The organism is Herbaspirillum sp. AP02 (assembly GCF_015767275.1).
In the GTDB taxonomy this organism is placed as follows: domain Bacteria; phylum Pseudomonadota; class Gammaproteobacteria; order Burkholderiales; family Burkholderiaceae_D; genus Herbaspirillum.
Genome location: NZ_JADWMY010000005.1, coordinates 286852 through 343371 on the forward strand (window position 1 = coordinate 286852; position 56520 = coordinate 343371).

49 protein-coding genes (1 of these 49 only partly in view) are annotated in these 56520 nt (G+C 63.4%); 10 read left to right on the top strand and 39 right to left on the bottom strand.

All coding sequences use genetic code 11. The features are described from left to right. From I5R65_RS13165 to I5R65_RS13205, 9 genes are all read right to left on the bottom strand, one after another. A protein-coding gene (locus I5R65_RS13165; RefSeq protein WP_180668092.1) for an enoyl-CoA hydratase crosses the window boundary here: on the bottom strand, positions 1-387 show its 5' portion. Its footprint begins 378 nt before the window's first position; the window shows 387 of its 765 coding nt (coding positions 1-387); the start codon lies at positions 385-387; its stop codon lies beyond the left edge, outside the window. Between the two features lie 119 nt (positions 388-506). Beyond that, complete coding sequence (locus I5R65_RS13170; protein ID WP_180668093.1) at positions 507-1703, bottom strand: acetyl-CoA C-acyltransferase; 1197 nt, start codon at positions 1701-1703, stop codon at positions 507-509. 29 nt (positions 1704-1732) lie between these two features. Next, positions 1733-2098, bottom strand: coding sequence for an endonuclease domain-containing protein (locus tag I5R65_RS13175; protein WP_180668094.1), 366 nt, complete (start codon positions 2096-2098; stop codon positions 1733-1735). Positions 2099-2148: 50 nt separating this feature from the next. Beyond that, complete coding sequence (locus I5R65_RS13180) at positions 2149-4536, bottom strand: 3-hydroxyacyl-CoA dehydrogenase/enoyl-CoA hydratase family protein (protein WP_180668095.1); 2388 nt, start codon at positions 4534-4536, stop codon at positions 2149-2151. Between the two features lie 213 nt (positions 4537-4749). Continuing rightward, the gene (locus tag I5R65_RS13185; RefSeq protein WP_180668096.1) at positions 4750-6540 is read right to left on the bottom strand and encodes an acyl-CoA dehydrogenase C-terminal domain-containing protein; all 1791 of its coding nucleotides are present in this window, start codon (positions 6538-6540) and stop codon (positions 4750-4752) included. Between the two features lie 18 nt (positions 6541-6558). Continuing rightward, positions 6559-7272, bottom strand: coding sequence for a TetR/AcrR family transcriptional regulator (locus tag I5R65_RS13190; protein ID WP_180668097.1), 714 nt, complete (start codon positions 7270-7272; stop codon positions 6559-6561). Positions 7273-7487: 215 nt separating this feature from the next. Continuing rightward, the gene (locus I5R65_RS13195) at positions 7488-7949 is read right to left on the bottom strand and encodes a hypothetical protein (protein WP_180668098.1); all 462 of its coding nucleotides are present in this window, start codon (positions 7947-7949) and stop codon (positions 7488-7490) included. A gap of 97 nt (positions 7950-8046) precedes the next feature. Further along, positions 8047-8421 carry an RNA-binding S4 domain-containing protein gene (locus I5R65_RS13200; RefSeq protein WP_180668099.1) on the bottom strand — a complete coding sequence of 125 codons (375 nt, stop codon included), beginning with the start codon at positions 8419-8421 and terminating at the stop codon, positions 8047-8049. A 47-nt stretch (positions 8422-8468) separates the two neighbouring features. Beyond that, the gene (locus I5R65_RS13205) at positions 8469-9182 is read right to left on the bottom strand and encodes a FadR/GntR family transcriptional regulator (protein ID WP_102663222.1); all 714 of its coding nucleotides are present in this window, start codon (positions 9180-9182) and stop codon (positions 8469-8471) included. 489 nt (positions 9183-9671) lie between these two features. Between I5R65_RS13205 and I5R65_RS13210 the strand changes: the two genes are divergently transcribed. From I5R65_RS13210 to I5R65_RS13230, 5 genes are read left to right on the top strand one after another with little or no spacing between them, the layout of a single operon-like run. Then, positions 9672-10847, top strand: a complete 1176-nt coding sequence (locus I5R65_RS13210; protein ID WP_180668100.1) for an alpha-hydroxy acid oxidase — start codon at positions 9672-9674, stop codon at positions 10845-10847. Between the two features lie 28 nt (positions 10848-10875). After that, positions 10876-11559, top strand: a complete 684-nt coding sequence (locus tag I5R65_RS13215; protein ID WP_180668101.1) for an amino acid ABC transporter permease — start codon at positions 10876-10878, stop codon at positions 11557-11559. Between the two features lie 12 nt (positions 11560-11571). Then, the gene (locus I5R65_RS13220; protein ID WP_180668102.1) at positions 11572-12219 is read left to right on the top strand and encodes an amino acid ABC transporter permease; all 648 of its coding nucleotides are present in this window, start codon (positions 11572-11574) and stop codon (positions 12217-12219) included. Next, positions 12203-12931 carry an amino acid ABC transporter ATP-binding protein gene (locus tag I5R65_RS13225; protein WP_180668103.1) on the top strand — a complete coding sequence of 243 codons (729 nt, stop codon included), beginning with the start codon at positions 12203-12205 and terminating at the stop codon, positions 12929-12931. Before I5R65_RS13220 ends, I5R65_RS13225 begins: the two co-directional genes overlap by 17 nt. Before the next feature lie 57 nt (positions 12932-12988). Further along, the gene (locus I5R65_RS13230; RefSeq protein ID WP_180668104.1) at positions 12989-13798 is read left to right on the top strand and encodes a transporter substrate-binding domain-containing protein; all 810 of its coding nucleotides are present in this window, start codon (positions 12989-12991) and stop codon (positions 13796-13798) included. Positions 13799-13907: 109 nt separating this feature from the next. Here I5R65_RS13230 and I5R65_RS13235 read toward each other — a convergent pair whose 3' ends face one another. The 13 genes from I5R65_RS13235 to otsB form a co-directional block, all read right to left on the bottom strand. Continuing rightward, a complete protein-coding gene (locus I5R65_RS13235; RefSeq protein ID WP_180668105.1) occupies positions 13908-15083 on the bottom strand; it encodes an acetyl-CoA C-acetyltransferase in 1176 nt (391 codons plus the stop codon). Positions 15084-15231: 148 nt separating this feature from the next. Next, positions 15232-16395, bottom strand: coding sequence for a phosphatidylserine/phosphatidylglycerophosphate/cardiolipin synthase family protein (locus I5R65_RS13240; protein WP_180668106.1), 1164 nt, complete (start codon positions 16393-16395; stop codon positions 15232-15234). Between the two features lie 2 nt (positions 16396-16397). Further along, on the bottom strand, positions 16398-17195 hold the full coding sequence (locus I5R65_RS13245; RefSeq protein ID WP_180668107.1) for an endonuclease/exonuclease/phosphatase family protein: 798 nt from the start codon (positions 17193-17195) through the stop codon (positions 16398-16400). A gap of 56 nt (positions 17196-17251) precedes the next feature. Further along, positions 17252-17755 carry a dihydroneopterin triphosphate diphosphatase gene (gene nudB / locus I5R65_RS13250; RefSeq protein WP_180668108.1) on the bottom strand — a complete coding sequence of 168 codons (504 nt, stop codon included), beginning with the start codon at positions 17753-17755 and terminating at the stop codon, positions 17252-17254. Positions 17756-17806: 51 nt separating this feature from the next. Further along, positions 17807-18712, bottom strand: coding sequence for a LysR substrate-binding domain-containing protein (locus I5R65_RS13255; RefSeq protein WP_180668109.1), 906 nt, complete (start codon positions 18710-18712; stop codon positions 17807-17809). Positions 18713-18864: 152 nt separating this feature from the next. After that, on the bottom strand, positions 18865-20094 hold the full coding sequence (locus tag I5R65_RS13260; RefSeq protein ID WP_180668110.1) for an amidohydrolase family protein: 1230 nt from the start codon (positions 20092-20094) through the stop codon (positions 18865-18867). 8 nt (positions 20095-20102) lie between these two features. After that, positions 20103-21404 (bottom strand): MFS transporter, encoded by a 1302-nt coding sequence (locus I5R65_RS13265; protein ID WP_180668111.1) that lies wholly within the window; start codon positions 21402-21404, stop codon positions 20103-20105. Positions 21405-21642: 238 nt separating this feature from the next. Further along, complete coding sequence (gene aspS / locus I5R65_RS13270) at positions 21643-23448, bottom strand: aspartate--tRNA ligase (protein ID WP_180668112.1); 1806 nt, start codon at positions 23446-23448, stop codon at positions 21643-21645. 98 nt (positions 23449-23546) lie between these two features. Continuing rightward, positions 23547-24182, bottom strand: a complete 636-nt coding sequence (locus I5R65_RS13275) for a DUF502 domain-containing protein (protein ID WP_180668113.1) — start codon at positions 24180-24182, stop codon at positions 23547-23549. A gap of 18 nt (positions 24183-24200) precedes the next feature. Further along, positions 24201-24575 (bottom strand): FmdB family zinc ribbon protein, encoded by a 375-nt coding sequence (locus tag I5R65_RS13280; RefSeq protein ID WP_180668114.1) that lies wholly within the window; start codon positions 24573-24575, stop codon positions 24201-24203. A gap of 179 nt (positions 24576-24754) precedes the next feature. Next, on the bottom strand, positions 24755-26149 hold the full coding sequence (otsA, locus tag I5R65_RS13285; RefSeq protein WP_180668115.1) for an alpha,alpha-trehalose-phosphate synthase (UDP-forming): 1395 nt from the start codon (positions 26147-26149) through the stop codon (positions 24755-24757). Beyond that, entirely contained in the window at positions 26149-28038 is a 1890-nt protein-coding gene (locus I5R65_RS13290) for a glycoside hydrolase family 15 protein (RefSeq protein WP_180668116.1), read from the bottom strand. Before I5R65_RS13290 ends, otsA begins: the two co-directional genes overlap by 1 nt. A gap of 75 nt (positions 28039-28113) precedes the next feature. Continuing rightward, on the bottom strand, positions 28114-28860 hold the full coding sequence (gene otsB, locus I5R65_RS13295; RefSeq protein ID WP_180668117.1) for a trehalose-phosphatase: 747 nt from the start codon (positions 28858-28860) through the stop codon (positions 28114-28116). Positions 28861-29199: 339 nt separating this feature from the next. Here otsB and I5R65_RS13300 point away from each other — a divergent pair, with 339 nt between their 5' ends. Beyond that, entirely contained in the window at positions 29200-30399 is a 1200-nt protein-coding gene (locus I5R65_RS13300) for an ATP-binding protein (RefSeq protein ID WP_180668118.1), read from the top strand. 58 nt (positions 30400-30457) lie between these two features. Here I5R65_RS13300 and I5R65_RS13305 read toward each other — a convergent pair whose 3' ends face one another. The 4 genes from I5R65_RS13305 to I5R65_RS13320 all read right to left on the bottom strand — a co-directional run bounded on the left by I5R65_RS13305 (position 30458) and on the right by I5R65_RS13320 (position 35025). Next, a complete protein-coding gene (locus I5R65_RS13305) occupies positions 30458-31915 on the bottom strand; it encodes a sodium:solute symporter family protein (protein ID WP_180668119.1) in 1458 nt (485 codons plus the stop codon). Between the two features lie 266 nt (positions 31916-32181). Beyond that, positions 32182-33054, bottom strand: coding sequence for a phage tail protein (locus I5R65_RS13310; protein ID WP_180668120.1), 873 nt, complete (start codon positions 33052-33054; stop codon positions 32182-32184). A gap of 321 nt (positions 33055-33375) precedes the next feature. Then, complete coding sequence (gene lysA, locus I5R65_RS13315; protein ID WP_180668121.1) at positions 33376-34668, bottom strand: diaminopimelate decarboxylase; 1293 nt, start codon at positions 34666-34668, stop codon at positions 33376-33378. A 126-nt stretch (positions 34669-34794) separates the two neighbouring features. Continuing rightward, a complete protein-coding gene (locus I5R65_RS13320) occupies positions 34795-35025 on the bottom strand; it encodes a lipoprotein (RefSeq protein ID WP_370460940.1) in 231 nt (76 codons plus the stop codon). A gap of 49 nt (positions 35026-35074) precedes the next feature. Here I5R65_RS13320 and cyaY point away from each other — a divergent pair, with 49 nt between their 5' ends. The 3 genes from cyaY to I5R65_RS13335 all read left to right on the top strand — a co-directional run bounded on the left by cyaY (position 35075) and on the right by I5R65_RS13335 (position 38351). Continuing rightward, positions 35075-35407 carry an iron donor protein CyaY gene (gene cyaY, locus I5R65_RS13325; protein WP_180668122.1) on the top strand — a complete coding sequence of 111 codons (333 nt, stop codon included), beginning with the start codon at positions 35075-35077 and terminating at the stop codon, positions 35405-35407. Positions 35408-35522: 115 nt separating this feature from the next. Next, positions 35523-35990: a type II secretion system major pseudopilin GspG gene (gspG, locus tag I5R65_RS13330; RefSeq protein WP_180668123.1), complete on the top strand. Its 468-nt coding sequence runs from the start codon at positions 35523-35525 to the stop codon at positions 35988-35990. 219 nt (positions 35991-36209) lie between these two features. After that, positions 36210-38351, top strand: a complete 2142-nt coding sequence (locus tag I5R65_RS13335) for a TonB-dependent siderophore receptor (protein WP_180668124.1) — start codon at positions 36210-36212, stop codon at positions 38349-38351. A gap of 21 nt (positions 38352-38372) precedes the next feature. Here I5R65_RS13335 and I5R65_RS13340 read toward each other — a convergent pair whose 3' ends face one another. The 13 genes from I5R65_RS13340 to I5R65_RS13400 form a co-directional block, all read right to left on the bottom strand. Further along, positions 38373-39908, bottom strand: coding sequence for an SEL1-like repeat protein (locus I5R65_RS13340; RefSeq protein WP_180668125.1), 1536 nt, complete (start codon positions 39906-39908; stop codon positions 38373-38375). A gap of 601 nt (positions 39909-40509) precedes the next feature. Beyond that, positions 40510-41694, bottom strand: a complete 1185-nt coding sequence (locus tag I5R65_RS13345; protein ID WP_180668126.1) for a porin — start codon at positions 41692-41694, stop codon at positions 40510-40512. A gap of 295 nt (positions 41695-41989) precedes the next feature. Beyond that, a complete protein-coding gene (locus tag I5R65_RS13350) occupies positions 41990-42190 on the bottom strand; it encodes a hypothetical protein (RefSeq protein WP_180668127.1) in 201 nt (66 codons plus the stop codon). A gap of 27 nt (positions 42191-42217) precedes the next feature. Next, positions 42218-43561, bottom strand: a complete 1344-nt coding sequence (gene hslU / locus I5R65_RS13355; protein ID WP_180668150.1) for an ATP-dependent protease ATPase subunit HslU — start codon at positions 43559-43561, stop codon at positions 42218-42220. Positions 43562-43636: 75 nt separating this feature from the next. Continuing rightward, positions 43637-44173, bottom strand: coding sequence for an ATP-dependent protease subunit HslV (gene hslV, locus I5R65_RS13360; protein ID WP_077235891.1), 537 nt, complete (start codon positions 44171-44173; stop codon positions 43637-43639). A gap of 221 nt (positions 44174-44394) precedes the next feature. Next, positions 44395-48093, bottom strand: coding sequence for a trifunctional transcriptional regulator/proline dehydrogenase/L-glutamate gamma-semialdehyde dehydrogenase (gene putA / locus I5R65_RS13365; RefSeq protein WP_180668128.1), 3699 nt, complete (start codon positions 48091-48093; stop codon positions 44395-44397). Between the two features lie 276 nt (positions 48094-48369). After that, positions 48370-49095 carry an ABC transporter ATP-binding protein gene (locus tag I5R65_RS13370; protein ID WP_180668129.1) on the bottom strand — a complete coding sequence of 242 codons (726 nt, stop codon included), beginning with the start codon at positions 49093-49095 and terminating at the stop codon, positions 48370-48372. 15 nt (positions 49096-49110) lie between these two features. Continuing rightward, the gene (locus I5R65_RS13375) at positions 49111-49878 is read right to left on the bottom strand and encodes an ABC transporter ATP-binding protein (RefSeq protein ID WP_006464705.1); all 768 of its coding nucleotides are present in this window, start codon (positions 49876-49878) and stop codon (positions 49111-49113) included. A gap of 15 nt (positions 49879-49893) precedes the next feature. Next, complete coding sequence (locus I5R65_RS13380; protein ID WP_180668130.1) at positions 49894-51108, bottom strand: ABC transporter ATP-binding protein; 1215 nt, start codon at positions 51106-51108, stop codon at positions 49894-49896. An 89-nt stretch (positions 51109-51197) separates the two neighbouring features. After that, a complete protein-coding gene (locus I5R65_RS13385; RefSeq protein ID WP_180668131.1) occupies positions 51198-52127 on the bottom strand; it encodes a branched-chain amino acid ABC transporter permease in 930 nt (309 codons plus the stop codon). 156 nt (positions 52128-52283) lie between these two features. Next, entirely contained in the window at positions 52284-53222 is a 939-nt protein-coding gene (locus I5R65_RS13390) for a delta(1)-pyrroline-2-carboxylate reductase family protein (RefSeq protein WP_180668132.1), read from the bottom strand. Positions 53223-53249: 27 nt separating this feature from the next. Then, a complete protein-coding gene (lhpH, locus tag I5R65_RS13395) occupies positions 53250-54260 on the bottom strand; it encodes a trans-3-hydroxy-L-proline dehydratase (protein WP_180668133.1) in 1011 nt (336 codons plus the stop codon). A gap of 238 nt (positions 54261-54498) precedes the next feature. After that, positions 54499-55635, bottom strand: coding sequence for a branched-chain amino acid ABC transporter substrate-binding protein (locus I5R65_RS13400; RefSeq protein WP_006464874.1), 1137 nt, complete (start codon positions 55633-55635; stop codon positions 54499-54501). Between the two features lie 372 nt (positions 55636-56007). On the opposite strand from I5R65_RS13400, the gene I5R65_RS13405 reads away from it, so the two are divergent. Further along, a complete protein-coding gene (locus I5R65_RS13405; RefSeq protein ID WP_180668134.1) occupies positions 56008-56472 on the top strand; it encodes an Lrp/AsnC ligand binding domain-containing protein in 465 nt (154 codons plus the stop codon). Positions 56473-56520: the final 48 nt, after the last annotated feature.

Genomic DNA, 56520 nt, shown 5'->3' on the forward strand with positions numbered 1-56520 from the left:
CTGGGTGAAGGGCATCGAGAATTTCGCATTGTCCGCCGCATACACCAGGTCGCAATGCATGAGCAGTGTTGTGCCGATACCGACCGCCACACCCGAGACCGCCGCCACGATGGGCTTGCTGGCATGGCTGATCTGCCAGAGGAACTGGAACACCGGCGCGTCCTGGGTCTTGGGCGGGTTCTTCAGGAAGTCTTCCAGATCATTGCCGGCCGAGAAAGCCTGTGACTTGCCGGTGAAGAGGATGGCGCGCACGGCGCTGTCGGTCTCGGCTTCCTTCAGGGCATCGGCCAGTTGCTGGTACATGGCGGCGGTGATGGCGTTCTTCTTGTCTTCACGGTCGAAATGGATGCTCAGGATGCCATCGGCCTTGCTCAGTTGGATATCCATCTGCGCGGTCTCCTTGAATTTTATAAATGATTTAGCTTGTTTGAAGCTCAAGCAGGAACCAATGAAAAAGCCGCACGGCGTGAGCAGTGCGGCTTTTCATCAGCGCTTGCGCATGTGGATCAGACGCGTTCGAAGATGCCCGCCGCACCCATGCCGGTACCCACGCACATGGTCACCATGCCGTACTTCAGGTTCTTGCGGCGCAGTGCATGGATGGTGGTCGCCGCACGGATGGCGCCGGTGGCGCCCAGCGGGTGGCCCAGGGCGATGGCGCCGCCCATGGGGTTGACCTTGCTCGGGTCCAGGCCGAGATCGCCGATGACAGCCAGCGCCTGGGCGGCGAAGGCTTCGTTCAGTTCGATCCAGTCGATCTGGTCCTGGGTCAGGCCGCCGGCCTTCAGCGCTGCCGGAATCGCTTCCTTGGGACCGATGCCCATGATCTCCGGTGGCACGCCACGCACGGCGAAGGAGACGAAGCGCGCCAGCGGGGTCAGGTTGAACTGCTTGAGGATCTTTTCGGAGACGATGATCAGCGCGCCGGCACCGTCGGAAGTCTGCGAGCTGTTGCCGGCGGTGACGCTGCCCTTGGCGGCGAAGACCGGCTTGAGCTTGGCCAGCGCGGCCAGGTTGGAATCGGCACGCGGACCTTCGTCCAGACTGACGGTGCGGGTCTTGATGTCGATCTCGCCACTGCCCAGATTGGGGAAGCGTTCGACGATCTCGAACGCGGTCATCTCGTCGTTGAATTCGCCAGCCTGCTGGGCCGCGATGGCCTTCTGGTGCGAGGCCAGCGCGAACTCATCCTGCGCTTCGCGCGAGACCTTCCATTGCTGTGCCACCTTCTCGGCGGTCAGGCCCATGCCATAGGCCATGCCGACGTTCTCATCCTTGAAGGCATTGATGTTGATGGAGGGATGGAAACCCATCATCGGTACCATCGACATCGACTCCGCACCGGCGGCGATCATGACATCGGCTTCGCCCACGCGGATGCGGTCGGCAGCCATGGCGATGGCGGTGATACCGGAGGCGCAGTAGCGGTTGATGGTGACGCCGCCGATGGTGTTGGGCAGGCCGGCCAGCAGCACGGCGTTACGCGCCATGTTCAGGCCTTGCGCTCCTTCGGGGAAGGAGCAGCCGACGATGGCGTCCTCGATCAGCTTGGGGTCCAGGCCCGGCACTTGCGCCACGGCCGACTGGATGGCGCGCACCAACAGGTCATCCGGACGAGTGTTCTTGAACATGCCACGCGGTGCCTTGCCGATGGGGGTGCGGGTGGCGGCGACGATGTAGGCGTCTTGCAGTTGTTTGCTCATTCAAAATCTCCTTGGACTCTCCCTCCCCTTCAAGGGGAGGGCTGGGGTGGGGATGGGTTCAATGCATTCCAGATTGCCTGAACGACCACATCCGTCTCATTCAATACTTCGTTATTCCAAAAGCGTAGAACCGTGAAGCCTGCCTGATTCAATTTCGCGGTCCGGTTTGCGTCATCCTGATTGCCGACATGCTGCGAGCCGTCTACTTCAATCACCAGGCGCCGTTCCAGACAGACAAAATCGAGTACGTAATTTTCAAAGGGGTGCTGATGGCGAAATTTCACGTCCAGTTGCTGACCGCGCAGACGGTGCCATAGCCTTTGCTCGGCTTCTGTCATGGTCTTGCGTAACTGCTTGGCCGCAAGTTTGGCGAAAGTGTTGGTTTGGCCTTTCATTTCAACCCATCCCCACCCCAACCCTCCCCTTGAAGGGGAGGGAGCGTTCTTTAATTGCGTACAGGCTTGCCGGTTTGCATCATGCCCATGATGCGTTCCTGGGTCTTGGGGTGATTGAGCAACTCCATGAAGAACTTGCGCTCGATGTCGAGCAACCATTGTTCATTGACGATGCTGCCCTCTTCCACTTCGCCACCGGCCACGGTCTCGGCGATCATCTTGCCCAGCTTGAAGTCGTGGGCCGAGATGAAGCCGCCGTCGCGCATGTTGACCAGCTGCGCCATGATGGTGGCCAGGCCGTTGCGGCCGATCACCGGCACCTGCGGCGGCAGTTGCGGACGATAACCGGCGTCGAACAGCGCGCGCGCTTCCACCTTGGCCACGTGCAGCAATTCATACGGGTTGAAGACGATCACGTCGTCCTCGCGCAGGTAGCCCAGCTTGCGGGCTTCCAGCGCCGACTTGGAGACATTGGCGGTGGCCGCTGCCAGCATGTATTCCTTCAGGAACTGCAGGATGTCGTTGCCCTTGGCTTCCTTGGCGGCGCGCACGGCCGCTTCCTTCAGGCCGCCACCGGCCGGGATCAGGCCCACGCCCACTTCCACCAGGCCGATGTAGGACTCGATGGAGACCACGCGCTTGGCGGTATGCAGCAACAGTTCGCAACCACCGCCCAGGGCCAGGCCGGCCACGGCGGCGATCACCGGCACGCTGGCGTACTTCAGGCGCTGGTGCGCCTGCTGCAGTTGGTGTACCACCGGCTCGATGGCCTTGACGCCACCGGACATGAACAGCGGCAGCATCGATTGCAGGTCGGCACCGGCCGAGAAAGCACCGCCTTCGGCGGCGTCCGGATGCCAGATCACCAGGCCCTTGAAGTTCTGCTCGGCTTCGGTGACGGCCTTGTTCATGCCGTCGATGACACCCTGGCCGATCACGTGCATCTTGGTCTTGAAGGACAGGATCAGGACATCGTCGTTCTGATGCCAGATGCGGACCGATTCGTCTTCGAAGAAGGTGGTGCCGGCGCTCTTGCCGTCGGCGGCGCCTTCGCCCACCAGCGGGGCGCGGAAGGCCTGGCGCTGGTAGACCGGCAGTTCGGAACGGGCCACATCGGCCTTCTTCGAGGGCGACCAGGAACCCTTCTCCGAGTGCACGCCGTCACGGCCATCGAAGACCCAGTCCGGCAGCGGTGCATTGGACAGCGCTTTGCCGGCGTCGATATCTTCCTTCACCCATTGCGCAATCTGCTTCCAGCCGGCGGCCTGCCAGGTCTCGAAGGGACCGACGCTCCAGCCGAAGCCCCAGCGCATGGCGAAGTCCAGGTCACGGGCGTTGTCGGCCACCGATTCCAGGTGCACGGCGATGTAGTGGAAGGCATCGCGGAAGATGGCCCACAGGAACTGGCCCTGCGGATTGGTCGAATCATGCAGCGCCTTCATGCGCTTGACCGGATCCTTTTCCTTGAGGATGCGGGCGATGATGTCATCGGCCTTGGCGCCACCGGCAACGTAATCGCCCTTGGCCGGGTCGATGCGCAGGATGTCCTTGCCCACCTTCTTGTAGAAACCGGCACCGCTCTTCTGGCCCAGCGCACCCTGCTCGACCAGCTTGGCCAGCAGCGGCGGGGTGGCATAGGAAGAGAAGAAGGGATCGTCCTTCAGGTTGTCCTGCATGGTGCGGATGACGTGACCCATGGTATCCAGGCCCACCACGTCGGCGGTGCGGAAGGTGCCGGACTTGGCGCGGCCCAGCTTGGCGCCGGTCAGGTCATCGACCACGTCCACCGAGAGACCGTATTTGTCGGCTTCGATGATGGTGGCCAGGATGCCGAACACGCCCACGCGGTTGGCCACGAAATTGGGCGTGTCGAAAGCGCGCACCACGCCCTTGCCCAGGGTGGTGGTGAGGAAGGCTTCCAGCTGGTCCAGGATGTGCGGCTCGGTGGACTGGGTCGGGATCAGCTCGACCAGGTGCATGTAGCGCGGCGGGTTGAAGAAGTGTACGCCGCAGAAGCGCGCCTTCAGAGCGGCATCGAAGCCGTCGGATAGCCCATTGATCGACAGGCCCGAGGTGTTGGAGGCGAAGATGGCCTTGGGGCCGATGTGCGGAGCGACCTTCTTGTAGAGGTCGTGCTTCCAGTCCATGCGCTCGGCGATGGCTTCGATGATGAGGTCGCAGCCTTCCAGCACGGCCAGGTCATCCTCGTAGTTGGCGACCTGGATCAGGGCCGCGTCGTCCTTGTTGCCCAGCGGCGCCGGGCTGAGTTTCTTCAGGTTTTCGATGGCGCGTTGCACGATGCCGTTCTTCGGGCCTTCCTTGGCCGGCAGGTCGAACAGCACGACCGGCACGCGGGCGTTGATGCAATGGGCGGCAATCTGGGCCCCCATGACGCCGGCGCCGAGCACGGCCACTTTTTTGACGATGAAATTGGACACGCAAATCTCCTTTGCTGGTGCTGCAAACATGAAACATGAATTCGGGGCCTGGCAGGCTGCGCTGCGATAGGCGAACGACTACTGTACGCCTTCCGGCAGAAGGTCACAGCATGCCTTGCAGGGGTGACACCGACATGACGCCACGCCGGGCCACATTGCGGTAGATCAACGCCGCCGGAAGACAACCGGCCCATCGGCGGCGTGGTGTTGCGGTCAGAACAACTCGGCGTCCAGGGCCATCAGGTTGGCTGCGCCGGAACGGGCCTGGCGGATCAGCATGGCGGTCTCCGGCAGCAGGCGCGCGAAGTAGAAGCGGGCCGTGGCCAGCTTGGCGGTGTAGAAGGCGTCGCCGCTGCCCTGCTTTTCCAGCGCGATCTTGGCCATGCGCGCAAACAGGTAGGAAAACACCAGGTGGCCCACCACGCGCAGGTAGGGCACGGCGGCGGCGCCGGCCTCGTCCTGATTGGCAAAGGACTTCATGCCGATTTCCATGGTCAGCTTGGTCACCTTGTCGCCGATGTCGGCCAGCGGGGTGATGAATTCGGACATGGACTCATCGGTGCCATGCTCTTCCACGAAGGCCTGGATCTGGGCACCGAACTTCTTCAGCTTGGCGCCGTTGTCCATCAGGATCTTGCGCCCCAGCAGGTCCAGCGACTGGATGGTGTTGGTGCCTTCGTAGATCATGTTGATGCGGGCATCGCGCACGTATTGCTCCATGCCCCATTCGGCGATGTAGCCATGGCCGCCATAGACCTGCAGACACTCGGAGGTGGCCGTCCAAGCGTTGTCGGTGAGGAAGGCCTTCACCACCGGGGTCAGCAGGGCCACGATGTCGCCGGCGTCCTTGCGGACTTGCTCATCCGGGTGGGTCAGTTCCTTGTCCAGCTCCAGGGCGACATAGGAGGTGAAGGCGCGGCCGCCCTCGGCGAAGGCCTTGGCGGTCAGCAGCATCCGGCGCACGTCGGGGTGCACGATGATCGGGTCGGCCGGCTTGTCGGCGGCCTTGATGCCGGACAGGCTGCGCATCTGCAGGCGGTCCTTGGCATAGACCAGGGCGTTCTGGTAGGCCACTTCGGTCAGACCCAGGCCCTGCATGCCCACGCCCAGGCGGGCCGCGTTCATGAACACGAACATGGCTTGCAGACCCTTGTGCGGCTGACCGATCAACCAGCCGGTAGCGCCGTCCAGGTTCATCTGGCAGGTGGCGTTGCCGTGGATGCCCATCTTTTCTTCAATGGCACCGCAGAAGATGGGATTGCGCGCGCCCAGCGAACCATCGGCGTTGGGCAGGAACTTCGGCACCAGGAACAAGGAAATGCCCTTGGAGCCTTCCGGTGCATCCGGCAGGCGGGCCAGCACCAGATGGATGATGTTGGCGGAGACGTCGTTTTCGCCGGCCGAGATGAAGATCTTGTTGCCGGTGATCTTGTAGGCGCCATCGGCCTGCGGTTCTGCCTTGCTGCGCAGCAGGCCCAGGTCGGTGCCGCAATGCGCTTCGGTCAGGCACATGGTGCCGGTCCACTCGCCCGAAACCAGCTTGGGCAGATAGAGCTGCTTCTGCTCTTCCGAGCCGTGCGCGTGCAGGCACTCGTAGGCACCGTGCGACAGGCCGGGGTACATGGTCCAGGCCTGGTTGGAGGAGTTCAGCATCTCGTAGAAGGAATTGTTGATCGTCAGCGGCAGGCCCTGGCCACCGAATTCGGGATCACAGGACAGCGCCGCCCAGCCGGCTTCCACGTACTGCTGGTAGGCCTGCTTGAAACCCTTGGGGGTGGTGACGGCCTTGGTTTCGCGATCGAAATGGCAACCCTCGCGGTCGCCCGAATGGTTCAGCGGGAACAATACTTGCGAAGCGAACTTGCCGCCCTCCTCCAGCACCTGGTCCACCAGCTCGCGGTTGGTATCAGCATGCGGTGGCAGTTCTTTGAACACTTCCTCGACATTGAGCAACTCGTGCAGCACGAATTGCATGTCGCGCAAGGGGGCGTTGTATTGGGGCATGAATGTCTCCGGACGGGTTTAGGCTGCCTTCCTGGCAGCCGATTTTGAATTCTTGGCGGGGGTAGCACCGGCACTGGTGCTGGCACTGTCGCTGCCTTGCGGGCGGTAGCTGTCGATCAGGCGACGGAAGCTGGCCTCGGCGCGCTCCACGCTGCCGGGGATGTGCAGGAAGCGCGCATCGTGGTGCAGGGCCAGGATCAGGCCATACATTTCATAGACCATCTGGCTGACCTCGATGTCGGACCGCAGGTGGCCGGCTTCCATGGCCTGCTTGATGCAGCGCTCCAGCGCATCGCGCCAGGCCTGGACCATGGCCACCAGGTGATCGCGGATGGCGCCGGGCCGGTCGTCGTATTCGACCGCGCCGCTGATGTAGATACAACCCAGCGCGATTTCCACCGTGACCTGCTTGATCCAGCGCGCGAACATCCCTTCCAGGCGCGGCAGGCCGCGTGGCTCCTTGATGGAGGGATAGAACACATCCTGCTCAAAGCGGTTGTGGTACAGCCGCACGACCTCGATCTGCAAGTCCTCGCGGGAACCGAAATGGGCGAAGACGCCGGACTTGCTCATCTTCATCTTTTCGGCCAGCAAGCCGATGGTCAGCCCTTCCAGGCCGTCACGGCTGGCCAGTTCCAGCGCCACATCCAGAATGGCGGCACGGGTCTGCTCACCCTTGCGCAGATACTTGGGCCGGGTGGGCGCGGTGGTCACCTTGCTTGTCTCAGTCATCGTTATCTCTTTGATATCCGTCGTCAGGTCGCGACGGGAGGGAAGCGGTTCGGCGGGCGCGGCTCGGCGGCCGCTGTCTTGTACCCTGTCTGCGCGATGTGAATAAATCTTCACGCAGAATTTATTCGAACGATCGTACTATTATTCATCGCGCTGCAAAAGTCAAACAAAAAATCAGCGCGGCTTGCGGGGCGATTTTGCTGCCCGGCAAGCTCTCAGGCAGGCCCTGGCGACGGGCTGGTGGCACCCAGCAGGTCGTGGGCGTCCAACAGGGCGTAGACGATGGAGGGGTTGTTTTCCAGGCACTTGCGGATGGCGGCCGGAATGGTATCGCGGGTCTTGCGGCACAGACCGGGCTGTTCGGCCAGGTGGATCTGCAGGCCGCGCACGGTGCGCACTTCGTTGGGGCCGGGGCTGATATGCAGATGGATGCCGAGGTTCTTGCGCAGCAGGCTGCCCACATGCAGCAGCTCTTCATAGCTGCTCACGCGGGTGATGCGCTCGATCAGGCGTTTTTCTTCCTCACGGGTCAGCCACAGCACGCGCGCCTCGGGCGCATGCAGGCATTCCAGCAGCGCTTCGCGCTGGCAATCACAGGCGCCGGGCGGGCATTCCTTGCGGAGCGGCCGCGCCAACGGCATCGCCTGGGTGGATTCGGAGGGGACTACCTGGGACATCTGCACCTTCACACCTACGTTGGAGAAAAGACAGGCCATGGACAGCGGCCCTTATCTTACAACGAGCTTCCGGCGCGGTGGCGACCGCTCTGCCGGGTCAGGACGAGGAGCGATCCAGCAGTCGACGGTCGCGCTTGGTGGGACGTCCCTTGATTTCGGCCGAGGGTTCGCGGAACAGGCGATGGCGTTCGGCCTGCGTGGTCCGACGCTGGAGGCTCTCGTCGGTCTCCTGATAGAGCGTGGCTGCGATCGCCGCCGAGCCACGCTTGTCGGCAATGCCGATGACCAGCACCTCCCATTCCGTGGCGCCGTTGTCGATGTCCAGGCGATCACCCGGCTTGACGTTATGGGCCGGCTTGGTGCGCTCGCCATTGAGCCTGATGCGGCCGCGGTCCACGGCTTCGGTAGCCAGCGATCGCGTCTTGAAGAAGCGCGCGGCCCAGCACCATTTGTCGATGCGGGTGGTGTCCATCCTGTCCTCTTGCTGTCCTTGTGCGTAACGGTCCGGTGTCGCCCGATTCAGTTCAATTGCTTGCGCGTCATGGTGCGCTTGAGCGACATCTTCAGATGCCGCTGCATTGCCGCTTGCGCCTGAATAGCATCGCGCGCCTCGATGGCCTCCAGGATTTCCCGGTGCTCATGCAAGGCCGAGAACCAGCTGTCGGCCGGTTCGTAATGGTCCAGCAACTTGGCCGAAATCGGATCCTGGCGCTCGTCGTAGAGCCGCGCCACGGTCTGCACCAGTACCTCGTTGCCAGCCATCTGGGCGATGCGGATGTGGAAGTCGCGGTCGGCCGCAGCAGGACTCTGGCCGGCCTGACATTCGCGCTCCATGGTGTCGTAGATGGCGCGCAGCGCCTTGATATCCCTGGGCTTGGCCAACGGCGCGACCAGCGCCGTGATTGCTCCCTCGAAGAGCGCGCGCGCCCCCATGATGTCGCTCAGGCTGTTACCCATCTCCTTGTCCGCGGCCGACTCTTCCAGCAGATCTGGCGGTGGCACCTGGGTCAGATAGACGCCGGAACCCATGCGGATCTCCACCCGCCCCTCCAGTTCCAGCGCGACCAACGCCTCCCGTATCGATGGGCGTGACACACCCAGTTGTTCTGCCAGTGCGCGCTCAGGCGGCAGGCGGCCCTGGCTGGTGAAGCCAGGCTGGTACATCACGGTGCGCAGGCGGTCCGCGATCTGCAGGTACAAGCGGCGGGAATCGGTCGATTTCTGGCTGGCCATCGTTTGAACAAGGATCTGGTAAGGCTCGTCAACAACCTGACCTTAGGGCCTGTTCACATTCAATCTGCGAGTGCGAGAGGTCGCCAAGCGTTGTCTGCCTAGGCGCAGCGACGCGCCGTAGTGGTGCTACGGCAAGGAGCTGCAACAACGGCAGGCGACGCTTGGCGGCCTCTCCCGGAGGGTTGGCCCCAGAAGGCGCGCTGGCGGCGTTGCACGTCAGGGCTGGTGGCACCACCACCAGCCCTGACGCGCGCCTTGCCACCACGCCTTCTGGGGCCAACGCATCTCACAGATTGAATGTGAACAGGCCCTAGGTACAGGTTATTGGAATGAAGGGCGATTGTCTCACAAGCTGCACATCTCAATTGGCTTTACCAATTTTAAAATTATAAAAACTATTTGCTTTTGGCCTTACCAATTAATACACTGCCGAGCAGGCCACGCCGCCAGACAACAGGATGTCCAAGCAGTCCCATCGGGAGAGTCGAATTGAAACGTCGTCTATACACTGGGCCGGAGGTGCAGCGCGCCCAGAGCATCGAAGAACTGCGTGCGATGGCGCGCAAGCGCGTCCCCAATTTCTGCTTCGAATATGTCGAGGGCGGAGCCGAAGAAGAGATCAGCCTGCGTCACAATCGCGAGGTCTTTTCGCGGATCGCCTTCGTGCCGCGCACGCTGGTCGATGTCTCGGTGCGCAGCCAGCAACGCCGACTGTTCGGGGCCGATATCGCCTCTCCCTTCATGATCGGCCCTACCGGTTTCAGTGGCCTGCTGGCCCGCGAGGGGGATGTGGCGATGGCGCGGGCTGCCGCGCAGGCAGGCGTGCCTTTCGTGTTGACCAACGTTTCCACCACCTCGCTGGAAGACGTGGTGCGCCGCTCCGGCGCGCAAGTGTGGCAACAGGTCTACCTGTATCGCGACCGCGACTTCGTGGCCGGGGTCGCCCGTCGCGCGCAGGCGGCCGGCATCGCTACGCTGGTACTGACCACCGACAGCGCCGTCTATGGCAAGCGCGAATGGGATTTGCGCAACTTCAGCAGCCCGCGCCAACTGGACTGGCGCAACAAGATCGATGTGCTTTGCCATCCACGCTGGCTGATCGACATCCTCTATCCGCACGGCTTTCCACGCTTTGCCAATCTGGGCGACCTGCTGCCGGCCGGCCAGACCAGCGTGCGCGGGGCCGCCGCCGCCATCCTTGGCCAGTCACTGTCGCCGGCCCTGGACTGGCGCGACGTTGAATGGCTGCGGGGTATCTGGCCCGGCAAGCTCGTCCTGAAGGGCGTGATGCAGGTGCAGGATGCGCAACGTGCCGTGGCCTTGGGCGTGGACGGCATCGTGCTGTCCAACCATGGCGGGCGCCAGCTGGACGGCGCGCTATCGACGATGGATGTGTTGCCCGAGGTGGTGGCGGCAGTCAAAGGCCGGTTGACGGTGATGCTGGACGGCGGTTTCAGGCGTGGCGCCGACATCGTCAAGGCCATCGCTTTGGGCGCCGATGCAGTGCTGCTGGGGCGCGCCACTACCTACGGCCTGGCTGCTGGCGGAGAAGCAGGCGCCACGCGTGCCCTGGAGATCCTGCGCAGCGAAGTCGATCGGGTACTGGCCCTGCTGGCCTGCCCGGATATCGCGCAGCTCGACGCCAGCTACCTGCGTCGCATCTGAGCCATCCCACCGAGAGCAAGGAGCAGACATGCACTACCAGTTCGATTTCTCCAGCGTCGCCGCCCACTGGCCGCTGCTATTGCAGGGCGCCTGGACCACGGTGCAACTGTCCTTCGTTGCCACCTTGCTGGGCTTCATGCTGGGCGCATCCTGCGCCGTGGCCAGCAGCAGTCGCCATCGCTGGCTGCGCACCCTGGTGGGTGGCTATATCGAGGTGATCCGCAATACGCCGCTGCTGATCCAGTGCTACTTCCTCATCTTCGGCCTGTCTTCGGTGGGAGCGACGCTACCCATCATGACCGGGGCGATCCTGGCACTGGTGATCAACATCGGTGCGTACACCTGTGAAATCGTGCGTGCCGGCATCGAGTCCATCCACCGCGGCCAGATCGAGGCGGCGCAATGCCTGGGTCTGTCGCCGCTCCAGGTGTTATGGCATGTGGTGCTGCAACCGGCGGTGGAACGCGTCTGGCCGGCGCTGACCAGCCAGTTCGTGCTGATGATGCTGGCCTCCAGCATCCTGTCCTCGGTGGGTGCGGAGGAATTGCTGGGCGTGGCCAATCGGGTGCAATCCGATACCTTCCGCAACTTCGAGGTATTCCTGGTGCTGTGGGTCATGTATCTGCTGCTGTCCTGGCTGATGCGCGCCGGCTTCTGGCTGCTAGGCCAACGGGTCTTCACGCGCCGGCGCAAGCTGGGCACGCCGCTCTGAAGGGGGACAACGATGTCGCATGAGCAGTTTCTCTCCTTGCTGCAGGGTGCCTGGGGCACGTTGCTGTTGTCGACGCTGACACTGACATTGGGGGCGGTGCTGGGCCTGTCCCTGGCGCTGGCACGCATCTCGCCACGGCGGGCGGTACGCCGTCTGGCGTCAGGATGGATGCAGCTGATCCAGGGTACGCCCTTGCTGGTGTTGATGGGAGTGTGTTTCTATGGACCGGCGCTGCTCGGCGTGGGGACGGTGGAAGCCCTGCCGGCCGCGACCAGCGCCATGGTGATCTATGCCTCTGCCTTCCTGGGGGACATCTGGCGCGGCTGTATCCAGTCGGTGCACAAGAGCCAATGGGAAGCCGCCGAATGCATCGGCCTGACCCGCTGGCAGCGCATGCGCATGATCGTGTTGCCGCAGGCGCTGCGCATGGCCACGCCACCGACGGTGGGCTTTGCGGTGCAGGTGATCAAGAACACGTCCGTGGCGTCATTGGTGATCGGCTTCGCCGAACTGTCCTACAACGCCAAGGTGCTCAACAACTCCACCTTCCAGCCCTTCCTCTACTTCGGCGGTGCCGCTTTGCTGTACTTCGCCATGTGCTATCCGCTCTCACGCTGGAGCCGCGTGCTCGAAAGGAAACTCCATGTCCACCGTGGTTGAACTGCAATCGGTCCACAAGCGTTTCGGCAGCAATCACGTCCTGCGCGGCGTCTCCTTTGCGGTCGACCGTGGCGAGGTCGTGGCCATCATCGGCAAGAGCGGTTCCGGCAAGAGCACGGCCCTGCGCTGCATCAACCGGCTGGAGCAGATCGATGATGGACAGATCAGCGTGTGCGGTCATGCGGTACATGCCAATGGCCTCGATCTGCGCGCCCTGCGTCGCGATGTGGGCATCGTCTTCCAGAGCTACAACCTGTTCCCGCACCTGACGGTGCTGCAGAACATCGCCCTGGGCCCTACCGCGGTCAAGCGCATGCCAGCCGCGCAGGCCAATGCACTGGCGTGCGATGTGCTGGCCCGCGTGGGGCTCTCGGACAAGGCGCAGGCCTATCCCGAGCAGTTGTCGGGTGGCCAGCAGCAGCGCGTGGCCATCGCGCGTTCGCTGGCGATGCAACCGCAGCTGATGCTGTTCGACGAGGTGACCTCGGCACTTGATCCGGAGCTGACCGGCGAAGTACTCAAGGTGATGGAACAGATGGCCGCCGAAGGCATGACCATGATCCTGGTGACCCACGAGATGGGCTTTGCCCGACGCGTGGCCGACCAGGTGATCTTCATGCACCAGGGCCAGGTCTGGGAGCAAGGCCCCCCCGATATCCTGGACCAGCCCGCCACCGCCGAACTGCGCCAGTTCGTCGGTACCGGACTGTAACGTATCCCTTCCCCGAGCACGTCAATCCCAGATTCCCATTCACACAAGGAGCGAGACATGCATTCCCCTTCATTCCCTATCCGCCAGCTGGGCCATGCGCTACTCGGCCTGTTGCTGCTCACCGGCAGTGCCGCACACGCAGACCAGCTCGATACCATCCTGGCCGCGAAGAAACTGCGCGTGGCCATCGACTTGGCCGTGCCGCCCTACAGCATGAAGGACGACAAGCTCAAGCTGATCGGCTCGGACGTCGAAACCGCACAGCTGATGGCCCGGGACTTCGGCCTGGAACTGGAAGTGATCCCGACCACGCTGACCAACCGCGTGCCTTACCTGCAGACCAACAAGGCCGACGTGGTCGTCTCGGCTTTCTCGATCACGCCGGAACGCGCCAAGGTGATCGATTTCTCGGTGCCGTATGCGCCCATCCTGGTGGTGGTCGGCGCGCCCAAGGGCATGAAGATCGACAGCCCGGCCGACCTCGCCGGCAAGAAGGTCATCGCCACGCGCGGCACCACCAATGACCAGGAGCTGACCAAGGTGGCACCGCCCTCGGCGACCATCACCCGCTTCGATGATGACGCCACCTCGATGACCGCCATGGTCAGCGGCCAGGCCGAGGTTTGGGTAACGTCGCCCATGCTGTTGCAGGTGGTCAACGAAAAGAATCCGGCACGCAATATCGAGAGCAAGTTCACCCTCAAGGCCAACCTGCTGGCGGTGGGATTGCGCAAGGGCGAGACCCGGCTCAAGGACAAGATCGATCACTGGGTCCGCGAGAATCTGCGCAATGGCCAGCTCAATGCGATCTACCGGAAATACCACCATGCCGAACTGCCGCCGGACATCCTGGCGGCGGGTCGCTGAATCTCTGATCTGCTGATCCGTAGCGGAGAAAAAAAGCGCCGACTCGCAAGCCGGCGCTTCTTCATATTTCCTCGAGACAACAGTCATCGAGTCAAGACTATCCTCGGATTCAACGCTCCACCGCCAGCGCCACACCCATGCCACCACCGATACAGAGGCTGGCCAGACCCTTCTTGGCATCCCGGCGCACCATCTCGTGCAGCAGCGTCACCAGCACGCGGCAGCCGGAGGCGCCGATGGGGTGGCCCAGGGCGATCGCGCCGCCGTTGACGTTGATCTTGCTGGTGTCCCAGCCCATCTGCTTGTTCACGGCAATGGCCTGGGCGGCAAAGGCTTCGTTGATTTCCATCAGGTCCAGGTCCTGCGGGGTCCAACCGGCCTTCTTCAGGGTCAGCTGCGACGCGGGGACCGGGCCCATGCCCATGATGCTGGGGTCCAGGCCGGCCGAGGAGTAGGCCTTGATCCTGGCCAGCACCGGCAGACCCAGTTCGGCCGCCAGCTTGGCGGAGGTGACCACCACCGCGGCGGCGCCGTCATTGATGCCGGAGGCGTTGCCGGCGGTCACGGTACCAGCCTTGTCGAAGGCCGGACGCAGGCTGGCCAGGGCTTCGGCGGTGACGCCGTGCTTGACGAATTCGTCCGTGTCGAAGACCACGGTTTCCTTCTTGCCCTTGATTTCGATAGGGACGATCTCATCCTTGAACTTGCCCGCCTTTTGCGCGGCTTCGGCCCTGTTTTGCGAGGCGGCAGCGAAGGCGTCCTGCTCCTCGCGGCTGATCTCGAACTTCTTGGCCACGTTCTCGGCAGTGATGCCCATGTGGTACTGGTTGTAGACGTCCCACAGGCCGTCGACGATCATGGTGTCGGTCAGCTTGGCATCACCCATGCGGAAGCCGTCACGCGAGTTATTGAGTACGTGGGGCGAGGCGCTCATGTTTTCCTGGCCGCCGGCGATGACGATCTGGGCGTCGCCGCAACGGATGGCCTGGGCCGCCAGCTGGACAGCCTTCAGGCCGCTGCCGCAGACCTTGCCCACCACGAAGGCCGGGACCATGTCGGGCAGGCCGGACTTGATGACTGCCTGGCGCGCCGGGTTCTGCCCCAGACCCGCCGTCAGCACCTGACCGAGGATGACTTCGCTGATCGCTTCCGGCTTGATGCCGGTCTTGGCCAGCAGGGCCTTGATGACTTGCGCACCCAGATCGGCTGCCGCGATCTTCGACAAGCCTCCGCCGAATTTGCCGATCGCCGTTCTCTGTGCTGCGACAATGACCACATCATCCATAACTCGCTCCTTTTATTGAAATAGCAGGAAGCCGCGTGCGACTGCCTGTCGAAAACCGGGATGGTCATCCTATCCCATTTCAGCTGCGAATGCGATATGGTGAATCTTCGGTAAATCAAGCCGGAGCAAGATAGGGGCAAGGCCTCCGTCAGGCATCTTTCCCGAGGGTGATGATGTGAATGACCGTCCGATAGAGGAGGAAGGCCGCACCATAGGCGGCGCGCTTGTACCAGGGCACATGCAGGAAGTCCGACAGGTGCACCACCCGGCCCAGGGCGGTACCGGCTTCGATCTCCTGGCGCAGGTAGCCGGCAAAGGCCGGGTCCTGGACCACCACGTTGGCTTCCTGGTTCACGAACAGGGACAGGCCGTCATAGTTGCTGGAGCCGACCGTGGCCCATTTGTCGTCCACCACGGCCACCTTGGCATGCAGCTCGGTATGGGTGTATTCGATGATGCGCACGCCCGCACGCAAGAGCTTGGGATAGAAGGAATGCGCCACCGCGTCCTGCATCACGAACTGCCCCACGCCCAGCAACAAGGTCACCTTGACGCCGCGCATGGCCGCCTCTTCCAGGGCGCGCCGCATCTTGCGGCCGGGCGCGAAATAGGGATTGGCAAGGAACGCGCTCTCGCGGGCGCGTCCCAGGGCCTGCAGGTAGGCGCGCTGGATGGTGCGGCGGTTGCGGAAGTTGTCGCGCACCACCAGCGCGGCCTGGGTCTGGTCGTGTACCGGGCCGCTATGGCCGTGGCGCAGGTGCCTGAAATTGCGCCAGCGTGCCTTCAGTTTCATTCGGCCCACGCGCAACCATTGGGCCTGCACTTCACGATAGATATCCTGGACCAGCGGACCGACAATGCTGACGGCAAAATCCCAGCGCGGTGCCGGCAGGGGCGTGACGTGGTCGCGGTCGGAGACCATGTCGTCATTGATGTTGAGCCCACCGACGAAGGCCACCTGGCGATCCACCACGCACAGCTTGCGGTGACTGCGTGCCACGCCGCGCCGGAACCAGGGATTGAAGGAGCGATGCTGTACGCCGGCCGCGCTCAGGGCAAGACGCAATTTGTTAGTATTTTCACGACCGGTACCGAGCCAGTCATTGATGACATACACCACCACGCCGCGTCCGGCGGCGCGTTGCAGGGCTTCGCACACCAGCACGCCGGTATCATCCAGCGAAAAAATATAAGTTTCGAGGTAGATCTCGACCCGCGCCGCATCGATGGCGGTGATCAAGGCCGGATAGAAACCCGCGCCACTGTGCAGCAGGGCAATCTGGTTGCCGTCGGAAAAGGCGAGGTGGCGCAAGATCAGGCCAGGTGCAGTTCGGTGACGATAGGCGCATGGTCGGACAAGCGCGCCCATGGGCCATCCTTGAGCACCTGCGCCGTTTCCACCCGGAAACCACGGACATAGATGCGGTCCAGTCGCAGCCACGGCATCATGGCCGGGAAGGTACGCGCCGGGCGGATCGGCGCCGACAGGCCACCGAGTCGGCGCAAGCCCTGCATCACGCCGCGGGCAGTCGGTTGCGGCTGATCGAATACCTCGACCACGCCCAGGTTCTGGTAGAGCGTGCGACTCAGCTGGTTGGTCCAGTCATTGAAGTCGCCGGCGATCACCAGCGGCGCATCCGGCGGCGACGAGGTACTGACCGCCTGCACCAGCGCATCGATCTGGCGGCGGCGGCCACCCGCGAACAGACCCAGGTGGATCACGTAGCAATGCACCTCCACGCCTTCCACCGGCACCACGCAGTGCAGGATGCCGCGCGATTCATAGGCATGGTCGGAGACGTCCTGGTTGCGGACGGAGGCGATCTCGAAACGGGAAATCAGGGCGTTGCCATGGTGCCCATGGTCGTACACGGCATTCATCCCATAGGCGGCGTGGTGGGTATCGCCAGCCAGATATTCATGCTGACCCTGCTGCGGCCAGTTGGCGGCGTGGCGCAGGGCGTTGAGGTCATGCCGGCCCTGCACTTCCTGCAGGAACAGGATGTCCGGGTCCAGTTGCGCCAGCGCCTGTTTGAGCGCCAGGATGCGCGGCCGTCCGGCAAAGGAGGTCACGCCCTTGTGGATGTTGTATGTGGCAATGCGCAGCTTCATCGATGCAACCTTTCTCTTGTTCTTGTCCGGTTCCGTCCTGGCGCGATGCTGTCGGGCTAGCCCGCCAGGTAGCTGGGCAATTGCAGGATCGCCTCCGCATTGGACGGCGAGAAACAGCGGTCGGCCGCTTCGCGGTAGGGCAGCCAGGCGTAATGCGTATGCTCGCGCGGAGCGAGCGTCACCGGGATGTCGCGCGGCACCAGCAGGCCGAAGACGTGCTCGGTGTTTCTGGTCACGCCCGGCGCGTAGCGATGCCGCCAGACCGGATAGATGTCATAGATGTTGGAAAGTTGCCAGTCGCGCAGATGCGCCTGCGGCACCCGGTTTCCGCCATCAACGCCCGATTCTACGCCGCCGTCGGCGACGATGATGCCGGTTTCTTCCTGCACTTCGCGTCGGGCAGTCTCCGACAATGCCTCATCGGGATAGTCCTTGGAACCGGTCACCGATTGCCAGAAACCAGGCTGGTCGGCGCGTTCGATCAGCAGTACATGGTGGTCGGCGCTGTGGATCACCACCAGCACCGATTCGGGAATCTTGTAGGGCTTGGCTTGCGTCATGAGGCTGTCCGGGCTGCAGCAAAGCCTCCATTGTATCGGGACGGCGCCGACTCAGAGCAGCGACGCCTCGCTCTCGGCCACCAGCCAGCTCCTGAAGGCGCGTGCGGCGGCGTGCTCGATGCGGTCACGCGGCCAGACGGCATAGTAGCCGCCGCCCAGGCTGGCGCTGGCCTCGCAGGCGCGCACCAGCAGCCCCTGTTCCATGCAGGCATCGATCATGTGGCGCCAGGCCAGCACGATGCCCTGCCCTTCCATGGCCAGCTGCAGCAGCACGGGGTATTGGTTGGACAGGATCTGCTGTTCGATGCGGACATCGGGTAGACCGTTTTGCGCCATCCAGTTCTGCCAGGACATCCATTGCCGCTGGCCATCTTCCAGCATCAACAGGGTCTCGTGGCGCAGCTCGGCCGGGCTCAGGCTGCGGCCATCCAGATAGGCGGGCGAACAGACCGGAAACACTTCCTCGTCATACAGCCGGCGCACAGCCAGGCCCGAGGGCGGGCCGTCGCGCAGGAAGTAGATGCCCATGTCGAAGTCGGTCTCGGAGAGTTGCGCCAGGCTGTCGTTGACGATCAGGCGCAGATGGCAATCCGGATGCGAGGCACGAAAGCGCGCCAGCCGGGGCGTCAGCCACAGCACGGCCACCCCCTGCGAACAAGCCACCGTCAATTCCTGGTGGCCCTTGCGCTTCATGATGTCTTCGGTGGCTTCGGCGCAATCGACCAGCAGGCGCTGCACCAAGGCGGCGTAGCGCTGGCCGCTCACGGTCAGCCGCAATGCACGGGGTTCGCGCAGGAACAGCTTCTTGCCCAGGAAGCGCTCCAGCTGGGCGATCTGGCGGCTGATGGCACTTTGCGTCAGGTGCAGTTCAGCGGCGGCACGCGTAAAGCTGCCATGCCGCATGGCGGCCTCGAAGGCGATCAGCGACGGCAGGGGAGGAAGGGGTGATATACGCATGGTCGGCGCTCCGGCTCGGTTCTCTCAACAGACCATGATGGTAGAGCGAAAAGCATGCCCGCCGCTGCTTTCCTGATACCGGTCGGGAAAGCAGCGGGGGAGGTGATGCAGCAGCAGCGGCAGCCGCCGTGAGCGCGCTGGCGGTGGGACGATCAGCGGCTGCGGTGGATGTGGCCGGACTGCATGACCAGCGACAGATGCTCGCCCTGCCCGGTCAGCAGCGTGATGTCCTGCAACGGGTTGCCGTCGACCACGATCAGGTCGGCCAGTGCGCCGGCGCGCACGGTACCCAGTTCACCTTCGCGCTGCAGGATGGCAGCGGCAATCGACGTCGCCGAGCGGATCGTTTCCAGATTGCCCAGGATCTCGGCGCGGATCAGGAATTCGGTCGACTGGTCCTGGTGCATCTCACCCAGGAGGTCGGAGCCGAAGCCCATCTGCACGCCATGCTCGGCATAGATGCGCAGCGAATCACGCCCGGCCTGGCGCACCGATTCGATCTTGGCCACCGAATCCGGCGGCAGGCCCAGGCGGGCACCGTCGCGGGCCAGCGAATCATAGGTCACCAGTGTCGGTACGACGAAGGCCCCATGCTCGCGCATCACGCGCGCAGCATCGGCGTCGACCAGGTTGCCGTGCTCGATGGTACGCACGCCGCAACGCACGGCCCGCGAGATGGCACGGCCGGTGTAGGCGTGGGCCATCACGTAGGTCTGGGCGGCTTCGGCTTCGGCCACGATGGCGCGGATTTCGTCTTCGCTATATTGCGTGTTGCCGATCGGATCGGTGGGCGAGGCCACGCCACCGGAAGCCATGATCTTGATCTGGGTCGCGCCCTTCTGCAGTTCTTCGCGAGCAGCCAGGCGCACCGCATCCACGCCATCGGCCACGCGGGCGATGGCGCCGGCGCGGAAGGCGCAGGAACAAGGCTCCAGCACATCGGAACGCGGGCGGAAGTCGCCGTGGCCACCGGTCTGCGACAAGGCCTTGCCCGAGGGGAAGATACGCGGCCCCGGCACCAGGCCGATGGCGATGGCTTGCGCCAGGCCCCAGTCGGCACCGCCGGCATCGCGCACGCTGGTGAAGCCGCGATTCAACATCGCCTCGACGATGGGCAGCGCACGGATGGAGGTCAGCGATCCCGGTTGCAGGGCATTCAAGCCCAGGTTGGCCAGCGAGGCCAGCACGTGCACGTGGCAATCGATCAGGCCCGGCATCACGGTCTTGCCGGCCACATCGACCACCCGCGCGCCCGGCACCTCCAGGGGCGTGGCGGAGACATCGATGATGCGGTCTTTTTCGATCAGGACATCATGGCGCGGGAACAGGCTGCCCAGCGCGGGATCGAGGACGTTGCCGCCCTTCAGGAGAATCTTGGTCATGGCAAAAATCAGTGTTGTTGCAGATACTGCGGCTCACGCACGAAGCGGGTGCCGATGAAGCTGATGGCAGCAGCGATCATCACGTAGAAGGCCGGCGCCATGGTGCTGCCGGTGGCGGCGATCAGCCAGGTGATGAAGAAGGAGGCAAAGCCGCCGAAGATGGTCACGGCCAGGTTGTAGGCCACCGACAGGCCGGTGGAGAGCACCTTGGCCGGGAACAGTTCCGAGAACGCCGCCAGGATGGGGCCGGTGTAGGCTGCGATCAGGGTGCCGAAGACCAGTTGGAAGATCAGCAGCGTCGACAGGCTGGGCGCGCTGTTGATGTAGGCGAACATGGGATAGGCCAGCACCAGGATCAGCGCGGCCGAACCGGAGAGCAGCGGACGACGGCCGATGCGATCAGCCAGGCGACCGACGAAGGGCGCCAATACCATGATGCAGAGTCCACCCACCATGCCGGCGATGAAGCCGGTGGTCTGCGGCAGCTTCAGGACCTTGACCGAATAGGTCGGCATGTAGAACAGCAAGACATAGGTACAGACCGTCCACAGGATCACCATCGAAAAACTGGCCGAGGTCTCGCGCGGGAAGTTGCGGATCACTTCCTTCAGGGGCGAGTCGGTCTTGTCCTTTTCTTCGAGGAAGGTGGGGGTCTCTTCGAGGTGGTGACGGATGTAGTAACCGACCGGGCCGATGATGATGCCCAGCAGGAAGGGCAGGCGCCAGCCCCAGCTGGCCAGCGCTTCGGGGCTCAGGCTGGTGGTGACGAAGGTACCGACGGCGGCACCCAGCAGCACGGCCACGCCGATGCTGGCCTGGATCCAGCTGGAGTAGAAGGCGCGTTCGCGCTCGGGTGCATATTCGGTCAGGAAGGCGGTGGCGCTGCCCATCTCGCCGCCGGCCGAGAAGCCTTGCAGCAGGCGCGCCACGACGATGATCAGCGGCGCGAACAGGCCGATGCTTTCATAGGTCGGTGCCAGGCCGATCATGGTGGTGCCCACGGCCATGAGCAGGATGGTCACCGACAGCGCTGCCTTGCGGCCCACGCGGTCGGCGTAGATGCCCAGCAGGACACCGCCCACCGGACGCATGAAGAATCCGACGCCGAAGGTGGCCACGGCCAGCAGCAAGGAAGTGAGGTCATTGCCGGTCGGGAAGAACAGTTTGGCGATGATCACCGCGAAGAAGCTGTAGACGGTGAAGTCGAACCATTCGAGGCCGTTGCCGATGACGGTGGCGATGATGGCGCGGCGGCGCTGGTGGTTGCTGACCAGCGGCATCCCGCCGGCTGGTAATGTCGTTCCTTGCATGCTTTCCCCTCATGTCGGACGTTGAATATCCGGCCGATGATAGGGGTGTGGGGGGCGTGGCGGAAATGATATCTGTGCATGCAGCCATGCTTGCAGCGCATGCATGCGGAAAGGATTTATATCCTTTTCACTAATTATTTTTTATTTTGTTTAAATCATTAACCCATCGGGCGAAAAAAAACGCGTGCATTCCTGCACGCGTTTTTCATTCGACTTATCCGTAACACCGATAGATCGATCAGGCCTTCACTGCCGGCTCGGTATTGCGCAGACGGATGTGCAGCTCGCGCAGCTGCTTCTCGTCCACCGCCGAAGGCGCATTGGTCAGCAGGCACTGGGCGCGCTGGGTCTTGGGGAAGGCGATCACGTCGCGGATCGACTCGGCGCCGGCCATCATGGTGACCAGGCGGTCCAGGCCGAAGGCGATGCCGCCGTGCGGGGGCGCGCCGTATTGCAGCGCGTCCAGCAGGAAGCCGAACTTCAAGCGGGCTTCCTCGTCATCGATCTTCAGGGCGCGGAACACCTTGCTCTGTACGTCGGCGCGGTGGATACGGACCGAACCGCCGCCCAGTTCCCAACCGTTCAGGACCATGTCGTAGGCCTTGGCGATGGCCGCTGCGGGATTGGTCGAGATGAAGTCTTCGTGGCCATCCTTGGGCGAAGTGAACGGGTGGTGCAGCGCGACCCAGCGCTGGCCATCTTCGTCATATTCGAACATGGGGAAGTCGACCACCCACAGCGGACGCCAGGCGTCGTCGAACAGGCCGTTCTTCTTGCCGAAATCGCTGTGGCCGATCTTCACGCGCAGCGCGCCGATGGCATCGTTGACCACCTTGGCCTTGTCGGCGCCGAAGAAGATCAGGTCGCCGTCTTGCGCGCCGGTCTTTTCGATGATGGCAGTGAGGGCAGCATCGTGGATGTTCTTGACGATGGGCGACTGCAGGCCGTCACGACCCTTGGCCTTTTCATTGACCTTGATGTAGGCCAGGCCCTTGGCGCCGTAGATGGCGACGAACTGGGTGTAGGCGTCGATTTCCGAACGCGGCATGTCGGCACCACCCGGCACGCGCAGGCCGACCACGCGGCCGCCTTCGCTGTTGGCGGCGCCCGAGAAGACCTTGAAGTCGACATCCTTCATCACATCGGTCAGCTCGGTGAATTCGAGCTTGACGCGCATATCCGGTTTGTCCGAACCATACATGCCCATGGCGGTGGCAAAGTCCATCACCGGGAACGGGTTGGGCAGGTCGATATCCAGCGCGTTCTTGAAGACCAGGCGGATCATGCCTTCGAACAGGTCACGGATTTCCTGTTCGTTCAGGAAGGAGGTTTCGCAGTCGATCTGGGTGAATTCCGGCTGGCGGTCAGCACGCAGGTCTTCGTCGCGGAAGCACTTGGTGATCTGGTAGTAGCGGTCGAAGTTGGCCACCATCAGCAGCTGCTTGAACAGCTGGGGCGACTGCGGCAGGGCGAAGAATTCACCGGCGTTCACGCGCGAGGGCACCAGGTAGTCGCGCGCGCCTTCCGGGGTGGACTTGGTCAGCATCGGGGTTTCGATGTCGATGAAGCCCTGGGCATCCAGGAACTTGCGCACTTCCATGGCGACCTTGTAGCGCAGGCGCAGGTTGTTCTGCATCTGCGGACGGCGCAGGTCCAGCACGCGGTGGGTCAGGCGGGTGGTTTCGGACAGGTTGTCGTCGTCCAGCTGGAACGGCGGCGTCACCGACGGGTTCAGCACTTCCAGCTCGTGGCACAGCACTTCGATCTTGCCCGACTTCAGGTTGGCGTTGGTGGTGCCTTCAGGACGGTTGCGTACCAGGCCGGTGATGCGCAGGCAGAACTCGTTGCGCACCGACTCGGCGTTCTTGAAGACATCGGCGCGATCCGGGTCGCACACTACCTGGACCAGGCCTTCGCGGTCGCGCAGGTCGATGAAGATCACGCCGCCGTGATCGCGGCGACGGTGTACCCAGCCGCACAGGCTGACGGTTTGGCCGAGCAGTGCCTCGGTAGTGAGGCCACAGTATTGGGTTCGCATGGACATGGTTGTGATTCCGTTGACAGTGTTCTTGTTGGATTCGTGAGAGGAGACGCTAAGGGCGAAGGCGGGGCTGGCCGGGCCGCGTGGCACCGGCCGCCCCGTCAATTCTTCGGCGCCGCGACGTCGGTGATGATCTTCTTGTCGGCCGCCATCTCGGGGGCGACCACGCCCATCGAGACGACATACTTCAGGGCTGCATCGACCGACATGTCGAGCTCGATCGCATCGGCACGCGGCAGCATCAGGAAGAAACCGGAGGTCGGGTTGGGCGTGGTGGGAACGTAGACGCTGATGAAGTCACCGGCCAGGTGGTTCTTCACCTCGCCGCCGGGGGCGCCGGTCAGGAAGGCGATGGTCCACGCGCCCTGGCGCGGATACTGGATCAGCACGGCCTTGCGGAAGGCATTGCCGGAGGGCGAGAAGAGCGTATCGGAGACCTGCTTGACGCTGGAATAGATCGACTTCACCACCGGAATGCGGGTGAGGAAGCCTTCCCACACCAGCACCAGGCGCCGTCCGATGAAGTTGCGCGCCGCCAGGCCGGTGAGGAACACGATCAGCAAGGTCAGGATCGCGCCCAGGCCGGGGATGTTGTGGCCCAGCCAGTGCTGCGGGCGCCAGGCCTCGGGCAGCAGCAGCAGCGACTGGTCCATGGTGCTGATGATCAGGTTCAGTACCCATAGCGTGATGGCCAGGGGAACCAGGATCAGCAGACCCGTGATGAAGTATTTGCGCATGGGGGAAGGAAAACCTCGTTAGCTTGCGCTGGGGGTGGACGGCGCGGCGGGCGTTGGGGCCGGAGTCGCCGCTGTCGTCGGGCTTGCGCCTGCGGCAGCGGGGGCAGCAGCGGGGGCGGCGGCGGGCGCCTCACTACCCGAGGCAGGGGCTTCGGCCGAGCCGGCGATACCGGTGCCGGTGGCACCCTTGCTATTGGCGGCGCCACTGCCGTTGCCACGGAAATCGGTGACATACCAGCCAGAACCCTTCAACTGGAAGCCGGCTGCAGTGAGCTGCTTCCGGAAGCTGTCCTGGTGGCAGGAGGGGCAAACGGTCAACGCATCGTCGGAGATCTTCTGCAAGACATCCTTGGCAAAACCACACGCTTCGCAGCGATACGCGTAAATGGGCATGACTAACTCCGCAAAAAACTTCCAAAACCCTGAATTATAAAGGCTTTTGGCGGAGTTTTAGTGAACCGGTCGGCAGCGGCGATGCTGGCACGCGACGGCATGCCCCGCCGCGCCGGCAAAAATATTTGCTTCCCGGAAAGTTTCGCGACCTGCCCTCACCCGCCCTCCCCACCGGACAGTCAGCCCTCGACGGGAGCGGCGCGGCTACTGCGCAGGGTATCGAGGAACTCGCGGCACCACCAGTGGACGTCGAACTGGCGGATGTTTTCCATCAAGGCAGCATGGCGCTCGCGCCGTTCGGACTGCGACATCTGCAAGGCCTGCTGGATCACCTGGGCCGCGCCGTGGGTGTCGTAGGGATTGATGATGAGGGCCTGCTTCATCTGCTCGGCCGCACCGGCAAAGCGCGACAGCACCAGCACGCCGGGGTCGTCCTCGTCCTGGGAGGCGACGAATTCCTTGGCCACCAGGTTCATGCCATCGCGCAATGGCGTGACCAACGCGACTGCGCAGGCGCGGTACAGTCCCGGCAGGCGGCGGCGGGCCACGGTACGGTGGATGTAGCGGATCGGCATCCAGTCGAAGTCGCCGAAATCGCCGTTGATGGAGCCGCACAGGCTTTCCAGCTCGCGCTGGATGTCGCCATAGGCTTCCACGTCTTCGCGGCTGGGCGAGGCGATCTGCAGCAGGGTGGCGCTATGGCGGTTTTCCGGATACAGGCGCAGCAGCTCGCGGAAGGCGCGGATGCGCTGCGGCAGCCCCTTGGAGTAGTCCAGCCGATCCACCCCGATCAACAGGCGGCGGCGCGAATATTCGGCCTTGGTGCTGTCATAGGTATCGCGCGCTTCCTTGGCCTGGCCCAGACGCTGGAATTCGGCCACGTCGATGCCGATCGGGAAGGCATTGGCATGCACCGTGCGGTTGAAGGCGCGGAACTGGTTGGGGCCGACCGGCTCGGCCGTGGCTTCGGCCTGGACGTACTGGGCGAAGTGCTGCAGGTCGGCGTGGTTCTGGAAGCCCACCAGGTCGTAGGCGAACAGCGCCCGCATCAGCCATTCATGGGAGGGGATGGCGGTAAGAATAGGTGGCGGCGGCAACGGGATGTGCAGGAAGAAACCGATGCGCGCCTCGCAGCCCATGGCGCGCAGCTCGGCCGCCAGCGGGATGAGGTGGTAGTCGTGGATCCAGACGATGTCATCGCGTTTCAACAGCGGGAACAGCTTGCGCGCAAACAGCTGGTTCACGCGCCGATAGCCGCCCAGGTGGCCGGCCTCGAAGTGCGCCAGGTCGAGCCGGTAATGGAACACCGGCCACAGCACCCCGTTGGCATAGCCGCGGTAATAGGCATCATGGTCTTCCTGCGACAGGTCCAGCTCGGCCAGGGTCACGCTGCCGGCCTGGTTCACGCGCAGCTCGCCCTCGCCGGGCGTGCCATCCTCGACCACCTTGCCGCTCCAGCCGAACCACAGGCCGCCGGTCTTCTTCAGGGTTTCGCCCAGCGCCACCGCCAGGCCGCCGGCGGCGGGCTTGCGGGGATCGGCCAGGCGATTGGAGACAACAACAAGTCGCGACATCAGATCACCGCCTCCCATGACGCCGACAGGCGCATCGCACAGTTGATGATGCCTACCATCGAATAGGTCTGCGGGAAGTTGCCCCACATCTGGCGCGTGACCGGATGGGTGTCCTCGGACAGCAGACCCAGGTGGTTGCGGGCATCCAGCATGGCCTGGAAGATTTCACGGGCCTGCTCCTTGCGGCCGATGCGGGCCAGCGCATCGATGCGCCAGAAGGTACAGATATTGAAGGCGGTCTCGGGCCGGCCGAAGTCGTCCGGGGCTTCGTAGCGGCGCATGTAGGGGCCATCACACAGGTGTTTTTCCAGCGCCTCGACGGTAGAAATGAAGCGCTTGTCGGTGGGCGCGATCAAGCCGACCTCGACCATCAGCAGCACGCTGGCGTCGAGGTCGCGGCCGCCGAAGCTTTCGGCATAGGCCTGGCGTTGCTCGTTCCAGGCTTCGGTGAGGATGCGCTCGCCGATTTCCTTGGCGCGGTCGCCCCAGTAGCGGGCGCGCTCCGGCAGGTCGACCCGGGCGGCGATCTTGGCCAGGCGGTCGCAGGCGGCCCAGCTCATCAACGCCGAGGAGGTATGGATGCGCGAGCGCGTGCGCAGCTCCCACATGCCGGCGTCGGGCTGGTTGTAGACCTCGTAGGCGCGCTCGCCGACGGCTTCCAGATGCTGGAAATGCTCGGCCCCGGCGCGATGATGCAGGCGCATGTCGTGGAAGGCCTGGGCCGCGCCCAGCACGATATTGCCGTAGACGTCATGCTGGAAATGTTCGTAGGCCTGGTTGCCCACGCGCACCGGCTGGTGGTGCTGGTAGCCCGGCAGGTGGTCCAGGATCTGCTCGGGCAGCGCTTCTTCCAGGCCGATGCCATACAGCGGCTGCACATGACCACCGCCGGAGCGCACCACCACGTTGGTCAGCCAGCGCAGGTAGTCTTCCATGGTCCCCAGTTCGGACAGACTGTTCAGGGCACGCACCACGAAGAAGGCGTCGCGCAGCCAACAATAGCGATAGTCCCAGTTGCGCTGGCTGCCCGGCGCTTCGGGCACGCTGGTGGTCATGGCAGCGATGATGGCGCCGGTGTCTTCGAAGACGGAGAGCTTGAGCGTGATGGCCGCGCGGATCACCGCATCCTGCCACTCCAGCGGAGTGGCCAGGGCGCGGCTCCAGTTGCGCCAGTAGGCGGTGGTTTCCTGTTCGAAGTCGCGGGCGGTGTCGTTGATGCCGCCATGCAGCGTTTCATCAGGGCCCAGGATGAAGTTGTAGGGGCGGCTGACCACGAAGGCGGTCTCGTCGACGATGTAGCTGATCGGCGCATCCGTGTTCAGGCGCAGGGTCTGGTCCGGGCCGACATAGCGGATATGGTTGCTGCCACGGGTCTGCGCCGGAATATCGCGACCCCAGTCGAAACGGGGACGCAACACCACCCGCATGCGTGGCGCGCCCGACAGCGGATGGACGCGACGCACCAGCTGCAGCGGGCGGAAAAAGCGACCACGGCTCTGGAAGCGCGGCGCCAGGTCGGTGATTTCGATGCCCTGGCCCAGGGTGTCGTAGAGACGGGTGCGCAGCACGGCGGTATTGGGTTCGTACCACTGCTCGCTGTGGGAAAAATTCTCCAGCTGGAAAGACCACAGCGCGCCATTGTCGGTGGGGTCCAGCAAGGCATTGAAGACCGGGTCGCCATCGAAGCGCGGCAAGCAGCACCAGACGATGCGGCCCATCTTGTCCACCAGCGCCGAGAAGGCGCAATTGCCGATCACGCCCAGGTCCAGCGACGAGGTGGAGGGCATGTCGTGCGCCTGGGCGGCCAGATGCGGCTGTTCGGAATGCTGGGTCTGGGAATGCGGCTGCGGCTGCGCTTCCTGTTGCGGGTCGGGGCTGGGCTGGCTCATGGTTCCTCGTGCTCTGTTCTGTGGGTCAGATTTCTTGATGGAAGGCGATGATGGGCGCGTGCTGCGCCCGGGCGGTCATCCGCTGAGGCTGCGCGCGGGGATGGTCTCTCGTAGCAAGGCCAGCACCGCCGCCGGGTCGGCCAGACGCTGCTGCGCCTGGCTGGGGCCGGTACCGACCTTGATGCCCAGGCCGCCGTAGGTCTCGGCCTGCGCGATGGCAAACCCGGCTTCATCTGTCACATCATCACCGATGAAGACCGGACGGCGGCCCCGGAATGGTGCTTCGTGCAGGAAGGCCGCCACCGCATCACCCTTGTTGATGTGGGGCTTGGCCTCCACCACCATCTTGCCGTGCAGCAGGGAAAAACCGGGTTCGTGGCGCAGGGCGTCCATCATGGTTTCCACGCAGCGTTGCTCCAGGTGGGCGGCATGCCGGTAGTGCAGCGCCAGGGCGCCGCGCTTGAGTTCAAGCTGCAGGCCGGGATTGCCCTGCACCAGCGGCAGCAGCCGGTCGCGCAGGTGATGCACGTCCGGCACCGGCTGCTGGAGGATGCGGCCATCGGCGGTACGTCGTTCGGCGCCATGCACACCGGCGGCCGGCAGGCGCAGCGGCGCCAGGAAGAAATCGAGTTGATCCAGGGGGCGGCCGCTGACGATGGCCAGCGCGCCGTCCGATTCTTGTTGTAGTCGCTGCAACAGCGTGATCAGTTCCGGCGGCACCACGATCTCTTCGGGTTGTGGCGCCAGTTCGACCAGAGTGCCGTCGAAATCCAGAAACAACGCATCGGCAGCAAAATCGTAGGGGCGAGTTTGCTCAGTCATGTCATTTGAGGTTGATGGAAAGCAAATAAGTTCCGGTTTCGGCTCAATCTATTTCTAGATTGACATCAAATTACGTCGAAAACCGGTCCATTAGGATGCTTTGACAGCAGCTAGCCCAGCAGTTCTGGCTAACATAGCCAGTTTTTAGATCAAGGGGCTAGTGAACAAGCCCTAACCGATCCGCCCCACGCCCCCCCATCGACTCCTCGATCTTGGGAATCCAGCCGCAGCAAGCAGCCTGACCATGGTCTTACGCAATGCCACTTCCTTCGACCTTGTTTTTTCTACTGATTTTAGGTAATTTATGAAAATTACATAAATTGCCTAAAGCGTATATATATGGACCCTATCCTGAATCCTTACGCGCCGGGTGCCGGCAGTCCTCCGCCAGAGCTTGCAGGACGTGATGAAGTGCGGGCGAAGATGCGCCTGTGCATTGAAAGGCTACGCCGCGGCAAACCCGCAAAGAGCATGATGCTCGTCGGTCTGCGCGGCGTCGGCAAGACGGTCTTGCTGGATCAGATGATGAAGGATGCCGAGGGTTCCGGAGTGGTGACGATCCGAATTGAAGCGCCTGAAGGGAGATCGCTCCCGGCAGTACTGGCACCCCAGCTGCGTATCGGCCTGCTCAAGTTGAGCCGTATGGAACAGGCAAAGGACGTCGCCATTCGCGGCTTGCGTGCCCTTGCGGGATTCGTCGGCAAGATGAAGCTCACGTTCAACGATGTTGAAGTCGGACTCGACTACGAGCCAGAGCCGGGCCTTGCCGATAACGGCGACCTGGAGGGTGATTTGACGATGCTGCTGGAGCAGGTCGGGGCCGCAGCACGCGCTGCCGGTACGCTTGTTGCCATTTTCATCGATGAACTGCAGTATGTCCCCGAAAAACAGCTGGCAGCACTGACATCGGCCCTGCACCGCTGTGCTCAACTGCAACTTCCGCTGGTGGTCGTCGGTGCCGGCTTGCCTCAGCTCCGAGGCAGGATGGGGGAGGCCAAGTCCTATTCTGAACGCCTGTTTGACTTCCCGATAATAGGTCCGCTGGACGCGGCTGACGCTGCCGACGCGATCGTCAAACCGGCACATGATGAAGGCGTGGACGTCGACAACGAAGCAGTGAACCTGATCATCGGTTTCACCAAGGGGTATCCCTATTTCCTGCAGGAATGGGGCAAGCACGCATGGGATGTTGCAACCACCAGCCCCATCACGCGACAGGACGTAGAAACCGCCTCGGTCGAAGCAGTCGCGGCACTGGATGAGAGCTTCTTCCGGGTACGTTTTGATCGGCTGACGCCGGCAGAGAAGAAGTATCTGAGGGCAATGGCAGAGCTGGGGGCCGGCCCGCACCGCTCGGGGGACATCGCCGCCAAGCTGGGCCGCGAGAGCACTTCCTTGGGCCCCCTGCGCAGCAGTCTCATCGCAAAAGGGATGATATGGAGCCCGACGCACGGGGACACGGCCTTTACCGTCCCCCTCTTTGATGAGTTCATGAAACGCATCATTCCCGCCGCAGACTGGGACCCAACGGAAGCATGAAAACAGAAAACGGCCGCGCGGCTGGGCCGGGCGACCGTTTCAGGCAGGCAAGAAGAACTCAGGACTGGGCCGTTCCCTCGGCCGGTGCCACAGCGATAGGGGCCACCGGTGCCAGCACCTGTGGCATGAGCGATCCGACCACCATGCCGCCGATGGAGAACAGCAGGCCGGCCAGTTGCGGCGGCCACAGGCCTTCCGGCGCGGTGTATTCCAGGGTGATCCACGACACCAGGCCGAGCACCATGGCCATCAGCGCCCCCTGGCGGGTGGCGCGCTGCCAGTAGACGCCGAAGGCCAGCGGTACGAAGGCCGCCACCAGGGTCACCTTGTAGGCATTCTCGACCATTTCATAGATGCTGGACTGGCTGTTCAGCGCCAGCGCAGTGACACCGATGGTGAAGACCAGCACCACGGCGCGCATGGTGAAGAGGAATTCACGGTCGTTCTTCCAGGGGCGAATTTCCTTGAGCACGTTTTCGGTAAAGGTCACCGAGGGGGCCAGCAGGGTCGCGCTGGCGCAGCTCTTGATGGCCGACAATAGCGCGCCGAAGAACATCACCTGGGCGAAGACCGGCATCTTTTCCATGATCAGGGTCGGCAGGACCAGCTGGGAATCGGTTTCCAGCAGGCGCGAGACCATGGCGGGGTCGATCAGCGTAGCCGAGTAGGCCAGGAAGATGGGGATGAAGACGAAGAAGAAATAGATCACGCCGCCCAGGATGGAGGCATTGCGGGCCACGTTCTCGTTCTTGGACGACATCACCCGCTGGAACACGTCCTGCTGCGGGATCGAGCCCAGCATCATGGTGATCCAGGCGGCGAAGAACCACAGCACGTCCTTGAGTTCGGCGGCCGGCCAGAAGTTGAACTTGCCGGCCTCGGCCGCATGCGCGATCACCACGCCGGGACCGCCGACCATGCCCGAAACTTCGTAGCCGATATAGAGCATGCCGACCACCACGATGATCATCTGCAGGAAGTCGGTGATGGCCACGGCCCACATGCCGCCCATGAGGGTATAGATCAGCACGCTACCGGCACCGATGATCATGCCCCAGTGCATCGGGATGTAGCCGCCCGAGACGACGTTGAAGACCAGGCCCAGGGCCTTGATCTGCGCGGCCACCCATCCCAGGTAGGAAATCACGATACAGATCGTCACCAGCATCTCGGCGGCGCGGCCGAAGCGCTTCTTGTAATAGTCGCCGATGGTCAGAAGATTCATCCGGTACAGGCGCTTGGCGAAGAAGACGCCGACCAGGATCAGGCACAGCGAAGAGCCGAAGGGATCGGCCACGATGCCGCCCATGCCTTCCTTGAGGAAGGTGGAGGACACCCCCAGCACCGCCTCCGAACCGAACCAGGTCGCAAACACGGTCGCGGTCACCACCGACATCGGCAGCGAGCGGCCGGCGACGGCGTAGTCCTTCGAACTCTTGACGTATCGGGTGGCATACAGACCGATGGCCACCGAGATAACCCAGTAGAGGACGACGAACCAGAGCAGTGCATTCATGCCTTTTTCCTTGCAGGGGAGGGAAGAAAAACGCGCATTATAGCGGCAAGTCAACGGCAAATACCGTTCGCAAAGCCGCTTGCGGCAAGACTTTTCATCTGTCGCGGAGGGGCCACAGGCGGGCTTGCGGTCCTACGCCGATGGTCTTCAGGCAAGCAAGAATTGCTCCCGGCCGGGAGCACCCCGGGCGGGCGGTGCCGGCCGGGCCGTATCCAGACAATCCAAAAATGGGGGGAGGGAGGAAGAGGTGCTGCAGCGGCGCCGGCTCAGGCGCCTTCGTTAGTGCGCTCGTAGGAGGGGCAGCCATTCTTGCCCCACTTGCCATCACATAGCTTCCACAAGCAGCTTTCGCGTGCGAACAGCGACAGCGCGCTGCATTGCTTGACCTGCTCGGCCAGGGACGGCGCGGCCGGAGCGGCCGCCGCTTCCGGTACGGTGATGGCCGCCTGGGCGCGCTCGGCCTGGGCGCGGGCATTGGCCAGTTGCGCCTCGGCTTCGCGCCGACGCTGCTCGCGCAGGGTCAGGGCGGCATCCTCGCGGCGATGGCGGGCCTCGGCCGCAGCACGCTTTTGTGCCAGCAGGCGCGCCTTTTCGTCGGCTTCCTGCTGCAACTGGGCGATGGCATCGGGTCCGGGCGCCTCCAGGCTGGCCGCAGCGCTACTCTCTTCGGCAGCCGACTGCGGTGCCGGTGCTACCGGGGCAGGACGGGAAAAGCTCGGTAATTGCGTCAGCATCGGCTTGAGCGAGCGTTGCGGCCATTGCGCGCCCAGCCACAAGGCCAGGCCGATGATGGCCAGTGTCAGCAGCGACACCAGCATGGCGCCACGGGTGGAGGCTGCCACCTGCGGTTCGGTGCGCGGGCCGCTGGGCGCCGGGCGGCTCCCGGCCTCGGGCTGCTCCTGCGCCACGTGCTCGGCGCGCAACGTTGATTCGTCCGCGGCGGCGGTCACCACGGCAGCCGTGACGGCGGCAGCGGCCACGGCAGCGGCGGTGATATGCGAGGCACGGACTTCGAGTTCCTCGGTGCTGGATGCGCTGGATGCGGTGGCGATAGGACGCGCATGCGCCTGGCCGCCTTCGGCGTCGGCTCCGTGCACCCGCTTGTCGCGATCTCCCTCTGTGCGTTCCAGGACTTGCATGGAATTCCCCTGTGTTGCGCTACCGACCACCGTCCCGGTGGCATGGTCTTCTCCCTGTCGTCCTGTGGCCTGCGTGGCTTGCCTGGTCTCCGGTGGCGCATTGCTGCTCGCGCGCCAGGCTTGTTGGGGTGCTTCAGTTGTTCTTTGGACGGACGGCTATTTTGCGCCCAAATTTCTGAAAGGCAAAACAAAAATGCGGCTCTGCAAAAAATATCTGTGACCCAGCACCGGCGCGTATTGCCGCCCGATTAATAAACGCTGTTGAAAAGGAAACGGCAGCCCCGTTTCCGGGGCTGCCGCTTATCGGAGCGACAACAAAACTCAGTCGACGATCTTTTCCAGCGCAAACAGATCGGCCGGCTGCTCGCGCTGGCGGACCAGATGCACCTGCGTGCCATCGACCAGCACTTCGGCGGCGCGGCCGCGGGTGTTGTAGTTGGAGGCCATGGTCATGCCGTAGGCACCGGCCGACATCAGGGCCAGCAGGTCGCCTTCGCCAATGGCCAGCTCACGCGAGCGTGCCAGCCAGTCACCGGATTCGCAGACCGGACCGACCACATCATAGATACGCGCCTGGCCGGCATTTTCCTTGACGGTCTTCACGCCGTGCCAGGCTTCATACATGGCCGGGCGCATCAGGTCGTTCATGGCGGCGTCGACCACGGCGAAATTCTTGCCTTCGCCATGCTTGAGGTATTGCACTTCGGTCAGCAGCAGACCGGCATTGCCCACCACCGAGCGGCCGGGTTCGAACATGACCTGGATCGGACGGCCATCGTACTTGCCGGCGCGCCAGGCGTCGACCCGGGCGAACACGCGGGCCAGGTAGTCGCCGATGGCCACCGGGTGTTCGTCGTCGTAGCGGATGCCGATGCCGCCACCGATGTCGAGATGATGGATGTGAATGCCCTCCGCTTCCAGCGTGTCGACCATGTCGATGACCTTGTCCAGCGCTTCCAGCAGCGGCGAGTCGTCCAGCAATTGCGAACCGATGTGGCAATCGATGCCGACCACCTCGATATTGGGCAGGGCGGCTGCGGCACGGTAGCAGTTCAGCGCATCTTCATAGGCCACGCCGAACTTGTTTTCCTTCAGGCCGGTGGAAATGTAGGGGTGGGTCTTGGCATCCACGTTGGGGTTGACCCGCAGCGAGATGCGGGCGCGCTTGCCCATGGCACCGGCCACTTCGTTCAGGCGCGCCACCTCGGGGATGGATTCGACGTTGAAGCAGAGGATGTCATGTTCCAGGGCCAGCTTCATCTCGTCGCGGCCCTTGCCGACGCCAGAGAAGATCACCTTGCGCGCATCGCCGCCGGCGGCCACCACGCGCAGCAGTTCACCACCGGAGACGATGTCGAAGCCCGAACCCAGCCGGCCCAGCAGGTTCAGCACCGCCAGGTTGGAATTGGACTTGACCGAATAGCACACCAGCGCCCCACCCCCTGCCCCTTCGGCACGGCCGGCCTGGCGGCAGGCATCGGCATAGGCCGAGAAATTCTCGACCAGGGCGGCCTTGGAATAGACGTAAAGCGGCGTACCGAACTGTTCGGCCAGCGCCTGCAGCGAAACCTGTTCGGCGTGCAGGGCGCCATTGCGATAGGAAAAGTGGGACATGGATATCCGGGGAATCTGAACTGTTGGGGAATCCGGCACCAACCACGCTGGGCGGGTTCGGCGCCGCTTTGCAGCTGCTTTGCAACCTGGCTTGCGCGGCCCCTCCGGGTCACGCAGCGCGGGGGCTTATTTGGCGGGGGCGTCGGCCGCCGCCGGGCTTACATCGCCACCCTGCTGCGCGCCGGCCTTGGCGTCCGGCTGCGGGGCCGCCGGTTTGGGCTGGGTATGCGCAAACGGGTCGGGCGGCACCTTGGGCATGTACAGCGGACCTTTCTGGCCGCAGCCGGCCAACATCAGGACGGCGGCACAAAGGGCCAGGGAAGCTGCACGACGGACGGGAGAATAGTGTGACTTCACGATAAAATGTCGGATTACATCGAAATCTTAGAATGCCTTGGAGTGTAGCATGACCGAATCGGAATTCCTGGACCTGGCTGACGCCACCCTCAACGCCATCGAAACGGCGCTGGAAGACGCCTGCGACGCCAGCGAGCTGGACGTGGAATGCAGCCGCAGCGGCAACGTACTGGAGATCGAGTGCATCGACAATGGCTCCAAGATCATCATCAACAGCCAGGCACCGATGCAGGAAATGTGGCTGGCAGCCCGTTCTGGCGGCTTCCACTACAAATTCGACGGCCGTCACTGGCTCAACACCCGCGATGGCAGCGAGCTTTATGCCACGTTGTCAGAAGTGGTCAGCAGCCAGGCCGGCGTGCCGGTGACCCTGCAGCCCTGATGGCCGGCCAGTGCAGGGCCGCCGCCGCGGGTGGGGGCCCTGCGCTTGTCGCTGCGTACCGTTGATTTGCGCACCGTTGATTCCCTACCGCCCCTTGACCAAGCCAGCAGCTTCCATGCGTCGTTCTCCCCTGCCCTCGCGGCAACACCCTGCATTCCTCTTCCTGCAGCGCGGCCTGGCGCGCCTGCGCTGGATCCTGGCCTTGACCGTGCTGGCCGTCGCTGCCGCCCTGGCGCTGCCGCCGCTGGTGGCACGCTTCAACCACGACCATAGCCCGCAAGCCATGGCGGCCGAAAAGGACATGCAGGCCATCGCCAGCGGCCTGGACCGCTATCGCCAGGACAATGGCCGCTACCCCTCCACCCAGCAGGGCATGCTGGCCCTGGTGATCAAGCCGACGCGGGCACCGGTGCCCGCCAACTGGTCCATCGGCGGCTATGTCGACCGCCTGCCACGCGATCCCTGGGGTAACTCCTACCAGTACGAGGCCGATGACGACGGCACCAGCTATTCCCTCTATTCCTTCGGCCAGGCCGGCCCGGATGGCGGCGCCGATGGCGAACAGGCCATCCACCTCCACTGACGCGGGCCGCCCCCGCCCTCAGTCCTTTCCCTGATCCCCTGATCTGCACGATGTGATCCTGCCTTCGCGGGCGGGATCGCTGGCCTTGCCCTGCCTTTTCATTCCCATTTCACGGGAGCAGATGGCGGATAGGCAGCTTTCTATTTACATCTTCTTACAATCGTCATTTAATACGAATAATAATTATTCCTATTAATCGACCTCATTGTGAAGAATCGAATGAATTTCCGCCTACATCCGCTGCACCTGGCTGTCCTGGCCACCTGCTCCCTGTCGTCCCTGGCCTGGGCCCAGGAATCCACTTCATCCCTGCCGGCCGTCGAGGTCAGCGGGGTCCGCGCCAATGACGGCTATGTGGCACCAACTGCAGTCAGTGGCACCAAGAGCGAGGCGCCACTGCGCGACGTGCCGCAGACCATCAATGTGGTGCCGGCCCAGGTGATCCGCGACCAGAATGCGGCCTCGCTGCAGGATGTCCTGAAGAACGTGCCCGGGCTGGGCCTGTCCACCGGCGACGGCCAGCGCGACCAGGTGTTCATCCGCGGCTTTACCGCCATCGGGGACCAGTTCGTGGACGGTTTCCGCGACGACGCACTGTATTTCCGCGACCTGTCCAATGTGGAGAATGTGGAAGTGATCAAGGGCCCGGCCGCCGTGCTGTACGGACGTGGCTCCTCCGGCGGCCTGATCAACCGCGTGAGCAAGAAGCCGGGTGTGGATATCAGCGACGTCGGCATCACCGCCAACAGCACTGCCGGTCGTCGTGCCGAACTGGACCTGGGACGCGGCGCCGGCGAGGGTGCGCTGTCCTGGCGCCTGACGGGTGCCCTGGAACGCGGCGACGGCTACCGCGCCCAGCAATTCATCGACCGCAAGGCCATCGCCCCCTCGCTGGCCTTGCGCTTCTCGGCCGATACCAAACTGCTGCTGCAGGCCGATTACCTGGAAGACCGGCGCGTGATGGACTTCGGCATCCCGTCCTATCGCGGACGTCCGGTGGCGGTGGACCCAGGCACCTATTTCGGAGCGCGCAATGCCCGCGACGCCGACTTCGTGCAATCACGCGTGGCGTCCACCACGGCAACCTTCACGCACCGTTTCAACGACGAGTTTTCCTTCCGCAACGGCCTGCGCTATTACGATTACCACCTCAACCGCAACAACACCAACATCAACGGCAACGTCAACGAGACCAACGGCACCATGGCCCTGAACCATGCCAAGCTGGTGCGCGATGAAAACGGCTGGTTCAACCAGAGCGAACTGACGCAGAAGCTGGCGCTGGGCCAGACGCGGCATGAAATCCTGTATGGGGTGGAAGTGGGCAGCCAGAGCAAGGACGCCGCTACCTATGGCGGCGTGGCGGTAGCCGGTGGCAGCTCGGGTGTGGCGCCGGTCTCGATCTTCAATCCGGTGCTGCCGCTGGTCAATCCCGATCGCGTGACCGCGCCATCGCTGACCTACGGCACCTACGACACCTTTGCGGCCTATCTGCAGGACAGCATCACCTTCAATGCGCAGTGGAAGGCATTGCTGGGTCTGCGTCACGACAGCTTCCGCCAGCAGGCCAGGCTGGTGTCGGCCGCCGGTGTGCCCAGCAACCTGTCCCGCACCGACACCGCCTACAGTCCGCGCGCCGGCCTGGTGTGGCAACCCAGCGAGACGCAATCCTATTACCTCTCGTGGAGCCGCTCATTCCAGCCCTCCGGCGAGAACTTCGCGCTGGCCACCAACAACGCCGACCTGTCGCCGGAAAACACGCGCAACACCGAAGTCGGTGCCAAATATGATTTCTGGGAAGGACGGGCCAGTGCCACCGTATCGGTGTTCCGCCTGGAGCGCGACAACATCAAGTCGACCCTGCCCAACAATACGATCGTACCAGTCGGCAAGCAGCGCACCGATGGCGCCGAATTCACCTTCAGTGCCGACCTCAAGCAGGGCTGGAAACTGCTGGCCGGATACGCCTACCTGGATGCGGTGATCACCGAGTCATCCTCCTTCGACACCAGCGTCACGGCGGCCGGCAATGTGCCCTTCAAGGGCAAGAATGCCACCCTCACCCCGCGCCACAGCGCCAACCTGTGGCTGACCAAGGAGTTGGGGGAGGGCTTCATCGTCGGCGGGGGCGCCAATGCCGTCGGAGCACGCTTTGCCAACCCCGGCAATACCGTCACCCTGCCCGGCTATGTGACCGCCGACGCGATGGCGGCTTACCGCACCGCCCGCTATGAGCTGCAACTCAATATCGGCAATATCTTCAACACCGGCTACATCATCTCCGGCCACGGCAGCAGCCCCAACCTGAGCCTGCCGGGCGCGCCGCGCAACGTCGCGCTGAGCCTGCGCTACCACATGTAGGCGTGGCGCCGGCCCACCGCGTCAGGCGACCTCGGGGAAGGCGGTGCGCAGGCGGTACTGGCGCTGACGGTAGTTACCTTCCGGGCCGCTGAAGCCGCAGTCGACGTCGCCGAACAGGCGACTGACGCGGTTGATCGCAGCCCGCTGCGCCTCGTTTTGCACCGCGATCAGGCGCCGCTTGCTGCGGGCATGATGGGCGCAGATGTCGACCACCAGGCAATGGCCGTAATCGGCCTGCTTGACGTCGATGAGCAACGCCTCCGGCTTGGTCAGGCCGAAGATGGCCGCCAGTTCGATCCGGGCACTCAGGAAGGGGCTGCTGTTGCGCAGCCGGTCGCTCAACTGCGCACGCGCCTGCACCGCCCAGTCCTGCGCGTCTTCCTGCGCCTGGAACGGCAGCAGCGCCGCCGCCGATTCCGCATCGCCCCGGGCAGCGGCCTGCTGCCACCAGTACAGGGCCTTGACGTCGTGCATGGGGTCGTCGCGGCGATTGCGCCAGAAGATGTGCGCCAATTCCGCCTGTGCCTCGGTAAGGCCGGCCTCGGCTGCCTTCTCCAGATATTGCTGCGCCACCTGCAGATTGCGCTGCGAATAGATGGAACGCGAATAGATACGTGCCAGCGCATGCCAGGCCGGTGCACTGCCCCCTTCTCCGGCCAGCTCCAGCCAGTGCAGGGCCTTCTTGAAGTTGGCCAGGCCGTGTTCCATGAACACCCGCTGCCCCTGGCGGTCGATCTTGGCGCACAGCAGGCCCAGTTCCAGACGGGCCTCGTTCTCTCCCGCCACGGCGGCCAGCTCGAACAGACGCATCAGCTCCTCCAGCTCGGGTTGCACCGTGCGCGCCTGCCATTGGCCATAGCGCAACAGCAACGTGGCCTCCTCGGGAATCAGCCTTACCAGGCCAGCGGCATCGGCCTCCTTGTCCAGCTGCCCAACGGCGGCGCTGTTGCGCTCCAGCAGTCGCTCCACCAGCGGCCGCGCGCCACGTGCAAAGGCCTCGCCCTCCCCTTGCTGCCAGGCCTTGTCGAGCAGGGCGTACTGGGCTTGCTCGATGCCGGCGCGGGCGGCTTCCTGCATCAGCCTTTCTTCCACCGCCGATGAAGCCGCACCCGGCACCACCGGCTGGCCGTGACGTTGCATCTGCTGCGCCAGCAGCCACTGCGCTTGATGATCATCGCGACTGGCCAGCAAGGACAGCGCGGCAATGGCGCGAGCGTGGGCATTGCTGTCGAACTGGTCGGTATGCTCCAGCACCAGTCGGGCGAAAATCAGGCCGGCTTGCGGAACACCCGCCTCAAAAGCCTTTTCGTACCAGACCGCGGCCTCCTGTGGGGACGACAGATCCTTGACCTGCTCGTAGGTAATGTTGCGGCCGATGATCATCCAGGCATCGTCCACGCCTTGCTGGGCGGCGCGGCGCAGCCAATAGAACGCGGTACCCTTGCTGCGCGGCAGACCACTGCCGCCATTGAGATAACGTCGACCCAGAGCCAGTTGCGCGCACGATTCGCCGGCACGGGCCGCCTTGATGACTGCTAGCTCTTCTCTTGTGGCCATGTTGCTTCCTTTCTGTTGCGCCTGCTGTTGCGCTTGCAACTGCAAACAAAATCTTGGGAAAAGAAATCCCCTCCGGCGCAGCAAGCTGCGTCGGTTCCGTATGCATCAAAAAACTTAGAAATTGATGCCGCTATCCGAGCGTGAGGGGCGACGCCGTGCAAGAGTCCTCATGAAGGAAGATTCCTGCAGGCATCGAAATGTATGGTGGATATTAGAGCAGTGCAGCGCAGAAAAGTGCGTAAACAGGGAGGTCTATTACGCTTTCTTTACAGTCATCAAGATCGGCCACCAGTCAGGGTTTCGTCAGGTTTTTGCGATTCAAAAGCGAGCATTTTGCGGCACACCAAACTGCGTATCCCGGCTCCCTGCAAGCAGGGTGTCGAAAGTGAAACCGAGTCGAATGCGAAGGAGGCATCACGTTTTTACAGGCTTATTTTTATTGTTGCAAAATCTAAGAAACACAAACGGAAAACCAACAAAAACGAAACAGTGTAAAAGCACGAAAAAAAGCGCCGCATGAAACTCATGCGGCGCTTTGTTACTGCTAGTCCGATTGTGGATCGGCAGGCGTCGTCAAAGTCGACGACGCTGCTCATTCACATTAGAACTTGTGACGGATACCCACGGCGACGGCGCCTTGGTTGCCATCGTTGCCGGTGCTGTCGGAGACGCCCGGATTGACCAGATCGCTAGCCTTGGTGTAGGCCAGGAAGGCGTACAGGTCGGTGCGCTTGGACAGCCAGTAGTCGCTACCCAGGCTGACCTGGGTCAGCTTGGCCTTGGTGCCCACGCCGTCGAAGGTAGCACGGGTGTGGTCCACTGCAGCCAGCAGCTTCAGCGACGGGGTCAGCGAGTAAGCGGTACCGATTTCGTAGATGTCAGCCTTGTTGGAACGGGCCAGCGTACGGTTGGTCAGGGTGGTCAGCGAGCCCACGCCGATGGCGGTGAGGTTGGCCTGGGTGTTCAGGTCTTGCTTCACGCGCGAGTAGTTACCGTACACACGAGCCGGACCGAACTGGTAGGACGCCGCCACGTTCAGGACCTTCTGAGCGGAGCTACCAGCGTTGGCCGACAGGGTGTTGACGCTGGCGGTGGTCGAGGTTGCCGGGATCAGCGAGACGTCAGACGGAGTCGAGCCAGCCTTGGACTGGTAGTAGTTGATGCCCAGACCCAGAGGACCGTTGTCGTACTTGCCGCCGACGCCGAAGGATTGACCGGCGGAGGTCTGGCCAGCGGTTTCGCCGAAGCCGTACATCAGGTTACCGGTGAAGCCACTCAGGTTGGTCGTGGTGTAGCTGATGGAGTTGTTGGTGCGGGTGCCTTGCAGGCGATCCAGACCGGAACCGGAGTTGTTGACCCAACCACCGAAGTCGTTCACAGCGGTGTAAGCCGAGATGGTGTCGGCGAAGTCGGTTTGACGACCCAGCAGGACGGTACCGAAGCCACCAGCCAGACCGACCACGGACTTGCGACGGAACAGGTTGGAACCGGTGGTAGCGTCGGAGCCTTGCAGGCCACCGGTGTCGTTGCTGAAGCCAGCTTCCAGGTTGAAGACTGCGGACAGGCCGCCACCCAGATCCTCAGCACCCTTGAAGCCGATGCGCGAACCTTGGATGATGCCCGAGTTCAGGCCGAACTTGGAGCCGGTGCCGCCGTTGGTGGTAGCAACCTTGCTTTGGTAGACAACACCGGTATCGACGATACCGTAGATCGTGACGGAGCTTTGCGCTTGTGCTGCGCCTGCGAACGCGCCCAGAACGGCGAGTGCCAGCAGAGATTTTTTCATGTGACGTCCTTCTCTAAAAATAGTCTTGAGGATCCGCACTTGCAGTCGGATGGACAGACATTAATGCTTCTCGCCGCGCATGACTGCACCTTGGTCGATACAAGTCATTTTTTAGACGGGAGCGAAAGATTGAAATGGCAATTGTTGTATTTTTTTATCGCCTCGTCCCCCATCACCTGCCTTGTCCTCATCGGCAAGCAGCCTGCTTCAAAGGAAAAACGCCGGTATCTCTACCGGCGTTTTCACCAAAATCTAACATTTTGAAACATCTTGCCTGCAGGCTTGCAGATGCTGATCAGTCCTTGTCGTCACCGACCAGTTTGCCCTGCAGATCGGCTTTCAGCTGCTGCCGTTGAGCCGAGGCATTCTTGCGATGCGGACCTGCGCCACCGGCGCGCTGCTGGGCCGCCACGGCGACCGGATTGCGTGGCCGGGATTGCGATGGCTCGACGCGAAAACTTAGTTTCTGACGTGTCCCCAATGTCTTGTTGGCCATCGCAAGCTCCCGCCAGCGGCAATCAGATTACAGAACGTAGCGCGACATGTCTTCGTCCACGGCCAGTTCGCCCAGACGTTCATTGACATAATCGGCATCGATCATGAGCCCGTCCACGCCCGCCTCGCCGGCAGTGAAGGAAATCTCTTCCAGCAGTTTTTCCATCACCGTGTAGAGACGACGTGCACCGATGTTCTCGGTCTTTTCATTGACGCTGTGCGAGATCTCGGCCAGGCGCTTGATGCCGCTGTCCACAAATTCGATCTTGACGCCTTCGGTCGCCAGCAGGGCTTGGTACTGCTTGGTGAGGCAGGCATCGGTACCGGTCAGGATGCGCTCGAAATCGGCGATCGACAGCGAATCCAGTTCGACCCGGATCGGGAAGCGACCCTGCAGTTCCGGGATCAGGTCCGAGGGCTTGGACAGGTGGAACGCGCCGGAGGCGATGAAGAGGATGTGATCCGTCTTGACCATGCCGTACTTGGTATTGACGGTGGTACCTTCCACCAGCGGCAGCAGGTCACGCTGCACGCCGGCACGGGAGACATCGGCGTTGCCGTTCTGCGAGCGGGTCGCGATCTTGTCGATCTCGTCGAGGAACACGATGCCGTTCTGTTCCACGTTGGAGATAGCCTTCAGCTTGAGCTCTTCATCGTTGACCAGCTTGGCGGCTTCTTCCTCGATGAGCAGCTTCATGGCTTCCTTGATCTTGATCTTGCGTGCCTTCTTGCGCTGGTTGCCCATGCCCGAGAACATCGACTTGATCTGCTCGGTCATTTCTTCCATGCCCGGTGGCGCCATGATTTCCATGGTGGGCGCAGCATCGCTCAATTCCAGTTCGATCTCACGATCATCCAGCGCACCTTCGCGCAGACGCTTGCGGAAGGTCTGGCGGGTGGTGTTCTTGTCGTCCTTCTCGCCACTGCTGCCATTCTCGGAGGTGAATCCGAAATCGCGCGCCGGCGGCAGCAGCACGTCGAGGATGCGGTCTTCAGCGGCGTCCTCGGCGCGGGTGCGTACCTTGCGGGTTTCGACTTCGCGGGTCTGCTTGATGCCGATGTCGACCAGGTCGCGGATGATGGTATCGACATCACGACCGACGTAACCGACCTCGGTAAATTTGGTCGCCTCGATCTTGATGAAGGGCGCATCGGCCAACTTGGCCAGGCGGCGCGCGATCTCGGTCTTGCCCACGCCGGTGGGGCCGATCATGAGGATGTTCTTGGGCGTGATCTCGTGCCGCAACGGCTCCTCGATCTGCTGGCGACGCCAGCGATTGCGCAGGGCAATGGCCACCGCGCGCTTGGCGCGGGCCTGGCCGACGACATGCTTGTCGAGTTCGGAGACGATTTCCTTGGGGGTCATGTTCATGGTGGTGATCTTTTCGCTGTGACGGTTCATCAGGAGAGCAGGCGCACTGCGCTGCCGTGCAACCCAAGGCTGGGCTTAATCCAGCGTCTCGATGATGTGGTTCAGGTTGGTGTAGATGCACAGCTCGCCGGCGATGGTGAGCGATTTCTTGACGATCTCGGCCGGGGTCAGCTCGGTGTTCTCATACAGGGCCTTGGCAGCCGATTGCGCGTAGCTGCCGCCGGAACCGATGGCGCCGATGCCGTCATTGGGCTCCAGCACATCGCCATTGCCGGTGATGACCAGCGTAGTTTCCTTGTCGGCACACAGCAGCATTGCTTCCAGGCGGCGCAGCATGCGGTCGGTACGCCAGTCCTTGGCCAGCTCGACCGAGGCGCGCATGAGGTTGCCCTGATGTTTTTCCAGCTTGGCTTCGAACAGGTCCAGCAGGGTGAAGGCGTCAGCCGTGCCGCCGGCGAAACCGACCAGGACCTTGCCGTGATAGAGCTTGCGCACCTTGCGCGCACTGCCCTTCATGACGATGTTGCCAAGCGTCACCTGGCCGTCGCCGCCCAACGCGACCTGGTTGCCGCGACGGACGGAAAGGATGGTGGTGCCGTGAAATTGTTCCATGCTTGCCTCTGTTCAAATATATGCGTAGGTGCTGCGGGGCAGGCCTGGCCGCCCCACGTCCTGTCGAGATGGGGCTGGCCGTGCCGATTGCAAGACATTCCGGCCGCACGCCGCACGCAGGGGAGCCATATTGTACGCCGGCAAGAAAAACGGGCGCCGGGACACAAGGTCCGGGCGCCCGTCTCAGCGGATGGGACGACTCCGCTACGCGGCGGGTAGGCTTACACCGAGATCGTCATCAGGCTGGCATTGCCGCCGGCGGCCGTGGTGTTGACGCACAGCGCACGCTCGGCCAGCAGGCGCCACAGCGGGATGGCCGTATCTTCGCTGCACAGGATCAGCGGCACCAGCGCCCCTTCCCGCTGCGCCAGGCTGGCACGCCAGGCGGTGGCCTGGTGGCTGTCCACCAGCGCCGCCTGCAGCGCTTCGCCATCGAGGCGGGCGGCGCGACGGATAGCGCCGCGCACCGGGGCCGGCAAGCCGGCCGGCAGCAGCGCTGCGGTGGCCTCGTCGACCAGCACGGTATTGCCGGTGGCGAAGGCGGCGGCCAGCTGGTTGAGCAAGGTACCCACGCTGGCGGCCACGCACAGCACCAGGCCACGCGGGGCGAAGGCCAGGGTATTGCGCTCGCCGGTGGGGCCGGGCAGCACCAGGCTGCGCTGCAGCAGGCTGTCGCGGTGATAGCGCTCGCCGCTGGCGGCCAGGCGTTCATGGCCGTGCGTGCGGGCCCAATCCAGCAGGCTGTCCAGCAAGGCGTTGGGGACCGCCGAGGGCTGGGCACGGGTCAGTTCTTCATGCAGCTGCGCATTGCGTTGCAGGCGCTTCAGGTAGAGCGGGCCACCGGCCTTGGGACCGGTGCCGGACTTGCCTTCACCACCGAAGGGCTGGACCCCGACCACAGCGCCCACGATGTTGCGGTTGACGTAGATGTTGCCGACATGGGCGCGCTGGGCGACGAACTCGATGGTCTCGTCGATGCGGGAATGCACGCCCAGGGTCAGGCCGTAGCCGGTGGCATTGATGGCGTCGATCAACTGCGGCAGGGCATCGCGGCGATAGCGCAGCACGTGCAGCACGGGGCCGAAGACTTCGCGCTGCAATTGTGCCAGGTCGTCGATCTCGATCACGGTCGGCGGCACGAAGGTACCGTGCTGGCAGGCCGGGTCCAGCGGCAGCTGGTGCACCGAACGGGCGCTGCCGCGCATGCGTTCGATGTGGGCCAGCAGGTTCTGCTGGGCTTCGACGTCGATGACCGGGCCGATGTCGGTGGACAGGCGATCCGGACGACCCACGCGCAACTCGGCCATGGCGCCCTTCAACATCTCCAGGGTACGGTCAGCGATGTCTTCCTGCAGGCACAGCACGCGCAGCGCCGAGCAACGCTGACCGGCACTGTCGAAGGCCGAGGACAGCACGTCCTGCACCACCTGTTCGGCCAGGGCCGACGAATCGACGATGAGCGCGTTCTGACCGCCGGTCTCGGCGATCAGCGGTACTTCGCCGTGTTCGCCGCTGCCATCGCCATCGTCATGCGAGCGCTTGGCCAGGGTGCGGTTGATCAGTTGCGCCACCTCGGTGGAGCCGGTGAAGATCACGCCCTTGACGCGCACGTCCGAGGTCAGGGCTGCGCCCACGGTCTCGCCACGGCCCGGCAGCAGTTGCAGCGCAGCGCGGGGAATCCCGGCCTCGTGCAGCAATTGCACGGCGCGATGGGCGATCAGGGCAGTCTGCTCGGCCGGCTTGGCCAGTACCACGTTGCCGGCGGCCAGCGCAGCGCTGACCTCGCCGATGAAGATGGCCAGCGGGAAATTCCACGGGCTGATGCACACCACCGGTCCCCAGGCCAGGACATTGCCGTCGTGGCGCGAGGCGATGGCGTAGTAGCGCAGGAAGTCCACCGCTTCGCGGACTTCGGCAATCGCGTTGGGCAGGGACTTGCCGGCTTCGCGCACGGCCAGGGCCATCAGTTCGGCGATGTTGGCTTCCAGCAGGTCGGCGCCGCGTTCCAGCATGGCGGCACGCTCAATGGCGGGGGTGGATTGCCATTGCGGCGCATAGGCAGTGGCGGCGGTCAGCGCGGTATCGACATCGGCGACCGTGGCTTCGATCACCTGCCCCACCACTTCGCGATGGTCGGCCGGATTGCGCACCGGCTGCGCGCCCTGCGCGACAATCTCGCCGGCCACCAGCGGCGCGGCCTGCCACTGGCGGCCAGCCATGTCCGCAAAGGCCTGGTCCAGCTGTTGCAGGCGGGTTTCGTTGGAGAGGTCGATACCGGCTGAGTTCGTGCGTTCCTCGCCATACAGGCGCTGCGGCACGGCGATGGCCGGATGCGGCAGGCCGCCCTGGGCGCGCACGGTCTCGATGGGATCGGCCACCAGACTGTCCAGCGAGACCGCCTCATCGACGATCTGGTTGACGAAGGAAGAGTTGGCGCCGTTCTCCAGCAGGCGGCGTACCAGATAGGCCAGCAGGGTCTGGTGCGAACCGACCGGGGCGTAGATGCGGCAGGCCTTGCCCAGATTGTCGGCACCGACCACCTGGTCATACAGGGTCTCGCCCATCCCGTGCAGGCACTGGAATTCGTAGTTGTCGATCTGGTGCTGCTTGGCCCAGTGGTAGATGGCCGACAGGGTCAGCGCGTTGTGCGTGGCGAATTGCGGGTAGATCACGTCAGTCGCGGCCAGCAGCTTCTGTGCGCAGGTCAGGTAGGAGAGATCGGTGTGTACCTTGCGGGTATAGACCGGATAGCCTTCCAGGCCATCGACCTGGGCGCGCTTGATCTCGCTATCCCAGTAGGCGCCCTTGACCAGGCGGATCATCAGGCGGCGGCCATGGCGGCGTGCCAGGTCCACCAGGTAGTCGATAACGAAGGGGCAGCGCTTCTGGTAACCCTGCACCACGAAGCCCAGGCCCTCGAAGCCGGCCAGGTCGGGATCGGCGACCAGCACTTCCATCATGTCCAGCGACAGTTCCAGGCGGTCGGCCTCCTCGGCGTCGATGTTCAGGCCGATGTCGTATTGCTTGGCCAGCAGCAGCAACTGCTTCAGGCGCGGCAGCAGTTCACTCATCACGCGCGCGTGCTGGGCGCGCGAATAGCGCGGGTGCAGGGCCGACAGCTTGACCGAGATGCCCGGGCCGTCCTTGATGCCACGGCCGTTGGAGGCGCGACCAATCGCGTGGATGGCCTGCTCGTAGGACTGGTAGTAGGCATCGGCATCGTGCATGGTCAGGGCCGCTTCGCCCAGCATGTCGTAGGAGTAGCGATAGCCGCGCTTTTCGTTGTCGCGGCTGTTCTCCAGCGCTTCTTCGATGGTCTGGCCGGTCACGAACTGGTTGCCCAGCATGCGCATGGCCAGGTCCACGCCCTTGCGGATCAGGGGCTCGCCACCCTTGCCGATCAGGCGGGTGATGGCCTGGGTCAGGCCGCTTTCGCTGCTGGTGGACACCAGCTTGCCGGTGATCAGCAGGCCCCAGGTGGCGGCATTGACGAACAGCGAAGGCGATTCGCCCAGGTGCTTGCGCCAATCGCCCTTGCTGATCTTGTCGGCGATCAGGCGGTCGGCGGTCTGGCGGTCGGGGATGCGCAGCAGCGCCTCGGCCAGGCACATCAGCGCCACGCCTTCTTCCGAGGACAGCGAGAATTCGTGCATCAGCGCGTCCACGCCGGACGAGCGGGTGCGCTTCTCGCGCACCTGCTGCACCAGTTTCCGGGCCAGTTGCTGGGTCGACTCCTTCCAGGACGGGTCGCCCTGGACCTGCTGCAACAGCCATTGCACGGCCTCGCGCTCATCGCGACGGTAGGCGGCGGTGATGGCGGCGCGCAGAGGGCTGGGAGCGGGCAGCAACTCGGCGTGGAAGGCGCCGAAAGGCAGGCTGGAAGCAGTGGCCGCAGGCGCGGCAGAGGCAACGGTAGTCATGGTCTGGAGTTCAGGATGGGAAGGATTTTGGCAACCGGATTCTATGTGCTAAACACCAATATTAATTCTGTATTTCATGCATATAACCAATATTAAATTCGGTATAAATAAATTTATCCATCTTTAATTTTCCACAGAATCCGAACTCGAGCGGCACAGCCAGGCCGGCCGCGCCTGTGCAGGCGGCAGGACCGACAGCACGAAAAAACGCCGCAGGCCTTGCGGCTGCGGCGTTTTGCTGACATCGGTGTCACCGGCGCGACAGACTCGTCCGGATCACCCCTCACCCAGGTAAGCCGCCTTGACCCGCGGATCATCCAGCATCTGCCTGGCCTCGCCTTCCATGGTGATCAGGCCCGACTCCATCACGTAACCGCGATGCGCCGCCTCCAGCGCCAGCTTGGCGTTCTGCTCCACCAGCAGGATGGTGATGCCTTGGGCCGACACATTGCGGATCACTTCAAAGATCTTCTCCACCATGATCGGCGACAGGCCCATCGAGGGCTCGTCCAGCAGCAGCAGCTTGGGGTGGCTCATCAGCGCGCGCGCCATGGCCAGCATCTGCTGTTCACCACCCGAGAGCGTACCGGCCATCTGCGCCGCGCGCTCCTTCAATCGCGGGAAGACCTCGAACCAGCGGTCGATGTCGGCCTGGATCTGGCCCTTGTCATTGCTGGTGTAGGCACCCATCAACAGGTTTTCCTGGATGCTCATGCGGGTGAAGACGCCCCGCCCTTCCGGCACCATCGCCAGCTTGTCCTTGACCAGCTCGAAGGACTTCTTGCCCTTCAGCGGATTGCCCAGGTAGGAGATATGGCCATCTACCTTGCTGCTGGGCAGCGTGCCGGTGATGGCTTTCAGGGTGGTGGTCTTGCCGGCGCCGTTGGCACCGATCAGGGTTACCAGTTCGCCTTCGTTGACTTCCAGCGCAATGCCCTTGACGGCCTGGATGCCGCCGTAGGCCACGCTCAGTTGTTCGACTTTGAGGATGTTCGTTGTCATGTTCTGTGGTCTCGCTTAATGGCCCGCGCCCAGATAGGCTTCGATCACCGCCGGGTTCTTCTGTACATCGGCCGGTACGCCCTCTGCAATCGGCTTGCCGTAATCCAGCACCGTGATGCGGTTGCACAGGCCCATCATCAGCTTCACATCGTGTTCGATCAGCAGGATGGTCCTGCCGTCGGCCTGGATCTTCACCAGCAGCTCGCGCAGGCCCAGTTTCTCGGTGGCGTTCATGCCGGCCGCCGGTTCGTCCAGCGCCAGCAGCTGCGGGTCGGTCGCCAGGGCACGGGCGATTTCCAGGCGACGCTGGTCGCCGTAGGACAGGTGGCGTGCGGTGCGCTTGGCGAACTGGCCGATGCCCACGAAGTCCAGCAGTTGCTGCGACTTGGCGCGGATCGCCGCTTCTTCGTCACGGGCCGCCTTGTGGCGGAACACCGCACCAAACACGTTCTGCTTGGTGCGCACGTGGCAACCGACCATCACGTTTTCCAGCACGGTCATCTCGCCGAACAGACGGATGTTCTGGAAGGTCCGGGCGATGCCGGCCTTGGCCACTTCGTGCGGGGCGCTGGGCGAATACGGCTTGCCGTCCAGCTCGAAGCTGCCGGTATCCGGTTGATACAGGCCCGTGATGACGTTGAAGAAGGTGGTCTTGCCGGCGCCGTTGGGGCCGATCAGGCCATAGATCTGGCCGCGCTCGATGGTGATGCCCACGCCGTTCAGGGCTTGCAGGCCGCCGAAACGCTTGCTGACGTCGCGGATCTTGAGCAGTGTCTGTGTCATGTTCTGTGCTCCAGCTTAGGCGTTGACTTCGCCGGTCGTGCCGACTTTGGTATGGTCCACTTCGGGACGGTCTTCATGGCGCGGCGAGGGCCACAGGCCCGCCGGGCGGGTCAGCATGATGATCACCATGGCCAGGCCGTAGAGCAGCTGGCGCAACACTTCGGCATCGATCCAGACACGGCCGAAGATGGCCATCTGCAGCGGTTCCACCACGTGGCGCAGCACTTCCGGCAGGGCCGCCAGGATCACGCCACCCAGCACCACGCCGGGGATGTGGCCGATACCGCCCAGCACCACCATGGCCAGCACGGCGATGGATTCGGTCAGGGAGAAGGATTCCGGCGAGACGAAGCCCTGGAAGGCGCCGAACATGGCACCGGCCACGCCACCGAAGGAGGCGCCCATGGCAAAGGCCAGCAGCTTGACGTTGCGGGTGTTGATGCCCATCGCCTTGGCCGCGATCTCGTCTTCGCGGATGGCCACCCAGGCACGGCCCAGGCGCGAGTCCTGCAGGCGCACCGAGAAGAAGATCACGAAGATGCACAGCACCAGGAACAGGTAGTAGTAGGCATTGACCGAGGGCAGGCTCATGCCCAGCACCTTGACCATGGAACCGGAGCCGGGTTCGCCGGCCAGCGACACGCCAAAGACGCGGATCGGGTCGATCAGGTTGATCCCCTGCGGGCCGTTGGTGATGTTGACCGGGGCGTTCAGGTTGTTCATGAAGATGCGGATGATCTCGCCGAAGCCCAGGGTCACGATGGCCAGGTAGTCACCGCGCAACTTCAGGGTGGGCGCACCCAGCAGCGCACCGAAGAGGGCCGCCAGCACGCCCGAGATCGGCACGATCAGCCACAGCGACAGGTGGATGCCGTTCTGCACGATCTGCGGACCATACAGCCAGACCAGGAAGTTGCCGACGTCGGGATAGGTATTGACGAAGGACTCGATCACGGCCGCGAACTGCGGCGAGGCCAACAGGCCCGTGGTATAGGCGCCGATGGCGTAGAAGGCGATGTAGCCCAGGTCCAGCAGGCCGGCGAAGCCCACCACCACGTTCAGGCCCAGGGCCAGCATGATGTAGAGCAACGCCATATCCATGATACGCACCCAGGAATTGCCGAAATGCTGGGCAATCATGGGGAAGATGATCATCAGCGCCAACAGCACCAGCAGGCTGATACGCGCCTGCTGCGGGTTGCGCTTCATGTCGAAGGTCATGAGAGCCATAGTGTTCTCTTCCGATTCTCTAAGTTCTGTTTTTTAAACTTTTAGGTCTTTACGTTTCAAGGTGTGCAAGGTGCGCACACCTTGCACACTCAAGCCCGATCCGCCACGCGCTCGCCCATGATCCCGGAGGGGCGCAGGGTCAGCACGATGATCAGCACGATGAAGGCGAAGATGTCCTGGTAGTTGCTGCCCAGGAAGTTGCCGGTCAGGTCGCCGATGTAGCCGGCACCCAGGCTTTCGATCAGTCCCAGCAGGATGCCGCCCAGCATGGCGCCGTAGATGTTGCCGATGCCACCCAGCACCGCCGCCGAGAAGGCCTTCAGGCCGGGCACGAAGCCCATGGCGAACTGCGCGGTGGAATAGTTGGCCGCCCACATCACGCCGGCGATGGCCGCCAGGGCCGCGCCGATGGCGAAGGTGACGATGATGACGCGGTTGGCGTCCACCCCCATCAACCCGGCGATGCGCGGGTTCTCGGCGGTGGCGCGCATGGCACGGCCCATCTTGGTCTTTTCCACGATCAGCACCAGGCCGATCATGGCGGCCAGGGCCAGCAGCAGCAGCATGATCTGGGTCGGCGAGATCAGTGCACCAGCGATATGCACCGGGTCGGACGGCATGACCTGCGGGAACGGCAGCGGGCTACGGCCCCAGATCATCATGGCGAAGGTCTGCAGCAGGATCGACACGCCGATGGCGGTGATCAGCGGCGCCAGGCGCGGTGCATTGCGCAGCGGGCGGTAGGCGATGCGTTCGATCAGGAGACTGACCACGATACACACCGGTATCGCACCGACGATGGCGATGATCAGCTTGACGATGCCCGGCAGGTCCGGTGCCACATGCTGCACCAGTTTGAGCAGCGACAGGCCCACCATGGCCCCCACCATCAGGATGTCGCCGTGGGCAAAGTTGATCAGGTTCAGCACCCCGTACACCATGGTGTAGCCCAGGGCGATCAGTGCGTACATGCTGCCTAGCACCAATCCGTTGATGATCTGCTGGATGAAAATGTCCATGAAACGCTGTCTCCTTGTGGAGGATGATTTATATGAAAAACTGCAAAAGGGAATGCGAAAAAACGCGGAAAAAGAAGAACAACAACCGCAAGGAAACCGCAATCGCAAAAAAATCGTAAATTATTTATCAAATTTCCTGCGATTGCACGTTCAATTTCAGAGTCCCAGCGTTGCGCGCATCACGCGCGCGGCGGCCAGGTCCCATGAGGCCTGGCCCACGGTCTTGAACACCGGCAATGCCCCGTCCTTGTGCAGCGTGGCGGCCGGCGCCTTGCCGGCCAGCACGTCGGCGATGCCCACCACCTGCTGCCAGTCGACCTTGGCCTGGATCAGGTCGCCGGCCTCGTGGTGCGCTCCGGGCAGGTCATCGACCACGATGCGACGGGCATGCAACAGCGTGGCCGGGAACTCCACCATCTCCGGCTTGAAGGCGCCCACGCCGATGGCCAGGGTATCCGGTGCAATGCCTTCGGGGATCACCGCCACGCGCGAGGTGGTCATGGCGATCACCACGTCGGTGCGTGGCAATTCCTCTTGCAACATCCGTGCCGGGAGCGGACTGGCCACGGCCTGCGGGTGACGTTCACTGATAGCGCGACAGAAAGCCTGGGTGCGTTCGAGGTCGCGTGCGGCGACCCAGAATTGCGATACGCCGAAATACTCGACCAGGGCATCGGCGTGGGCGGCGGCCTGGGCGCCGGTGCCGATCAGCAGCGCCGATTGCGGCTTGCGCGGCAACAGGGTGCGTATGCCCAGCATGCTCATGGCGGCGGTGCGGCGGCCGGTGACGGTGGGGCCATCCATGAGTGCCAGACGTCGACCGGTGTGGGTGTCGAAGGCGATGACCTCGCCCTGGATGGCGGGCAGGTGATGGCGGGCGTTGTCGGCGTGGACGGTGATCAGCTTGGTCACCGAGAGGTCGTCAGCGATGGCCGGCATGCCCAGTAGGACGCTGGCGGCATCGATGGGAACGACCTGGCGTTCCGGGGCGCGGATGGCACCGCTGGCCAGTTCCTGCGCAGCGCGTGCCAGGGCATCGACCAGTGCGGCATAGGGCAGCGCCTGGGCGCTCTGGTGGGGATCGAGGATGTGCATGGAGGTCCTGTCTCGAAGGGAGTGCGCTCAGCGCAGGAAGAAGCCGGTCGGGAAGGGATCGGACTCTTCCAGCACCCACTGGTTGGTGCTCATGATGTGGGCGTGGCCGCTGACCTCGGTGAGCGCACCATCGAAGTCACCGACCTGGGTGGCGGCAGTCACCCGCACGCCGAAATTGCTGCCGACGATGCTGCCGTTGACGTAACGCTGGTTCAGCGCCAGCTGCCCGCGCAGGAACAGCTGGGCAGCGCGGCCGGAGGTACCGGTGCCGGTGGGCGAGCGGTCCACCTCGCGGTCGGCGAAGATGCAGACATTGGATTGATCGGCACCGGGGAAATTGGGCTCGCTGTCGATGATGGTGCCGTACAGCGTATTCAGGCCAGGCTCCAGCGGATGCTGGATGGCGACCTTGGCGATGACGGCGGCCTTGGTCTCGGCGCCCAGCTGGATCAGCTGGCGCACCAGTTCGGGCTTGACGGTCAGGCCGGCCTGGGCGGCGTTGATGTAGTAGTAGAAGGCGCCGCCGAAGACGATGTCGCCGCTGATCTTGCCAAAGCTGGGGGTCTGCACCTCGACATCGCGACGATAGATGAAGGCCGGTACGTTGTTGAAGCTGACCTTGCCGGCACGCACACCGTCCCACTCGACGAAGGCTTCGATGAAGCCGGCCGGGGCGTCGAAGCAGATGCGGGTCTGTGGCTGCGTGCGTTCGACGTAACCCATTTCGACCAGCACCTTGCCCAGGGCGATGATGCCGTGGCCGCACATGTCGCTATAGCCTTCGTTGTGGATGAAGATGACGCCGAAGTCGGCACCGGCGCTGACCGGCGGCAGCAGGTAGGCGCCATACATGTCGGCGTGGCCACGCGGCTCGTTCATGAGGAAACAGCGCAGGTCGTCGCGGTGTTCGCGCAGCCAGGCGCGCTGCTGCAGGATGGTGCCGGCGGGGATCTTGGGCAGGCCGGAGACGACGATGCGCAGCGGTTCGCCGCCGGTGTGGGCATCGATGGTCTGGACGGTACGGGTGTAGCTGAGCATGTGGCTTCCTTCCTGGTAGGCTGCGGGCCGCCAAGGGCACAGCCTGACACTGTGCCGCGCCTGTCAGCGGGAGATGTCGCCGTGCAGGCTCAAGCGGGTACGACAAACCGCTCCCGGTCGGCCTGGGCCGGCGGGAAGCGGGGATGTACATCTCTGGAGCGGGGGTCGGGAGGCCTGGCGCGCCGCCCGCTAGCGCGGGCGGCAGGATCAGGCCGCATCACAGCCCGTGGAGGACCGATCAGTAGCTGGTCAGGGGGACCGGCAGGCCGTCCTTGAAGCGATAGACGGTCACGGGCGATTGCTTCAGGTCGTGGTTGGCGTCGAAGTCGTACTGACCGGCCACGCCCTTGTAGCTGATCTTGGCCAGGGCCGGGCCGAAGGCCTTGGGCTCGATGGAGTTGGCCTGCTTCATGGCCTGGGCGATCAGCATCATGCCGTCATAGAACGAGACCGCATAGGTTTCGGCAGGACGGCTGTACTTCTTCTGGTAGTCGTCGGAGAAGATCTTGCCGTCCTTGGCCTTGTCCAGCATGGTGCCGCCTTGGGTACAGTAGACGGTCTCGCCGATGGCGTCGCCACCCAGACGACCCATTTCCGGCGAGCAGATGCCGTCGCCGCCCATCAGGGGGACGTCGATGCCCAGTTGCTTCATCTGGCGCTTGATCGGGCCGCCTTGGGGAGCGTAGCCACCCAGGAACACGGCGTCGGGCTTCTTGCCCTTGATCGAGGTCAGGATGGCGGTGAAGTCGGTGGCCTTGTCGTTGGTGAAGTCCTTGCTGACCACTTCGATGCCGTTGGCCTTGGCGACCTTGGCGAATTCCTCGGCCAGGCCCTGGCCGTAGGCGGTGCGGTCATCGATCACGGCCACGCGCTTGAGCTTGAGTTCCTTGGCAGCGTACAGGGCCATCTTGCCGCCCAACTGGCTGTCGCTGGCCGCCACGCGGAACAGGGTGGCGAAACCTTGCTGGGTGATCTTGGGGTTGGAGGCGACGGTGGCGACCACGATGCCGGCATCGTTGTAGACGCGCGAGGCGGGGATGGTCACGCCCGAGTTGTAGGGACCGACGATGGCCTTGACGCCCTGGTCAGCCAGCTTCTGTGCCACGGCCACGCCCTGCTTGGGATCGGCCTGGTCGTCTTCGGCGATGACTTCGAACTTGATCTTCTTGCCGCCCACGGTGATGGGTTGCGCATTCAGACGCTCGACTGCCATCATCAGACCGCCCTGGTTATCCTTGCCGGCCGATGCCTGGGGACCGGTCAGGGGGCTGGAGAAACCGATCTTGACGACCTGCGCTTCTTGCGCCATGGCGAAGGCGGGGATCAGCGCCAGCGAGGCTGCGATGATGTTGAGTCCGGAGACGCGCTTGAACATGGGGTGTTTCCTCTCTTCTAGAAAGTCAGACTGCGGTTGGTGATTGCATTGAAAACGCTGGAAAAGCAGGATTTGCGCCATCCCGCACCTTGTGGGCGCGGGCGATGCAATTCCGTTGATGCTGTACTTTCTGCGAATACAGGGGTAAGCGCAGGCAAGCCCTGGCAAAACAAAACTCGTCAACACTCTTGCCGAGATACTGCTGTCATCCGCGCAGAAGAGCCGTTTCCGGCACTTCATGCCCGCATTACGTTGTGTTTTTTATGAGGGAGGATTCTATTGACTCTTCCTTGATATTAGGCGCGTTTATTCCCTTTATAATCAGAATAAAATTCACTCTAAATTTTTTTAACTGAATAAAGTTCAGAAACCATGGCCGGACTCGACAAGATCAGCAAGAAAATTCTGGCAGAGCTGCAAAACGATGGTCGTATCAGCAACGTCGACCTCGCCGCGCGCGTGGCCCTGTCACCAGCGGCCTGCCTGGAACGGGTACGCAAGCTGCAGGAGGCCGGCTATATCCTGGGTTATGCGGCGCAGTTGAATCCGGAGCTGCTGGATGTGTCGCTGCTGGTATTCATCGAAGTGGTGCTGGACCGCACTACGCCGGATGTCTTCGCCGAGTTCAAGAAGAGCGTGCAGAGCATTCCCGAGATCATGGAGTGCCACATGGTGGCGGGCGGCTTCGACTATCTGGTCAAGTCGCGGGTCAAGGACATGAACGCCTATCGCGAATTCCTGGGCAAGTCGCTGCTGCAGCTCAAAGGCGTGCGCGAGACGCATACCTATGCGGTGATGGAGGAGGTGAAGAACACCATCCGCCTGCCGATCCGCTAAGTCACGCCCCACTCACTCTCTCCCTCCTCCACCCCCGCCGCTCTCACC

Excerpts from the sequence above, each read along its gene's own strand:
- I5R65_RS13170 (WP_180668093.1), bottom strand. The coding sequence starts at position 1,703 with ATGAGCAAACAACTGCAAGACGCCTACATCGTCGCCGCCACCCGCACC.
- I5R65_RS13175 (WP_180668094.1), bottom strand. The coding sequence starts at position 2,098 with ATGAAAGGCCAAACCAACACTTTCGCCAAACTTGCGGCCAAGCAGTTA.
- I5R65_RS13185 (WP_180668096.1), bottom strand. The coding sequence starts at position 6,540 with ATGCCCCAATACAACGCCCCCTTGCGCGACATGCAATTCGTGCTGCAC.
- I5R65_RS13190 (WP_180668097.1), bottom strand. The coding sequence starts at position 7,272 with ATGACTGAGACAAGCAAGGTGACCACCGCGCCCACCCGGCCCAAGTAT.
- I5R65_RS13195 (WP_180668098.1), bottom strand. The coding sequence starts at position 7,949 with ATGTCCCAGGTAGTCCCCTCCGAATCCACCCAGGCGATGCCGTTGGCG.
- I5R65_RS13200 (WP_180668099.1), bottom strand. The coding sequence starts at position 8,421 with ATGGACACCACCCGCATCGACAAATGGTGCTGGGCCGCGCGCTTCTTC.
- I5R65_RS13205 (WP_102663222.1), bottom strand. The coding sequence starts at position 9,182 with ATGGCCAGCCAGAAATCGACCGATTCCCGCCGCTTGTACCTGCAGATC.
- I5R65_RS13215 (WP_180668101.1), top strand. The coding sequence starts at position 10,876 with ATGCACTACCAGTTCGATTTCTCCAGCGTCGCCGCCCACTGGCCGCTG.
- I5R65_RS13220 (WP_180668102.1), top strand. The coding sequence starts at position 11,572 with ATGTCGCATGAGCAGTTTCTCTCCTTGCTGCAGGGTGCCTGGGGCACG.
- I5R65_RS13225 (WP_180668103.1), top strand. The coding sequence starts at position 12,203 with ATGTCCACCGTGGTTGAACTGCAATCGGTCCACAAGCGTTTCGGCAGC.
- I5R65_RS13230 (WP_180668104.1), top strand. The coding sequence starts at position 12,989 with ATGCATTCCCCTTCATTCCCTATCCGCCAGCTGGGCCATGCGCTACTC.
- I5R65_RS13235 (WP_180668105.1), bottom strand. The coding sequence starts at position 15,083 with ATGGATGATGTGGTCATTGTCGCAGCACAGAGAACGGCGATCGGCAAA.
- I5R65_RS13245 (WP_180668107.1), bottom strand. The coding sequence starts at position 17,195 with ATGAAGCTGCGCATTGCCACATACAACATCCACAAGGGCGTGACCTCC.
- nudB (WP_180668108.1), bottom strand. The coding sequence starts at position 17,755 with ATGACGCAAGCCAAGCCCTACAAGATTCCCGAATCGGTGCTGGTGGTG.
- I5R65_RS13255 (WP_180668109.1), bottom strand. The coding sequence starts at position 18,712 with ATGCGTATATCACCCCTTCCTCCCCTGCCGTCGCTGATCGCCTTCGAG.
- I5R65_RS13260 (WP_180668110.1), bottom strand. The coding sequence starts at position 20,094 with ATGACCAAGATTCTCCTGAAGGGCGGCAACGTCCTCGATCCCGCGCTG.
- I5R65_RS13265 (WP_180668111.1), bottom strand. The coding sequence starts at position 21,404 with ATGCAAGGAACGACATTACCAGCCGGCGGGATGCCGCTGGTCAGCAAC.
- aspS (WP_180668112.1), bottom strand. The coding sequence starts at position 23,448 with ATGTCCATGCGAACCCAATACTGTGGCCTCACTACCGAGGCACTGCTC.
- I5R65_RS13275 (WP_180668113.1), bottom strand. The coding sequence starts at position 24,182 with ATGCGCAAATACTTCATCACGGGTCTGCTGATCCTGGTTCCCCTGGCC.
- I5R65_RS13280 (WP_180668114.1), bottom strand. The coding sequence starts at position 24,575 with ATGCCCATTTACGCGTATCGCTGCGAAGCGTGTGGTTTTGCCAAGGAT.
- otsA (WP_180668115.1), bottom strand. The coding sequence starts at position 26,149 with ATGTCGCGACTTGTTGTTGTCTCCAATCGCCTGGCCGATCCCCGCAAG.
- I5R65_RS13290 (WP_180668116.1), bottom strand. The coding sequence starts at position 28,038 with ATGAGCCAGCCCAGCCCCGACCCGCAACAGGAAGCGCAGCCGCAGCCG.
- otsB (WP_180668117.1), bottom strand. The coding sequence starts at position 28,860 with ATGACTGAGCAAACTCGCCCCTACGATTTTGCTGCCGATGCGTTGTTT.
- I5R65_RS13300 (WP_180668118.1), top strand. The coding sequence starts at position 29,200 with ATGGACCCTATCCTGAATCCTTACGCGCCGGGTGCCGGCAGTCCTCCG.
- I5R65_RS13305 (WP_180668119.1), bottom strand. The coding sequence starts at position 31,915 with ATGAATGCACTGCTCTGGTTCGTCGTCCTCTACTGGGTTATCTCGGTG.
- I5R65_RS13310 (WP_180668120.1), bottom strand. The coding sequence starts at position 33,054 with ATGCAAGTCCTGGAACGCACAGAGGGAGATCGCGACAAGCGGGTGCAC.
- lysA (WP_180668121.1), bottom strand. The coding sequence starts at position 34,668 with ATGTCCCACTTTTCCTATCGCAATGGCGCCCTGCACGCCGAACAGGTT.
- cyaY (WP_180668122.1), top strand. The coding sequence starts at position 35,075 with ATGACCGAATCGGAATTCCTGGACCTGGCTGACGCCACCCTCAACGCC.
- gspG (WP_180668123.1), top strand. The coding sequence starts at position 35,523 with ATGCGTCGTTCTCCCCTGCCCTCGCGGCAACACCCTGCATTCCTCTTC.
- I5R65_RS13335 (WP_180668124.1), top strand. The coding sequence starts at position 36,210 with ATGAATTTCCGCCTACATCCGCTGCACCTGGCTGTCCTGGCCACCTGC.
- I5R65_RS13340 (WP_180668125.1), bottom strand. The coding sequence starts at position 39,908 with ATGGCCACAAGAGAAGAGCTAGCAGTCATCAAGGCGGCCCGTGCCGGC.
- I5R65_RS13345 (WP_180668126.1), bottom strand. The coding sequence starts at position 41,694 with ATGAAAAAATCTCTGCTGGCACTCGCCGTTCTGGGCGCGTTCGCAGGC.
- I5R65_RS13350 (WP_180668127.1), bottom strand. The coding sequence starts at position 42,190 with ATGGCCAACAAGACATTGGGGACACGTCAGAAACTAAGTTTTCGCGTC.
- hslU (WP_180668150.1), bottom strand. The coding sequence starts at position 43,561 with ATGAACATGACCCCCAAGGAAATCGTCTCCGAACTCGACAAGCATGTC.
- hslV (WP_077235891.1), bottom strand. The coding sequence starts at position 44,173 with ATGGAACAATTTCACGGCACCACCATCCTTTCCGTCCGTCGCGGCAAC.
- putA (WP_180668128.1), bottom strand. The coding sequence starts at position 48,093 with ATGACTACCGTTGCCTCTGCCGCGCCTGCGGCCACTGCTTCCAGCCTG.
- I5R65_RS13370 (WP_180668129.1), bottom strand. The coding sequence starts at position 49,095 with ATGACAACGAACATCCTCAAAGTCGAACAACTGAGCGTGGCCTACGGC.
- I5R65_RS13375 (WP_006464705.1), bottom strand. The coding sequence starts at position 49,878 with ATGACACAGACACTGCTCAAGATCCGCGACGTCAGCAAGCGTTTCGGC.
- I5R65_RS13380 (WP_180668130.1), bottom strand. The coding sequence starts at position 51,108 with ATGGCTCTCATGACCTTCGACATGAAGCGCAACCCGCAGCAGGCGCGT.
- I5R65_RS13385 (WP_180668131.1), bottom strand. The coding sequence starts at position 52,127 with ATGGACATTTTCATCCAGCAGATCATCAACGGATTGGTGCTAGGCAGC.
- I5R65_RS13390 (WP_180668132.1), bottom strand. The coding sequence starts at position 53,222 with ATGCACATCCTCGATCCCCACCAGAGCGCCCAGGCGCTGCCCTATGCC.
- lhpH (WP_180668133.1), bottom strand. The coding sequence starts at position 54,260 with ATGCTCAGCTACACCCGTACCGTCCAGACCATCGATGCCCACACCGGC.
- I5R65_RS13400 (WP_006464874.1), bottom strand. The coding sequence starts at position 55,635 with ATGTTCAAGCGCGTCTCCGGACTCAACATCATCGCAGCCTCGCTGGCG.
- I5R65_RS13405 (WP_180668134.1), top strand. The coding sequence starts at position 56,008 with ATGGCCGGACTCGACAAGATCAGCAAGAAAATTCTGGCAGAGCTGCAA.